This is a genomic window from Nodosilinea sp. LEGE 07088 (assembly GCF_015207395.1).
GTDB lineage: Bacteria > Cyanobacteriota > Cyanobacteriia > Phormidesmidales > Phormidesmidaceae > Nodosilinea.
Genome location: NZ_JADEWX010000019.1, coordinates 1 through 56,293 on the forward strand (window position 1 = coordinate 1; position 56,293 = coordinate 56,293).

Genomic DNA, 56,293 nt, shown 5'->3' on the forward strand with positions numbered 1-56,293 from the left:
AACGGGTCATCCGTCAGCAATCCGCGACATGTCCCAACTGTGGCCAATCTCTGTTCAATGGAGAGGATGTCCACATCCACCACAAAACACCGCGCAGTCAGGGAGGAACCAACCACAGCTCCAATTTAGTGGCCGTCCATCTGGTCTGCCACTCTCAACTCCATCGATAAGCAATTGAGATTGCTTGAGCCGTATACAGTGAAAGTTGTACGTACGGTTCTGAGGGGAGGGAGGGAGCAATAAATAAAACTCTCTCCTTTACCCGACCAATCTATAGAAACGGCTATGGCGATCCGGTTGGTTGGCTGCCTGGGGGAACTGATCATCAAAATGACAGATTCCCTAGGTACACTGTCTGTATTGCGATGCTCGCTTGACAGCACCGTAGTCCCCGCGCTCCAGGTTTTGTGATGACGGCCACTGTCCCCGCCCTCTCTGCCCAGTATGACCCCACCCAAACCGAGGCCAAATGGCAGGCCAAATGGGAAGATCAGCAGGTCTTTAAGGCCAGCCCGGACCACCCGGGTGAGCCGTTTTGCGTGGTGATTCCGCCGCCGAACGTGACCGGCAGCCTGCATATGGGGCATGCCTTTGAGAATGCGCTGATTGATACCGTCGTGCGCTACCAGCGGATGGCGGGGCGCAATACCCTGTGGCTACCTGGCACCGACCATGCCAGTATTGCTGTCAGCACCATTCTGGATCGGCAGTTTCAGGCTGAGGGATTGAAGAAAGAGGATGTAGGCCGCGATCGCTATCTGGAGCGCGCCTGGGAATGGAAGGCTGAATCGGGCGGCACCATCGTCAACCAGCTGCGCAAGCTCGGTGTCTCTGTTGACTGGTCGCGGGAGCGCTTCACCCTGGATGAAGGCCTGTCCCACGCGGTGCTCACGGCCTTTACCCGGCTCTACGACGAAGGGTTGATCTACCGGGGCAACTATCTGGTCAACTGGTGCCCCGCCAGCCAGTCGGCGGTGTCGGATCTAGAGGTTGAGCAGAGGGAGGTAGACGGTCACCTCTGGCACTTCCGCTACCCCTTTACCGACGGCTCGGGCTACGTAGAAGTGGCCACTACCCGGCCCGAAACCATGCTGGGCGATACAGCGGTGGCGGTGAACCCCAACGACGATCGCTACCGGGCTCTGGTAGGCAAGACCCTAATGCTCCCGATCGTGAATCGCGAGATTCCGGTGATTGCCGATGAGTACGTAGAGGTAGAGTTTGGCACCGGCTGCGTCAAAGTCACCCCCGCCCACGACCCCAACGATTTTGCCATGGGCCAGCGCCACGATCTGCCCATGATTACCGTCATGAATAAAGACGGCACCATGAACGAGCATGCCGGGCCGTTTGCGGGCCTCGACCGCTTTGAGGCCCGCAGCGCGGTGGTGCGACGATTGGATGAGGAAGGGTTTTTGGTGCGCATCGAGGACTACCACCACACGGTGCCCTACAGCGATCGCGGCAAGGTGCCCGTCGAGCCGCTGCTCTCGACCCAGTGGTTCGTCAAGATCCGCCCCCTGGCCGACAGGGCGCTCGATTATCTAGACAATCGCCAAGAGCCAGCGTTCGTGCCCGATCGCTGGACGAAGGTCTACCGTGACTGGCTGGTGAACCTGCGCGATTGGTGTATCTCGCGCCAGCTCTGGTGGGGACACCAAATTCCCGCCTGGTATGCCGTCAGCGAAACCGGTGGCGAGATCACCGATAACACCCCCTTTTTCGTAGCCACTACCGAGGCAGACGCTCGCGCCCAAGCCACCGAAAAATTTGGTGAATGGGTTGATCTGGTACGCGACCCCGACGTCCTCGACACCTGGTTTTCGTCAGGGCTATGGCCGTTTTCGACCATGGGCTGGCCCGACGAGTCGGCCAAAGATTTTCAGACCTACTACCCCACCACCACCCTGGTCACCGGCTTCGACATCATTTTTTTCTGGGTGGCCCGCATGACCCTAATGGCCGGGCACTTTACCGACACCATGCCCTTCGAGACGGTCTATATCCACGGACTGGTACGCGACGAAAACAATAAAAAGATGTCGAAGTCATCTAACAACGGTATTGACCCCCTGGTGCTGATTAACAAGTACGGCACCGACGCCCTGCGCTACACCCTGATTCGCGAAGTCACCGGGGCAGGCCAAGACATTCGCCTAGAATACGATCGCAAAACCGACGAATCTGTTTCGGTGGAAGCCAGCCGCAACTTCACCAACAAGCTGTGGAACGCCTCCCGCTTTGTGATGATGAACCTGGGTGGCCAGTCACTCGCTGAGCTAGGTGTACCCGATCTGACCCAGCTGGAGCTCGCCGACCGCTGGATTCTCTCACGCTTTAACCGGGTGGTGCAGAGCGCGCGCAGTCACCTCGATGCCTACGGCATGGGCGAGGCTGCTAAGGATCTCTACGAATTTACTTGGGGTGACTTCTGCGACTGGTACATCGAGTTGGTTAAGCCCCGACTCCAGGGGAAGAACCCTGCCTCTAAGCGAGTGGCCCAACAAACTCTGGCTTTTGTACTCGACGGCATTCTCAAACTGCTGCATCCCTTTATGCCCCACATTACTGAGGAGGTGTGGCACACCCTCACGCAGGTGGGCGACGACCAGTTCTTGGCAGTGCAGCCCTACCCCACCGCCTTCAACGACCTGGTGGATGATGGGCTAGAGCAGCAGTTTACGCTGTTATTTAATACGGTGCGCACGGTACGTAACCTGCGGGCTGAAGCAGGTATTAAGCCGGGTCTGCGCATTGAGACCATTCTAGAAAGCGAGAGTGCCGACGAGCGCCATATTCTCCACGCTACCGCCGACTACATTAAAGACCTGGGCAAAATTAACACCCTGGTTATATTGGGTGGTAAGCAGCCGGTTTCCACGGCCCATGGGAGTGAGGCTGAAGCACCGAATCCGCTAGCGAAGCTCGGCAACAATTCGGTCGTGACCGAGGTACAAGACTTTTGGCACACCCTGTTGCCCCTGCTAGAAGAACCCTTGCACTACGCCGGGTCATTCTTTGCCGATATTCGCCGCCCAGCCTTTACCCTGCTGTGGATTTTTGCGGCGGTAGTCTTGCTGAAGTTTGGCGGCGCTCTGGTGACCGCAGTAGACAGTACCCCCGTGTTTGGCACCCTGATGGAGCTGGTGGGGATTTGGGTTGCCGTTAACTTTGTGCGGCAGAATTTGCTGACCAGGGGCGATCGCCAGCAGCTCAGCCAGACCTACCAAACCTGGCGACGCCAAATCTTTGACCCCAACACCGCCGTTCCCAAAACCCAGGCCCGCAATCTGCACCTGATACCATCGACCCCAAACCGCCGCCCCGTCAGCCCGGCCCCTGGAGAAGAAGCTGCGGAGCCCTCCCAAAAGCTCTTTGCAGGGGTGACCGGTACCGTACAGGTGCTGATTCCCCTAACCGGCGTAGTGGATGTGGACGCGCTCAAGGCTAAGGTAGAGAAAGATCTAGCCAAGGTAGAGGCCGAAATTAAGTCCCTCTCGGGGCGGCTGAACAACTCTGGTTTTGTAGATCAGGCCCCGGCTGAAGTGGTTCAGGGGGCGCGAGATTCCCTGGCAGAGTCTGAAGCCCAGGCGGCGATTCTGAAGTCGCGGCTGGCCATGCTGTAGGGAATGGGCCTTGGCTGTCTCGATTCAATCACTTTGATTTCAGGGAAATAGCTCTGTAGGGGCGCTCGGCTGAGCGCCCCTACAGAATCTCCACAGAGACATCGCATATCTCATCACATCGGGCTTGATCTTGGATGCGTACACAGAAAAGATCCCAGGCCCAGACTGGCGCAGAAATTCAAGCTTTCCTGGCGTTGGCGGTGCCCCTGGCGGGTGCCCAGGTAGCTCAGGCCGTAGTGGGCTTCATCGACACCTTGATGATGGGCCGACTGGGGGCCGAAACTCTCGCAGCTGGGGGGCTGGCGGCAATTTGCTTTCAGCTTCTAATCGCCGTGGTAGGTGGCTTTGTGATGGCAGTAGGGCCGCTGGTGGCCGAGGCCTTTGGGGCTCGCAACCAGGCCCAGGTGGAGGCGATCGCAAGGCAGGGGTTCTGGCTAGCCCTGGCCCTAAGTCTGCCACTGATGCTGGTACTGAGCCAACTGGATGGGATGCTACGCCTGTTGGGGCAGCCAACTCTCGTGGCCGACCTCGCCGCTCCCTATTTCAAATGGATCCTCTGGGGCGCATTGCCGGCGTTGGGGTTTGCCTTACTGCGGGGCTATGCCTCGGCCCTGTCCCAGGCCCAGGTGGTGATCGCTATTGTGCTGGTGGGTACAGGATTTAACATTGCGGGCAACTATGCCCTGGGCTTTGGTAATTGGGGCTTTCCGGCCCTGGGCTTAGGGGGGCTGGGGCTAGCCAGCGGGCTGAGCTACTGGCTGATGTTTGGCCTGTTTCTTCTCTACATTCTCAAGCATCCGCAGTTGAAGCAATATCGCTTTTGGCGGGGGTGGTATCGGGTTAATCCGCCGCTAATTAGGCGGCTACTGGGGCTAGGGGGGGCGATCGCAGTTACCATTGCCCTGGAATTTAGTTTGTTTGTCGTCGTCACGTTCCTGATGGGGCTGCTTGGCCCCGAGGTGTTGGCCGCCCACCAAACGGTTTATCAGACAATCTACCTGATCTTTATGGTGCCGTTGGGGATGTCTTACGCGGTGACGGCGCGGGTAGGACAGGCCGTTGGTCAGCAGGATAGGGCCCAGGCCAGGCAAGCTGGGTATGTGGCGATGGCGATCGCCGCTGTTTTTATGCTGCTGGCGACGGTAGGCCTTTTATTGTTCCGGCGGGCCATTATTGGTCTGTATATAGATGTGGACGACCCGGCTAATGCCAACGTCGTCGCCCTAGCCATGCCGATGCTGCAGGTAGCAGCCCTGGCCGAATTGACCGATGGCGTTCAGCGGGTGGCTGCTGGCGCGCTCTACGGCCTGCAAGATACGCGCATACCGATGGTGCTGAGCGGCTTGGCCTTTTGGGGGGTGGGGCTAACCACCGGCTATCTGTTGGGATTTATAGCTGGCTGGGGAGGGGTCGGACTGTGGATTGGCCAATCTATTGGCGTTGCCACGGCTGGGATAATTTTTGTGGCTCGGTTTCATCGGTTAACCCGGCCCAAACCGCCGTAGTAGGGTCACGATCGCCGCTTCGACCACCAGCGCCCAGACTCCCACAGCCCAGACTCCCACAAACGCTAGGTTTAACGCACAATGAAGACTACTTCAATCCGGCAGGGCCATGGTTCAGAATCTCAAGTTTGATGCGGTCAGCGATCGCCTACCGCCCCAAAACATCGAGGCCGAAGAGGCCATTCTGGGCGGTATTTTGCTCGACCCTGAAGCCATTGGCCGGGTGATGGAAATAATCACCCCCGATGCCTTTTACATTGGGGCCCACCGCGACATCTACAAAGGTGCCCTGGCCCTCCACGCCAAGGGCCAACCCGCCGATCTGATGACCATTGCCGGGTGGCTTAAAGACAACGGCAAGCTCGAGCAGATCGGCGGCCAAACGCGCCTGGCCCAGCTGGTCGATCGCACCGTCAGTGCGGCCAACATCGACCAGTACGCCACCCTGGTGATGGATAAATACACCCGTCGCCTGCTGATTCAAACCGGTGGCGAAATCTCCCAACTTGGCTACGACACCACCCTGCCGATCGAAACCGTGCTTGACCAGTCGGAACAGCGGTTGTTTGGCATTACCCAGTCGCGCCCCCAGGGTGGGCTAACCGCCACCTCCGATATTTTGATCGAAACCTTTTCGGAGATCGAGCAGCGATCGCTAGGGGTGGTGCTCCCCGGCATCCCCTGTGGCTTCTACGACCTCGATGCCATGACCCAGGGGTTTCAGCGCTCAGACCTGATCATTGCCGCGGCTAGACCGTCCATGGGAAAGTGCCTGAGCGCAGACACTCAGATTATGCTGGCCGATGGCAGTCTGGCCACCATTGGCGAGATCTATCAGCGGCAATCGGCCTCATTGCTGACCCTGGGGGATGACTGGAAATTCAGTCTGACCCAGCCCAGCGCCTATGTAGACGATGGCATCAAGCCCGTGTTTTTGGTCAAAACGCGATCGGGGCGAACGATTGAAACCACCCTCAGTCATCCCTATCTGACTATCCAGGGCTGGCGACCTCTATCAGAGCTAGCTGTTGGCCAAAAAATTGCCGTACCCAGGGTGCTCCCCGTCTGGGGTACTGAGACCTTACCTGAGCATCTGGTCAAGCTGTTGGCCTACCTGCTTGGAGATGGCTGTTTAACAGGGACGTCGCCCCAGTTCACTAATGAAAACTCGGCGATTCAGGCTGACTTTGTCGCTGCTGCTAGCCAAATTCCAGCAGTCAAGGTGCGGGAAGAAACGTCTCAGGGTACTCGTACACCGACATTTTACGTCACCTCCGATGGTGCAGCAGTGCAGCAGGCCAGGCAGGCCTTTGGCCAACGGCTGCGCAGCCTGATTCAGGCCAGTGATCAGCCTGCCCGGTGGTTGGCTCAGGCTCTGGAGGTCTCCCCTGGCTTAGTGACCCTCTGGCAGCAGGGCACCTGTGCGCCCAGCCCTGCTGCCTTTGAGCAGCTTTGCCACCTGCTCCAGGTATCCCCAGAGTCTTTGGCACCGGGCGGCCTCGCCACCATTCGCTGGATGAGCCACAACAATCTGACCCTCTGGCTTCAGGAGCAAGGCGTTTGGGGCAAATCGGCCCACCAAAAGGCGATTCCAGAGGTCATTTTTAAGCTAGAGAAGCGGCGGCTGGCACTGTTTCTCAATCGCCTTTTTGCTACCGACGGCTGGGCGACCGAGTTGAGCAGCGGTCAGGTTCAGTTGGGCTTTGCCAGCGTCAGCGAAATCCTGGTGCGCCAGGTGCAGCATTTACTGCTGCGGTTTGGCGTTCTGTCGCAGCTTAGACTGCGCCAGGTCAAGTATTTACAAGGACGCCGCCCCGCCTGGCAACTCGACATCACCGATGCGCCGTCGATTAAGGGCTTTATTCAAGACATTGGTATTTTTGGCAAAGAGGAGGCGATCGCCAGGGTGGCAGCCGCTTTGGTTAATCGCCGCTACCAGACCAACCGCGACCTGATTCCAGTCGAGATTTGGGAATCCCTTCATACCGCCAAAGGTGACGAGTCTTGGATATCGCTGGCGACCCGCGCTGGACTTCCCAGTACCAGCAATATCCATGTTGGCAAACGTGCCCCTACGCGCGATCGCCTCTTTGCTTTGGCCACGGCCCTCGACTATAGCGAACTTCAGCACATCGCCACCAGTGACGTGTATTGGGATGAAATTGTGGCCATCGAACCTCGAGGGATGAAGCAGGTCTATGACCTGACCATCCCCAACACTCATAACTTTGTCGCCAACGACATTTGTGTCCACAACACCAGCTTTGTTCTCAATATTGCTCGCAATATCGCGGCATTGCAGAAACTTCCGGTGGCTGTCTACAGCCTGGAGATGTCAAAGGTGCAGCTGGTCTATCGCCTGCTCTCCAGCGAAGTCGAAATGGAAAGCAGTCGCCTGCGCACCGGGCGCATTGCCCAAAACGAGTGGGAAAAGCTGGGCCACGCCATCAGCACCCTGTCTCAGATGCCCATCTTTATTGACGATACCCCCAACATTTCGGTGACCGAAATTCGCTCCCGTGCCCGCCGTCTTCAGGCTGAGCAGGGCGGTGCCTTGGGCCTGATCTTGATCGACTACCTCCAGCTGATGGAAGGGGGCGGCGACAACCGGGTACAGGAATTGTCGAAGATGACGCGATCGCTCAAAGGTCTGGCCCGCGAGCTGAATGTGCCGATCATCGCCCTTTCTCAGCTCAGCCGTGGCGTCGAGTCGCGCACCAACAAACGCCCGATGATGAGTGACCTGAGGGAATCGGGCGCAATTGAGCAGGACGCCGACCTGATCATGATGCTCTACCGCGAAGAATATTACGACCCCGACACCCCCGATCGCGGCATCGCCGAGATTATTATTACCAAGCACCGCAACGGCCCCACCGGCACCGTCAAACTATTGTTTGAGCCCCAGTTTACCCGCTTCCGCAACCTGGCCACCCCTGGCCTGTAGCGCGATATGGCGTAGGGGTGGCCAGGGGCTAACGGATAGGGGAGGGCTATTGGCAATCACAAAATAACTAATTAGTTATATAGTAAATAAAGGAAGCCTCTCGTCTTTCTACTTTTCAGTCTTCTGGAGCTTTGTGTCGTGGCTAAATCCCTTATCTTCCGCCAACTCTTCGATGCGGATTCCTCTACCTACACCTACCTGCTGGCTGATCCCAACTCTAAAGCAGCCCTGCTGATCGACCCGGTATTTGAGCAGCACCTGCGCGATCGCGCCCTGATCGAAGAATTGGGCCTCACCCTGGTGGCCACCCTCGACACTCACTGCCACGCCGACCACGTCACTGGAGCCTGGCTTATGCATCAGGCCGTCGGGGCAAAGATCGGTATCTCGGCCCGCTACGGTGCCCTGGTCAGTGGAGCCGACTACCTGCTCGACCATGGCGATCGGGTGAAATTTGGCGATCGCGCCGTCGAAGTTCGTGCCACCCCCGGCCACACCGACGGCTGCATTACCTATGTGCTTGACGACCACACCATGGCCTTTACCGGCGACTGTCTGCTGATCCGGGGCGCAGGCCGGTGCGACTTTCAGCAGGGCAATGCCCACACGATGTACAACTCCATCACCGAGCAAATCTTCACCCTGCCCGATGACTGCATGATCTGGCCCGCCCACGACTACAACGGGCGCACCTCATCCTCCGTGCGTGAAGAAAAAGCCCACAATCCCCGCATCGGTGGCCAGGCCGACGAAGCCGACTTCGTCGGCTACATGGAAAACCTCGGCCTCCCCCACCCCAAAAAGATCGACATTGCGATTCCGGCCAATTGCGTCTGCGGCCAACCCGAAGACGGCCACATGCCCACCATTGCCGACTGGGGCCCGGTGCGCCTCACCTACGGCGGAGTCAAAGAAATTGATCCCCAGTGGGTCACCGAAAATTTGGCGCAAGTCCACCTGCTCGACGTGCGCGGCCCTGAGGAATTCAATGCCGAGTTGGGCCACATCGCCACCGCTCAACTCGTGCCGCTCAACGAGTTGGAAAATCGCGTCGGCGAAATTCCCACGGCCCAACCCGTCGTCACCGTATGCAAATCTGGGCGGCGATCGGCCCAGGCCACCGTCATTCTCAAAAAGCAAGGGCTCACCGAAGCCGCCAGTCTGCGCGGCGGCATGCTCAGCTGGAATGACGCCCATCTACCAATCGCAAGGGCATAGGGCTGAGTTGGTAGGGATGGGTTCAAGCCTGGTACAAAGCACGGTCTAGAGCATCGATGCAGTATGGCTAAAAACCCGGTCTCTTTGTCACTGCCCTAACCGCATGACTGGCCTTCTGGCCGAGAAACCGGGTTTCTGTACCGGCGTTCTAGAGGGTGCGTCACTCCTTTAAAGCACCTGCTCAGGATCGATCCCTTGAGCCCGCAGCAATGCCGCTAGACGCTCAGCCCGCTGGTGTTCGGCTTCGGCCCGCTGGTGCTCGGCTTCGGCCCGCTGGCGTTCGGTCTCAGCCTGTTCAGAGCTCCACGGCAGCATATTCCCTTGCGTATCCCACCAGCGCAGCCAGTTGACGGTTTGCGCGAGTCGCTCTCCCCGCCATACGCCTAAAAACAGCCCTAGGGGTTCAATCCAGAACCGTCCAGCAGCGTCGGGTGGTTGCAGCTCATAGTGCCCGTCGCGCAAATCTCGCACCTCTAACCTAGCTCGCTGGGGTTCGTAAATGACGTAGACAGGCACCTGCAGAACCTGCTCATAAAAATAGAGCTTGCCATAGGGAACAATGCTGCGAATAGAGAGCTCGCCATTGTCATCGGCGGAGAGAAACTCCATGACAATCGCAACGGCGTCGCCTTCTAGCTGAGGGGTATAGCTGCGGCGCACAACACCCTCGGGCACCGGATTCACCCGGGGCACGTAGAACCAATCGGGCGCTTTCACCACAGTATCGCCATCGACCCCAGCCACCAGGCCAAAGTTTGAGCCTATCAGCATCTCAGGGCGAATGAGCTGAGCAGCTCCCAGGGCATCGGTCAGGGCCGCTGCCAGAGGCGGCTGTTGAATATTTTCCACCGGATCGTCGATGAGCTTAAAATCGTCGGGCAGAGGGGGCCAGGTAATCCTAGGGCCAGTGCGAGGTTGGGCTTGAACCATAGCCAGCTTGTCCTGGACGACACAATGAGCAACAGCGGGCAGGATATAGCTCTATCCTAGCTGCTGGTGCTATCAGGCTCCGCCAAATTCAACAAGAATCAAACCAAAAACGGGCGATCGCTCGATCGGCATGGAGCGATCGCCCTATCCCAAGCGTTCTAACCGTTAGCGGGCCACCCCAACTGGCGCAGCATGCAAGCTTTCCACCAGTTGGCGCACTACAGCCACCATCGCCAGCGGGTTGTCTAGCTTGTTGACCGCAGAGCCGACACCGACACCAGCGGCCCCAGCGGCGATCGCCATGGGAGCGGTCACATCCGACAGGCCCGAAGCACAGAGCACCGGCACGTTCACAGCCCGAGAGATCGCATGGGCGGCGGCCAGGGTAGGAGCAGCCTTCTCAATCAAGCCCAGGGTACCGGGGTGGGTAGGTTGGCTAGAGGTGCCGCCCTCGGTTTGAATGATAGTGGCCCCAGCCTGCACCAGGGCCTCGGCCAGGCTCACCTGCTCATCCAGGGCCAAAATGTGGGGCACAGTGACCGATAGGGTAATCTCGGGGAGCAACGCGCGGGTCTGGCGGGTCAGCTCCAGCACCTCAGCAGCCTCAAAGCGGCGACCCTGGGCATAGAACGCATCAAAGTTGCCGATTTCAATCAGATCGGCCCCGGCGGCAACGGGGGCTAAAAATGCCTCGGCCTCTACGGCAGATACGCAGATGGGTAGAGTGGTCGCAGCCTTAGCCAGACGAACCAGGTCAGCATCAGCGGCAATATCGACCAAGGTGGCACCGCCCTGGTCGGCAGCTGTAACGACAGCGACCACCCGCTGGGGATCGTAGTTGGTCAGGCCACTAATAATTTTGAGCGCGCGGCGGCTATCGAGGGCCCGTTGTAAATCAGAACGCATAGGTCTATCTCTCAAGGTTAGGTCAGTGACCTACGGCCAGGATACGCCATGTAGTCTTGGCGATGCATCGCTGGCGGCGCAGGTGCTAATTTGCCACATTGTCGCATTGCTGGCCGAGTTGCGGGCATAGAATTTTACGCCAGCGATCAGCCATCGACCATCGATCTATTGGCCCGCCGCCACTGCTGCCGCCACAATCGCTGCGCCATATAAAAGGGGCTGATCACGCTGTAGAAGTAGAGCGTGAGCTCACAGGCGGCCACCGTGTCAGTCACAGCGGTGCCACGATATCGAACCAGGTGACGCACAATTTTGCGTAGGTCGTTGATCAAATAAATGGGCATGACCAAGGGTCGTTGCCAGAGGGCTACGCTGAGCATACGGGTGCGGTGACGGCTGAGCCCAATGCTGCGAAACAGCTGCAGCAGATAGTGACGCTCAAACCGACTACTCGGAATTTTGTGGTGCATTCGCATAGCCGGGTTGTACCACACCTCCCAGCCCTGACGCTGCATGTGGAGGATCACCTCTAAATCTTCCCCGGCCGCCCGAAAGCCAATCTTATCGGCCAGGGTCAGCACCTCGGGCACACTCCTGAGCCAGGCCTGTCGCCGCACCACCATGCCCGCAGACGGGGGCAAGATTTTGCGTTTAGCGTCGTAGAGCAGCGGCTTATCGCCCCGCTCCGTCAGCGCCAGCATGGCCCCAATCCGCTCAAAGTTAGGCGGCGGGTCAATTTCGAAATCGCCTCGAATGCGACTGCCATATACTCCAGCTTGACAATGAGCTTGGCCAAATCGATGAGCCGATGCCACCCATACCAGCGATGGATTGTTATCGTCATCTAAAAATCCGACCAGAGGGCTGCGGGCAATCTTAATCGCATGCTGCCGAGCATAGCCTGCCCCCTGCCGAGGCTCAAAGGCATAGCGCAACGGCACCGTCTGGGGCCACTGTCGGCGAAAGTCTGCCACAACCTGAGCCGTGCCATCGGTGCTGTTATTATCGACCACAATCACTTCCCAGACCAGGTGAGCACCCCCAAGCTGGGCTAGCAGGCAGCGCAGCACGTCGGGTAGACGATGCTCACCGTTGTAGGTGCAGATCACCACCGATATGTCTAAAGTCTCTGCCCCTAGGGAGCCTGTGGCCAGCTTTAGCCGCATGCGGCGCAGCAGATCCTGGGTGTAGGGGGGAAGGTTTTGACCGATACCACGCAGCTCTTCTCCACCGCTAGCGGGCAGAGAAATACTAGAAATCAACTGGTTGCTCCCATTGCCAGGGAGCTGATCAACCAAAATCGGGCCGTGAGAATCAGCCATGGGCGTACCGCTTTACGCCCACCCAGTGTGCCCGTGGACACCGCTAAACTCCCTTAGAGTATTCCACCTAAAGAGTATTCCACCTAAAAAAACATCCCGATTAGGAACGCGAACTCGGCCCACTGGGCCGGTCGCGGAGAGACATCGGATAGATATTTAGTTGGAAAACTCTTAGTAAAGTCTTCTCGCGACATGACAGCGCGGCCTTGTTTGATCGGGAAGAACGGCGATCGCGCTAGTGCAACCCCGGCTCAATCTGGCTAATGGGGACAAAGCACTCGTTAGGCAACAGCACTGGCTTATCGCCAAAAATCAGCTTGCCACGGTGGGTTTTGGTGCTAATGGCAATGCCGATGGGGCGTTGCACATCGTCAGGGTGCACCTCGTAGTAGGTGCGATAAATTTGTCGGGCCGACTTTAGCAGGGCCGGGTTGAGCGCCGTAGGCAGGGCGCCGGCAGCGGGTAGCTGGGTTGACTGGCTCGAAGAAGGGGGTTGCTGTAGACCGTACACGGCTCACCTGTGCGCTTTATAGACAGACTCTAATCGATCTTTCCAGGGGTGACAAACTCTCGAAAGCCTTCTAAAGAGAACTTTACGCCAGGGCACGCAGCAGGGCTTCGCCCATGGCTTTGCAACCCACCTGGGTCATGTTTTCGGCCATGATATCGCTAGTTCGATAACCCTGATCTAAAACTGTTGTCACGGCTTGCTCAATTCGGTCAGCGGCGGCGGGCTGCTCGAGGCCGTAGCGCAACATCATCGCGGCGCTCAGCACCTGAGCCAGCGGGTTAGCCTTGTCTTGCCCAGCAATGTCGGGAGCCGAGCCGTGGACGGGTTCGTAGACCCCAGGGCCACTGGCTCCCAGGCTGGCCGAGGGCAACATGCCAATGCTGCCGGTGAGCATGGCCGCAGCATCGGAGAGAATATCGCCAAACAGATTGCCGGTGACAATGGTGTCAAACTGCTTGGGCCAGCGGATCAGCTGCATGGCAGCGTTATCGACGTAGAGGTGGCTGAGGGCCACATCGGGGTAGTCGGCGGCTAGGGCGGTAATGCGATCGCGCCAGAGCTGCGAGACCTCCAGCACATTGGCCTTATCCACCGAGCACAGCTGCCCCTTGCGCTTTTGGGCGGTTTCAAAGGCGACTTTGCCAATGCGGTCAATCTCGCTATCGGTGTAGGCCATGGTGTTGACCCCCCGCTGCTGGCCTGTCTCAGTGGCAAAAATGCCCTTGGGCGCGCCGAAATAAATGCCCCCCGTGAGCTCACGCACCACCATAATGTCAACGCCTTCCACCACCTCACGCTTCAACGACGAGGCGTCGATCAGCTGGGGCAAAATAGTAGCAGGCCGTAGATTGGCAAACAATTCTAGCCCTGCCCGCAGGCCCAGCAATCCAGTCTCAGGTCGCTGGTGGCGGGGTAGCCCATCCCACTTATAGCCGCCGATCGCCGCCAGTAGCACCGCATCGCTTGCTTTGCAGGTTTTCAGGGTTGCCTCGGGCAGGGGCTCTCCCGTTTCGTCGATCGCAGCTCCCCCAATCAGCGCCGTCTCAAACTCAAAGGCCAAATCCATCTGGCTCCCCACGGTGTTGAGCACATCCACCGCCATCGCCATAATCTCAGGGCCAATGCCATCGCCGGGCAACAGGGTAATGTGAAACGAAGAAGTCATAGCGTCTATGAAGTGCGTAGGGTGCATTCGCGAAGCCATGCACCGTTGCTGGTCGCAGCCGGTACATGCATTCAACCGACTTATCATACCGTCAGGGGTTTACCCCTTCAGCCCCATTTGCCCAGACGTTCTTGCCAACCCCGCTGTGACCCAATACCTCTATCTCCATGGCTTTGCCTCTAGCCCTAAGTCAACCAAAGCTCAGGCCATGCGATCGCGCTTCGCCACCCTGGGGCTAGAGCTGATTATCCCCGACCTGAACCAAGGCGACTTTAGCCACCTCACCCTCAGTCGCCAAATTCAGCAAGTCAGCGAATTCGTTCTGGGTCAGCCCGACTCCACCGTGCTGATTGGCTCCAGCCTGGGGGGCCTGACCGCTACTTGGGTGGCCCAACAGCCCCCCCTGGCAGGACGCATCGAAAAACTAGTGCTGCTGGCCCCTGCCTTTGACTTCCTGGCCCAGTGGCTACCCCGCCTTGGTTCCGACCAGCTAAACGCCTGGCGTACCGAGGGTACGTTTTCGGTTTACCACTATACTGAGCAGCGCACGCTGCCCTTACACTACGACTTCATCACCGATGCCCAAGGCTATGACGACGGCGCTTTGCAGGCCAAAATTCCCACGCTGATTCTCCACGGCACCCGCGATGAGACAATTGCGATTGCAGCCAGCCGTGCCTATGCGACCTGCCGCCCCTGGGTACACCTGGTTGAACTCCCCAGCGACCACGCGCTGGTCGATGTAGAAGCCGATCTGTGGCAACACACCCGCGAGTTTCTAGAACTGTAGCCGTCCTAGCGCATTAACCGTTTCAAGAACTGCAACCCCCGTGCCACAATTAGCCCAATCCCGTACCTTAGAACTTGGGTGGTCGCGGTGGAACCGTCTTCCCTCAGTGAGCAAAACCCAGCCCCAGCCCAGGAGGCCCCGACGCCTCGCCAGTTGCACAGCATCAAGGCGCAGCTTGACCTGGTGCTACTGGCCCTAGAAGCGCTCACGGGTCTAGGGTCTGACGCCATGCTGGCAGCAGCAGAGAGCCTGGGGGTGTCTGATCTGCTCAGCGATCGCGTCAACCTCTGGCGACTGCGTCAGGCCAGCCCCCTGCGCAAGGGCCAGGGCCGCAAAAAGCTCGATATCGACGAAGCCCGCGCCCTGGTATTGGTGAGTTGCCATTTAGCCACGGCCCATCGAGACCCCATTCGCCAGGCCGTAACTCGCCTAGAGCAGGCCCTGGGCCAGGGGCAGCCCCCCCACCGCAGTGCTCAGCTTGGCGACTATCTCGATGCCTTTAGCAATGCCTACCAAGACCGCATGGAGGGGGATCAGACCGCGACCACTGACGAACTCACGACCCTGGGGCTAAAACTGCTGGTCGATCTGCTGTTCTACAGCGGTGCAGGCGGCAGCCGTAAACTCTGGGTAACCCTGTTAGATCGAGCCGCAGAGTAGAGCATTTTAATTTTTAGATTTTGGGTTAGAAGAGTACTACCGAGCTGAGGTTATGGCCGCGATCGCATCTGTTACCACCTACGAATATGCCGCAGGCACCTGCGCCCTGCGGCTGGTGGGGCAGCTGTCGCCCCTGAGCCAGATCACCGGGCGACCGGTGCTGGCGCGATCGCGCTTTTATCTCCAGGTCTATCAGGCCGATGTCGATGCCGGTACCTTTGGAGCCGCCCCCAATCCGGCACTTAATTTTGAGGTCAGCGGGCGCGAGCCGCAGTTTTCTGCCTTAACAGAGCTGGTACAAGGCTATATACAAGGACATCTGAATGCAAATGCCTTGGGTGCCAGTGGCACAATTTCCTACGGCGAGAGTACGCTGCACCCAGTGGGCTTAACCCGTCATCGGCTGACGCTGGCCGGTGCTACTGCGGCGGCCCAAATCACTGAACTTTCAACCCTACAGCTCTCTGATCTGGCCGAGGTTCTAGACCAGGCTGAGGAAAATCTTCAAATTCTCCCCGAGCAAGCCAGTCCTAAGGCCGCTCGCCCGACCCGACCTAGATTGCCGCTGTGGATAGGGTCAGTCGCAGCTGTGGGCATCGCGGCTATTCTGGGTAATCAGTTTTTAACCACAGCCCCTAGCCCAGTGGTACTGTCCCCCAGCGACTCTCAACCGACGACCGAATCTCCAACCCAGGCACCCCCCAGCAGCCGAGAGTTGCCGACCGAAGATATCGCTCCCGCCGCCGATGCCGACCCGAGGCCTGAGTCCTCCGAAATCAGGCCGCCAGTAGCTGAGACAGAACGCTCAGCCTCAGCCGAGACGTCAACAACCGCCAGTCCAACGGCGAAGGAGACAGCCAGACCCAGCCCACCTCCGGCCTCTGCAAGACCTACCACGCCGCCGCCCTCGCCTCAGCAGCAGATACCAGCCAGCCAGCCGCCTACCCCAACCTCTGGTTCCCAGCCAGACCAAGCCAGTAGGCAGTCTGCTCAATCGGCTCCAAACCCACCTAGCGACCTAGCCCCAGCCCCAACCAGCCCCGATACCTTGCGTTCTGCACCGGCGCAACCTGAAAGCGCTGGTGCTGACGCCGATATGGCGGCATCTGGCGTCGTTACCGCTGAGGCCGATTGGGTCAGCACCCTGACCCGCGCGCTTCAACAGCAGTGGCAGCCACCCGCAAACTTGACGGCAACGCTACGCTACAGGCTCACCTTGGAGACAGATGGAACAGTCACGACTGTGGAACCTTTAGATGCAGTCTCTGCCATTTACCAGAACACACTCACCCTGCCCCAGCCCAACACCACCATTCCAGGTGTCGCTAGAGGTGAGGCGATCGCAGTAGACGTACAATTTTTTCCCAATGGAGATGTTCTCATCGGGTCAACCAGAGAAGCTAATCCCTAACGTCAGCCTGAGTGCTTGCTTTTGCGCTTGGCCTGACGCATTCGCAGCGTGGACATGGCCTTATCGACGGGGAACCCGGCTACAGGAATGACCTGGTGCTTGCGATCGCGCTCTAGCTGAGTCAACTCTGTATAGTCCATCCAGTGAATGCAGTCTACGGGGCAGGTGTCGATCGCCTCCTGAATAATGTCTTCAGAGTCACCATCCTGGCGATAAACCCGTGACCGGCCATAGTCGGGCTCAATGTAGAAGGTGTTGCGAGCCACGTGGGCGCAGTGCTTACAGCCAATGCAGGTAATCTCATCGACGTATACGCCCTGCTGGCGCAGCTGGCCGCCTAATTCGGGCTCTAGCCCAGTGCGATCGTCGATCTGGCGCAGAGCGCCACCTAACTCTGGCTCCAAGCCCGTTGCACTAACGTCGAGGTGACTATCAAAATTTGCCATAACGCTATGCCACACTTACTCCAGATGTCTCAGGGATTGGGCTAATACAAAGAAAGGGGCCAAGCAGCCCCTTCCCAGAAATTAATCACTCAACGCATTAGCCATTCCAGCGCTGCACTACCAACCGCACAGAACCATCCTCACGCACCTGTTCCTCGGCCAGCTGAAAACCCTGGTTCGAGGTTTCAGACAGCACAGTGTTGTAGGCATAGCGCTGGGTTACCTGGCTCAAAAAGCCTTCAACGGTGAGCGGCTGCTTCCAATATTGCAAATCAGCCACCAGTTCGTAATCACTAGTCTCGGGGTTGCGGCGAAAACCAATGTCGTAACCATTGTCTTGGGCGATCACCACATCAGCAGATTGGGTCTGCCCCTGGTAGCCCCGCACCTCGCAGGGGCCAGCTTTCCAGTCAGCACCCAGGTCGCTCAGAGCGACTTTGAGCGAATCCAGGTTACGGATTTTGGTTTTGATTTGGCTAAAGTGTGACATTTTCTGCGAATGAGGTAAGGGACTTAAAAAAAGCGGAGAAAAGCTAAATCGCAAACACTACCACTGGCTATAGGCCGCTTGAGCCGGAACGGTTTCCGAAACTCCTTGCTCATTGGGCTGGGCAAAATACTCTGAGGTGGCCTGGTGAGACACTACAACGCCCAGCTGGGCCTCGATAGCCGCCGTCACTTCAGCACAGGAGGCACCTACAATGCCAGTCACGGTCTCTTTGACGCGCCCGTCGGGATAGATTATGAACTCTAGCGTTTCCATAGGGTTACTAAATCAAAAACCGCTGACGTTAGTGCCTGTATGAATGGCTGAAATCACCCGATCAGGCATCTCCTCGGATTCACCGCTTTCAGGCAGCTAACCCGATATTAACCAAGTAGAAGGCACATCAATCACAATCGTTCATTACGAAAGTCAATGTGCTGCATTGATCTAGTGAGCAGCCACGTCTATTAGGTGTAGTGTCGCGTAACTTTTAAGGGGAGTCAAGGCAACTTTTGTTACATATCACTTCATCCTTAGGACTCAAACGCCCTGACAACCGTAGCTCAAGCCCAAATAAAGGTTAAGAAAATTAAACTACTGCTCACGACATCTGCTTGCTAAAGCTTTTATGGGGCGATCGTCTACCCAGGCTTACTTGGGTGAGCGGCTGTTTGGCTCAAGCATTCCTGGCTTGAGGCCGAAAGTTTTATGCCCACTACGTTTGAGACTTCGCTAGTCTAGGGTGCGATCGCCTGTTCTGTTAGCCCATTTAGCGCCTCTGCAACATTGGCAATCACCCGCGCACCGCAGCCCTCCAGGCGATGTCGCCCGCCCAGGTAGCGCGGATCGTTATACGCGATTTGCACACCCTGCTCATCTTGAAAAATCAGCAGTTTCTGTGGCAGGTCTATACCGATACTTTGTTGGCACTGCATCAGCGGCGTTCCGGCCTTGGGGTTACCAAAAATGACGACCCGAGTCGGCGGTAACTCTAGGCCCGCACCTGCCGCATTTTGAGCATGATCAACCGTCGCAAAGACATTCAGCCCTTGAGATTCGAGAGTTTGAATGAAGCGACTCTCGGTTTCTTCAACACTGTAGGGGCTGGGCTTAATCACCAGTCCAGTAGGGGTTGTGATCTGAGCTATCGCTGAGCGCTGGGGCATGACCTGGCTGAGCGCAAACCCTAGCCCAAAGGCCAAACCCAGTGCAATAAGACCAATGTTACGCATACCTACTAACCTGAAGACACTACCGATAGCTTATCGCTCTGTCTCTACCGAGTGAAGCGGGCTGAGTGTATAGATTGCTATGCCTACCAGCGCGGTCTTTTTGTCATTCAGCAGAGTGGCGAAACTGTTGAGATCGCCAACGATGATGCTCTTCGCCCTGCCGTCTGGTCAGGCCTGTGAATGATATAGACAAATCAGCAGATTTAGCTTTGCCAGAGTTTACCGCCTGCCGCCAAGTTGAGGTCTGGCCAGTTAAGACGGCTGTTAATAAGGCTGTCCATTCGGTCTATCCTTGTAGAATGCCGATTTTTGCCCAGCCGTAGCCATGCACAACTTTTTGCCCGTCGCCTATTTTGAAGGCCAGTTTATCGAGTTTAGCGACGCTAAAATCTCGATCGCCACCCACGCCCTGCACTACGGCACCGGGGCCTTCGGTGGGTTGCGCGGTATCCCTGACCCAGCGCGTGGCAACCGCATCCTGCTCTTTCGGCTCGATCGCCACTGCCAGCGGCTCAGCACTAGCGCCCGGTTACTCAACTACGACCTGCCCGCCGACAAAATTCAGGCCGTGATCGAAGATTTCGTGCGTAAAAATAGCCCCGATAAATCCTTTTACATTCGCCCCTTTGTTTACACCTCAGACCTGGGCATCTCGCCCCGGCTGCACAATGTCGAGAAAAACTTCTTTATCTACGGTCTAGAGTTAGGCGACTACCTGTCCCCTGAGGGGGTTACCTGCCGCATTAGCTCCTGGTACCGCCAAGAAGACCGCAGCCTACCCCTGCGCGGCAAAATTAGCGGGGCTTACATTACCTCGTCGCTGGCTAAAACCGAGGCGGTTGAGTCGGGCTTTGACGAATCCATTCTGATGAATTCCCAGGGCAAAGTCAGCGAAGCCTCGGGCATGAATGTGTTTATTGTGCGCAACGGTAAACTGATTACCCCTGGCTACGAGCAGGATATTCTTGAAGGCATTACCCGCGACAGCATTCTTACCCTGGCAAAAGATTTAGACATTGAGGTGGTCGAGCGCCCAGTCGATAAATCTGAGCTACTGATCGCCGATGAGGTGTTTCTCAGCGGCACCGCTGCCAAAATTACCCCGGTACGCAAAGTCGAGTCGTACAATCTACCGACCGATCGCCCCGTCACCGATCGCCTGCGCGATAAACTCACCGCCATCACCGAGGGACGCGACGCCACCTATCAAGACTGGGTGTTTGCCGTAGATCTGGGGTAAGGACGAACTATTTTAGGCAACCTAGTACTCTGAGGCGGAAATAACCCAGCTGTTTACTCACGCGGAAACCCTTATGAGACCTGGGGTTCCCGTTCTGCCTTCTCACGTCTGCATTTATGTACTGGGCTGGTCTTGATTGTCAGAGCTGTGGCGTTCAGATAGCTTCAGCAAAATTTCTTCGTGGACCTGGCGGGTGATTGGGTAAAATCGAGCCAGACCGATGGCACAGAGCAGCAGCACCATCGGCACCGGGCCAATAAATACCCGAATGGCCATTAGGGCTGAGTCAGACTGCTGGGGCGCCTCGCTGACAAACCCCGAAAATTGCAGCGCCAGGCTAACCAAAAACAGGCCTAGGGCCAGACCCACTTTCTGCAACAGGGTCATAAAGGCGTAGAAAACCCCCTCCCGGCGCTGGCCAGTTTTAAGCTCGTCGAGCTCAATCACGTCGGGCAGCATCGCCCAGGGCACTACGTAGGCGGTGGCCACCCCAAAGCTAATCACAATGCACAGCAGGTACAGCGCCGCCACCTGGCCTGGCTGCACAAAAAATAGGGCAATCTGGGCAATGATCCAGATGCCAATGCCGATGTAAAACACCTCCTGCTTGCCCAGGCGGCGGCTAAGTTGGTTGACTAGCACCATCATCAGAATCGCCGTGCCCTGTACCAGCAGCGCCGCCAAGAAGTACGAATCGAGGCCCATCCAAAAGGTGGCGTAGAACGGAATGATGCTGGCGGTCATTTGCAAGGCCAGCCAGGCAAACAGATAGATGCCGACCACAAACAAAAAGGCTCGGTTGGCAAACACCACCTTGATTTGTGCAATAAAGGAGAGGGCCACTTCGTCGGTGTCGGCGGGCTGTAGGGCGTTGCGTTGCACGGCGTAGGGATAGGTGCCCCACACACACCACAGCAAGGGTAGGACCGACAGCACGGCACAGATGCCCCCCAGCACTAGGTACTGCTGGCGCTGATCAGTAATGACTTGGGTAATCACCAGGCCCAGGCCCAGGGCTGCGATCGCGCCAAACAGCGATGACCCCAGGCGAAAGGCAGTTAGCTCAGTACGCTCGTCGTAGTCTTTGGTGAGCTCAGCGGTGAGGGTGGTGTAGGGCAAATTCACCACCGTATAAAACACCTGAAACAGCAGCGACATCACCACGTAGTACCAAAATCGGGCCGCGTCGCTCTCCCACCCCGGCACCACCCAGGTGAGAAAAAACGTCACCCCAAAGGGAATCGCCCCCAGCACAATCCAGGGATAGCGACGGCCCCAGCGGGTGCGAGTTTTGTCGCTGAGATAGCCAATAAATGGGTCGTTGATCGCATCCCAAATGCGCCCGATCGCCAATACCGATCCCGCTGCCACGGGGCTCAGACCTGCCGCCGTGGTCAAAAAGATCAAAAACGAAAAGGCCAGCAGGTTGGCCGTCATCCCGGGGCCAATGTCGCCAGCGCCAAAGGCCAGCTTGCCCCAGATTGAGAATTTTTCTGGGGCAGGCGGCAGAGCAGCACCGGAGGACGAAACGGGAGCAGCCATAGGTTACCTACTTGGTGGATAGACACCAGACCAACAATTCAAAGAGCGACATCAGTGTATTATTTCCCCATCGTGGCCTGCTCTACACCGAGTCCAGCTTAGGAACTGTAGCGCTTTCCTGGGCAAAACTCCAAAATTGAGCTCAGATCATCGGGCAGGCGATGGGGCAGCGATAGGGCAACGCTGTTTCACTGGAGGAGGAGCATGGCTGATTTCTACGTAAGTTGGGACGACTACCACCGAGACATTGAGAAGCTGGCGATTCAGATTTACGAATCGGGCTGGGCCTTCAACCAGATTGTGTGTCTGGCTAAAGGTGGACTGCGGGTAGGCGATACCCTCTGTCGTTTATTTGATGTGCCGCTGGCGATTTTGTCCACGGCTTCCTACGGTGGAGCCGATGGCCGCACCCGAGGATCAATTACTTTTTCCCGCGATCTGAGCATGACCACACCCAGCCTGGGTAGCCAAGTGCTGATCGTCGATGACCTGGTTGACTCGGGCTATAGCCTCAATAAATCGATTACCTGGCTGCGCCACAAATACGGCTTCTACATTGACGACCTGCGTACGGCGGTGCTGTGGTACAAAGCTGATTCCATCTTCAAGCCTGACTATCACGTGGTTTACCTGCCAGATAACCCGTGGATTCATCAGCCCTTTGAACGCTACGAAACGATGTCGCTGCCAGATCTGGTCGCTAGTCATCAGCCTCAGCCAGAGCCGATGGCCTAGGGGGCAAAAGCTGGGCTGGGCTGGCCGATACGTCAGGAGAGTCGTAGACCTGCTGGTAGCCCCAGTAGCCTACTAGCATTGTCACCAGAGTGAGAGAGATAATACCTCCGGCGCGGCACAGCCCCTGCACCGCCTTAGATGCCTGTTTTGCCGTCAGGTAATCGCCCCGTTGGTAGGCCTGACGTAGGTTCATGGCGCAGGCCAGAGCTGGAATACCTAGGGGCGGAAAAATAAAAAACGCGGTCAGCAGCACCTGGTGCCAGCGAGCGGGCGGGCATGGCTGGCCCTGAAATAGCTTGTAGTGGCCTCGCCATTCCACCACGTCTTGGTCTTGTACCTGGCCAGTTAGATCAAAGCTATAAATGTCATCCATTTGCCAGCTGATGAGCAGCCGCCGTAGCTGGTCGGGCAGGGTGAAATAGTTGATGCCTACTCCTACCGGACGATAGATCTCAATGCGCAGGCTGTTGTCGTGTTGCTGGGCAACAACGGTAATCTGCTTGAGCCCCAGCTCAGTCTGCAGCCGTCGAGACAGAGCGCGATCGCGGTGAGCCTGGTGAGCATGGTGCAATTTGACCCGGGCCTGGTCGAGATTGAGGTCGTTGCAGAGGGCCAGTTCCCAATCCCTAGCGGCAGCATCGGGATGGCCTAGGGCTTCCTGGGTGTAACCCCGGTGCAGATAGGCTTCAGCCAGATTGGGGTTGGCCGCGATCGCGCTGTCAAAGTCAGCTAGGGCGCTGGTGTAGTGCTGCTGTCGCAGGTACAAGAGCCCTCGGTTGTAGTGAATCAGCGAGTGGCCGGGCTGGCGCTCTAGGGCGATCTGCCAGTCAGCCAGGGCTTGGTCAGTCTGCCCTTGTTGACAGTACAGTAAGCCTCGGTTGCCGTAGGCGCGCACGTTGGCTGGGTCAAGGGCGATCGCCTGGTTGAAATGCTCTAGGGCCGCGCTTGCATGATCCGCCTGCCAGTGGGCTTTACCCAGTTCAAGATGGATATTAGCGGGGTGGGGGTGGTGCTTGAGCAGGCAGGGCAGTGACCCGAGAGCCGCGTCCAGGTTGCCTTTGCGAATTTGATTTAAGGCCTGACGGTAGTGGTACCGCGCCTGCTGGCGCCGCCAGCAGGCCATAAGGTTATATCCCATAGGGAGTGAAGCTAAGGAGGAGCAATCAACCTCTATCATTCCCCGCGAAACTCAGACTGTCAGTGAAGCGTTACGAGATCGTAATGGTGGCAAGCGTAACCGGTGTCGGTGCGCTGATGAGCAGGCCACACAGCTACGATACCGATACGTCATCTGCAGTCGTCTGAGCTGTTTGGAGAGCGACCGAAGCAATGGCTAACGTCAGCCGCGCTTGCTCTATATCAGATAAATTTTCCCAAGGGGCCGTCGAAATGGCCCGCAGGTTAAGGTCTAAAATCTCCCCCCGACCGTCCCGTAGAGAGTAGGCCAGAGGACGGGCTAGCACTGCCAGGTCATCGGCATTCCAGGTAGGTAGAACGACACTCACGCACTGCACCAGCTGGTCAATGAGGGGCTGACCGCTGCGAGCCAGGGTCGTCGCTGAAGTAGCAAGGCTTTGCAGCAACCCGCCCGGTATGCGCTCCTGAAATTGACTAATTTGCCCCAGCACAGAGGCAACAGCAGGCTGGGACAAGGCTGAGGCAGTATCATATGCAGCCATTTGTGTGGTCATCTGGGCCGAGAGGGCCTGCCAACCAGCTGTGATCGCAGCGGATACGTCACTACCATCCTCCACTGCATCTAACTCTGCCTCTAGCCCCGTGAGATAGCTTTCTGCCTCGGGTGACAGCGGTAGCCAAGGGTAGACCGCCTCAGCGGCGAGAATACTGGCCAGCAAATCGTGTTCAGCGGTCATGGCGGCATCGGGGCTTGGAGCGTGAGAAGGCTGGTTCATAGAATTAACTATAGAAACTATAGAAGCACGTGATGGTAACAAATCTGACAAAGGTGACTACACAGCGCCCCAGGTGCATTCCGCACAGAGCGAACAATTTTGTATTTTCCTAGCATGGCCCAGGTGTCTTGGGGTTACCCTCCAGGGTGAATTCCATCAGTTCTCCTTCCCGACTGCCAAACTGCACGGCTGTTCCCACTCTGAGGGGCACCTCGGCTCGATGGACATGTTGCCAGGTGCTGCCATCAAAATAATATGATCCGTAGCGCGACATATCGCGTAGATAGTAACAGGTCTCCTGCACGCCGTTGTCAAACTGGTTGCGGCAAAAGATCTCCGCGTGCTGACCCGAGACCCAGGGCTCTAAAATCACTAGGTCATTGTCGGGTAATCGTCCGACCCGCAGGTACCCATCATAGAGTCGCCACATCCGGGCCGGTGTTTTCAAGCAGCGCAACACCACCGATTGGGTAGCTGGCAGGTCTTGCCCTGGCAGTTGGGTCACCGCCAGAGTAGCCTCACGCAGCAAGCTCCCCTCAAACTGAGGATGTTGGTAGAGTACGGGTAAGCTCCAGGCAGGTTGGTTAAACCGATACGCCGTCAGCAAATGCTGTCTGGCCAGGGCTACCGCCTGGGCCACCGGCTGCCGCTCCGCTAGTCCCCGAGCCAGCACCTGAATAAAGCTCAAGGCTTCTTCGTCGGCAATCGAATCACGCATCGCCAGCACCGCCGGCACGCCGTGGTGGAGCAGCACCTCGGCCAGACTGCTGCGGGGAATAACCTGCTGCTGCTGATGGTCGGGCTGAGCCCCCCAGCAGGTATTAAACACCGCCAGGCGAATGCCGTTGCGAGAGAGCCCCTGGGCCAGTTCAGTGCCGCTGAGGCTGCCCTGCTGACTCAGAAACAGTAGCCCTCCATCGGGGGCGGGTACCCCATGGCCAGCGTAGAAAAATACGTTAAAGTAGCCAGCCTCTAGGGCGGTTAGCAACGTTTTAGCATCGGGTTCGATCAGCGTTTGTACTTGGCAAACTACCGGGCTAGTGCCCTGGTAGCTGAGGCGTGAGGCACTGAGTTCTAGCAGTTGTTTGAGGGCTTCGGCTTCCTGCGGTAGTTGCAGCACCTGATCTGGCTGCCCAGAGGTAGCCTCACCGGGGGCATCTTGGCCCAGTACCAGCAAGATACGCAGGGACGTGTCTAACTCTACTGTGGGCAGCGACTCGACGGTGCTAGTAGTCCGGCTAAACAACACCCGTGGCCCCAGTGAGAGGGCCGGACAGCCGGGTTCCGGCTGCATGATCTCCCAGGGCAGGCTGATTAGCTCTGGCGGGCGCACCTCCAGCTGCAGTTTTAGCGGGCGGTTTTGACCAATTGCGATACCCAAGCTGCGCTCCAGGGTTTGGCGAATGGGGCCATCAAACAACCATTCCCACAGACTCACACCCAGCCCCTGCATCAGGCGTCCGGTATACCCTTCTGACTCCGCGGCTGGAGACACTCGATCGAGCAGGTCGTCCAGGTGAAACTGAGGTACATAGGCCGACGGCACGTGGGGTACAGGCGGTAATCCCCGCAGCGAGAAAAACTGTTGCCAACTCTCCCAGATCTGAGCCATCTGGCCATCCCACAGGCGATCGTGGTGGGCATACCCCCCTGGAAAGGGGCTCTCTAGCACCCAGATAGCATAGTGGTTGGAGTCGGCCTCGGTGAGCCGATCGATGGCAAGGCAGAGCGTGAGTGCATTGGACGACAGCATAGGTAGGCCTAAAGCGGCAGGGCCGGGATGGATCAAATGAGGGAGATCGCGGAACCGCGAGGAAGGGCGAGAGTTACGGCCCACAGCGGCCTGCCTGAGCTGGGGTCACCAGGTCTAAAAAGGCCGTCGCGGCGTAGAGCTGACGGGCTTGCACCCAGCCTTTATCCCCTGGAGCCGATAACCGCTGGGTGAGGTCAGGGGCTACCGGCGCAGTCATGGGCTGATCGCTATTGGTCTCCTGATCGACCTCCTGAGGTAGTTGATCTAGAGAGATACCGGAGGGAATCGAGCAGACCTGGAGCTGCACCCAGTCAGTATTGTCGGCGGCGGTTTGGCGACTGATAACCCTGAGGATGCTGCCGATCGCCACGGGAGGCATGGCGGTCGATTCAGCGATACTCGTAGGCCGTTGACTGAGCCGCAGGGGGTCTCTATCCGCCCCCAACCCAGCCCCATTCTCAGCTTGCCAAAACGAGCCCACAGGCACATTGGCGGTGGCAGCCAGGGCATTACTGGGCAAAGGCTGCCCTGCCAAGGGCGCGATCGCCCACTGTCGAGCGAGGGGCTGGAAGGGAACAGGGGCCAATTGGCGACGGCTGAGGCCAAAGCCAACCGCTGCCAAAGTAGCTAAGACCGCTATTAATCCGCCGAAAAAGGGAACCCAGGCGACCTTAGATCTAGGCTGAGGCGCATCCGCAGGAGCCACAGTCAGGGTGTTCGTCGTCTGAGCCGTTAGCACCGGAGTTGGAGGGGGTAAGTCTGAGTGGGAGGGGGCATCAGCCTGCTGCAGACTCCGCGCAGGCAGAGTCGGCAAAGTCTTGGTTTGGGGCGCAAACCGCATCAGCCCTACGGTGACATTGTCGTGGCCGTTGAGCTGGTTGGCCCGTTGAATCAACTCAGCGACTGGAGCGCTCAGGGGAGTTGCTGTCGTCGCCAAAGGCGCGACCAGATGAGGTGCTAGCGCATCGACCCGGTCATAGTCGCTGAGTCCGTCGGAGCAGAGCAACAGTACGGCAGCATCATCCAGCAGTAGATGCTGCACCGTGGGGTAGAGGTAGCCCGATTCACTGATTCCCAGAGCCTGGATCAGGGCACCGCCGCTGGGTAGCTGAACCGCCTCGGAGTAAAGGGCATAGCCCATTTGCGCTTCCCGCGAGGCGACGTCATCATCGACGGTGATCTGGTAACAGGTCTGCGCACTAACTCGGTAGGCACGACTGTCGCCAATGTGGGCGATCGCAACGTAGGGAAAATGCACTAGAGCAAGCACCACCGTTGTGCCCATGCGGGCTCGGGCCGAACGCTGTTCGTCGTTGTTGCGGGTTGAGAGGGTATCGTTAGCCAAAATCAGCGCCTGGTTCAGGCGCTGAGCTACCGCTGCCGGGGGCAAATTACACTGCTGGGTTAGGGGTTCTAGCTCCTGCTGAAGCAGCTTAATCGCCGTTTGGGAGGCCACATTGCCCTGTTCATGGCCACCAATGCCGTCACAGACCAACAATAGCGGGGGCGTTTCGACGCTGACAGTTTTGCTCGTCAGCCGCTGCTGATAGGACAGTTTCTCAGGGTGGCAGGCGTCTTCGTTGCGATCGCGCGTCGGCCCCTGGTCAGTATCCGCAGTCCAGTCCACCGTCACCAGCAGCCCCTGAGCCAGAGCTTGAATAGCCCCTTCTAACTCAGCAATTAGCGTTTCTGCTGCTGTTATGCGTCCCTCGGCAAGGGCATGAGTCAACCAGTCTAGATAGCCTTTCATCGGCGGCTGAGCCGTAGCCACTAGCTCCTGCCATCGTCGCCCCAGGTCAACTAAGGTAAGGGGAGCCTTGTCGGTGACGAGGGTCGTCAACCGCAGCAGCGCTCCATCGGTTCTAAGTTCGTCTAGGGCTAACAGTGTAGCCGTTACCCCTTGGTCGGCCAGAGCCGTCCACATCATGGCGATTTGACGTAGCCAGTTAAGCTGCCGCAGGGCAGACCCCTGCGCCCACACCTGGGGTAAAGACGGCAGCAATGCTGCCTCAGTTTTCCAGGGAGTCGTCTGATCATTCAAGCGGGTGCCGATGGGAGCCGCATCCAGCAGCAACACCTCGGTCTCTAACCCCGTTTGCTCCCGACTGAGGTATGCATAGGGGCGGGGAATGTGGTGAGCCAGATGAAAGAGCTTGAGATACGGCATCACCACAGGGGGCACCCGATCTAAGGCTGGCGGCGGTGTATCGGGGCGAGTGTCGAGCCAAATGCGATGGGCTCCGACCGCAGATTTCTGATCTCCATGCCATACCAAAAAGCGTCCGGCCACCAGCGGGCTAGGAGAATGTGTCAGCGGACGATTGCCCACAGCCAGCAAAAACCGATACTGCAATGGCGTTTCACAGACTTTGCAGCGACTGGTCGGCGGGGTTGATACCGACCGGCAGGATGGATTAGAGCACTGGATCACAATCCGTTAGGGTGCAGGTAAACGGCTCTTAACGTACCCATGGTAACTAAACCCGGGTAACTAATCCTAGGTGATAGATGCATAGGTCGCGGGTTTGCAAGCCAGTCTAGTGAGATACCGATGGGTCAGGTTCAACCCGGGGAAGGCCCATGCTGTAGTTGAGCGCGCGACTCTTAAGATTGTAGCTAATGGCCCCCTGCTGTAAGAGTTGCCGCACAAAATGCTCTAGGTCAGAGCCAATGCGGCGCAGGTTATAGTCGGTCAGATCTTCGCCAGCGGCCGCATCAACCAGGCGGTCAAATTCAGCATAGACGGCCTTGAGAGCATCCTCAGACCAGTTGAATTCGTTGTCAGGATCAATGTCTAGCGTCAGCTTGTCGTCGCTGGGCACCAGCTCATTGTTGGCCACAATAGCGGTGTAAATGTGAATATGCCGGGTAGTCGATTTGAGCATCATAGCTAGATCCTGCCCTTTGAATCTTCATGCTGGGGGTACGTCTCAATGACGCTGTTGTAGTGATTGTATAGCAACTAATCCCCAAAACTCGCGGCTAAAACAGGTCTTTTTTGCCCCGCAGCCGGGCAAAGGTTTGCACCGCTTCAGCACTCCCGACAGCCTGTTGGAGCGACCTGTGATCCCATCGAAGGAAGGGATTGGTCTGCTTCTCCAAGCCTAGATCAGCGGGGACTGTAGGCTGTTTCAGGGCCCGGGCTGCCTGCACCTGCGCCAGCCGGGTGGCTAAGGCTGGGTTATCGCTATCGACGGTAATGGCAAACCGAAGGTTGTTGAGGGTGTACTCGTGGGCGCACCAGACGCGCGTGGTGTCGGGCAGCCGCCGCAGCTGATCTAAAGACGTGACCATCTGTTGGGGAGTACCCTCAAACAGCCGACCACAGCCTCCGGCAAAGAGTGTATCACCACAGAAAAGCTCCCCCCAGCCATCGGCTGCGACCGGGGCAAAGTAATAGGCGATGTGGGCGCGGGTATGGCCAGGCACGAAGAGGACTTCAGTCTGACGGTCACAGATAGTCAGGCGATCGCCCGCTTCTAGAAAGTGTGTCTGTCCAGGAATGCGGCCTCGGTCAGCGGCCCCACCATATACCTGCACTCCAGGGAAGCGCTCTAGCAACTGCCGATTGCCGCCCACGTGGTCGCTGTGGTGATGGGTATTTAAGATCGCCGTCAAGGTTGCTCCCAATTCATCCAGCCTGTGTATAACTGGATTGGCATCGCCCGGATCAACGACAGCAGCCAATCCGTGGTCAGCATCGTAGAGCACAAAAATATAGTTGTCGCGAAAGGCTGCAACCCGATAGATCACCATGTTCTGTGTCGATGTCGGCGTCATTTTCCGTAACTTCTCCCTGGGGAATAGACTCTTAACTGAGGTTTAATAAAGTTCCACTAAATCTTTATCGGCGGCTCAACCGTAATCTCAAGGGGTTGGGCATGCTGAAGAGAGTAGAGCAAAGTAGCGTCTGCTACAAAAGCTCTCCTTATACCGCTAGATATCTACCATCGTCACTACGGCATCCAGGATCTACAACTATGGCGTCATCCCTATCTCACAATCCCATTGTAGATATTCAAGCTGTAATGACTACCGCCATTGACCAGGGGGTTTTGAGCCGCCGCGACCACCTCACGTTATCGGCAGCCATACTCAGCAACCCGATGTTGACGCTACGCGATCGCCAGCATATCAACCGCATATTCGATAGCATTCGTGCTGGCCGCATACGCCTAGCCGACTAGATTTTTCTGCGACACATCCAGTTTACGCCCTGGTTAATCCCCAGGGCGTTTTTTTGCTCCTACAATTATTCAAGGCAGTAGGCAACCACGATGGTGGTTTTAAGCCCATGTCAGGCAACCTTCCAGGGCCGATTGTAGAGCTTGATACCCGTGCGCCAAAACCGTCTTCACTATGGTGAGACCCTAGTCGAAGCAAACTACCGCCGTACCCGGCGACACTTGCTGCGGGGCATGATCGCCCTGGGGTTTGTAGTGTTTTCGGGGATACTCTGGTATCGCTTTATGGAGGGGTGGAGCTGGCTTGATGCCACCTATATGGCGGTAATTACGCTATCTACCGTAGGCTTTGGTGAAACCAACCCCCTCAGCCCCCGAGGACGGCTGTTTACCATTGTGCTAATCATGATGGGGGTGGGGGTGATCGCCTATATTCTCAATAATCTTACTGAAGCGGTTGTGCAGGGGCACTTTCAAACCGGGTTACGTCTTAGTAAAAAACGCAGGTTTATGGACTCGCTGGCACACCACTACATTATTTGCGGTTTTGGCCGTACCGGTCAGCAGGTAGCCACAGAGTTTGCGGCCGAAAATCTTGCATTTATTGTGGTCGATTCCGACGATACCGCTACCCATGCGGCGGAGCTACTGGGGTACACCATTCTCCAGGGCGATGCTACCCAAGATCAGGTGCTCATCCAGGCGGGGGTAGAGCGGGCTCGATGCCTGGTGGCGGCGCTGCCCTCCGATGCCGAAAATCTCTATATTGTGCTCTCGGCCAAAACCCTGGCGCCCAAGATTCGTACCATTGCCCGGGCCAGCACTGAAGAAGCCATTCTGAAGCTCCAGCGGGGCGGAGCCGATGTGGTGGTGTCGCCCTATATTACCGGCGGCAAGCGAATGGCGGCGGCGGCGGTGCGCCCTCAGGTGGTCGATTTTTTAGATGGTATTTTAACGGGAACCGAGCGGGCGGTCTACGTCGAAGAGTTTTTGCTGCTGCCCGATAGCTGCCCCGTTGTTGGCAAAACCCTGGCCGAAGCTCAGCTGGGTCGCCAGTCGGGGGCGTTAATTTTGGCCATCCGCCGCGATCATGGGGCGCTCATTTTTGGCCCCAGTGCCGACACCCGTCTCTATCCTGGGGATATGGTGATCACCATGGGGAACACCGATCAGCTGCGACTGCTGAGCCAGATTTTGAGCCCGATCGAGCGTTGATAGCTACGAGGTCGTGGCCCATGGCTAGCCGTACTATCAGGAGTCCAAACCTAGCGATGGGGGCGATCTCATCCAACTCTAAAACCGGGCCGGATGGTTTGGTAGGTTTGCCGAAGACCCGTCCGGCTCACCCTGAGCAAAATTCTCTGCCTGGAGAAAGATCCCTGGGTTCTCAAAGAACCCAGGGATCTTCTCATCTCTCACTGAAGCCCTTGGCGAAACGCCCTGGCGGCGGCGAGGGGGTTGGGGTTTTGCAGGCAGCGGGTCAACAGCTCGATATCTAAACCGGGCAGCAGCTCACTGCGGGCAATGGCTTCATAGCCAGCGGTGGCGGCAAACTGGGCGTCTTCTCGACGGTGGTAGAGGGCAAGGCGATTCTCGTTGCGAGAGGCTTCGCCAACGCTTTGCCAGAACCAAACTTCCCGCACCCCCAGACGGCGATAGAGTTCCAGGCGATTAATGCTGCCGCTGGTGACAATCACCTCAATCGCCAGGTCAGGAAACTCCTTATCCAGCCCGATGCAGTAGCTCTCATCGGGTTCGCCCCCCGCCTGCCGCTCTGGCCTGCGCAGGGTGGTCGACCCCATGGGGAAGTATTCGGTATTGGTTTCTAAAAAGTAAATCAGCAGCAAATCCCCAATTCGGGTCTTGCCGCTCTCATGGCGACGACTGGGGGCCACAATTTCTAAATCTCCGGCTAAGAAATGCACCCGATAGGGAGACTTTTCTCCTAAATCGGCCAGGAGAGCTTCGTACTGCTGCCAAGACACCTGGCTAAAGACCCGCCGTTCTTCTGAATCTTCTAGGGTTAACCGATTCGAGACATCATTGAGGAGTACCATGCCACCGCTCCCTCGCAGCTTTACTCTATTCTAATTGCCGCCCCCAAAAGGATTTTGCCTACCTGCCGTTGCTGGGAGCCAGAAACCGGGTTTCTGTCCCTAACCTCTCGCTGGTGCTAGAGACACTGCTAGAAACCCGGTTTCTCCGTGGGTTAAAACGAGCCCGCTAGAGCCTCAACGCAGCGATCGCAGATGGTCGGATCCTCGCTACTCTCCCCCACATGGGTGGAATAGTTCCAGCAGCGATCGCACTTCTCGCCCGCCGCATCCACTACGCCAATACCCAGCGCGTCAGACTCAGTGCTGAACTTTGTGCCCGTTAAAGGCTCTGGCGAATCTAGCACCTCCACCTGGGAAACCAGGAACAGGTAGCGCAGCTCATCGACATGGTTGGCACCGGGGGCAATCGCATCGATAGGATTCATCGCCGCTAGCTGTGCCCTCAGATCGGTGTCGGTGACATAGATCAGCGCCTTGGCCTCCAGGGAAGAGCCAATCTCCTTGGCGGTGCGAGCCTGCTCCAGCACCCGGTTCACCTCCTGGCGAACGGTGCGAATCTGGCTCCAGGTGTCAGCCAGGTCTGGCTGCTGCCACTGGTCCTCCATTTTCACCCAGCCCGATTCAAAGACCGATTTGTAGGGGGTGGGGTAGGGCAGATTTTGCCAGATGTCTTCGGCCATGTGGGAGAGCACCGGGGCAATGGCGCGGGCCAGGTTTTCGATCGCGATCGCCAGCACCGTCTGACAGCTGCGCCGCCGGGGCGAATCCGCCGCGCTGATGTAGAGCCGGTCTTTAGCAATATCTAGATAGAAGTTCGATAGATCGACCGCGCAGAAGTTCTGCACCGTTTGAAAGAACCGGAAGAACTGGTAACTCTCAAAGGCGTCGGTAATGTCGGCAAACACCTCGGTCATGCGGTGCAGCATATAGCGATCGAGCTCCGGCAGCTGATCGTAGGGCACCGCGTGTTTGGCGGGGTCGAAGTCGTGCAGGTTGCCCAGCAAAAACCGCGCGGTATTGCGAATCTTGCGATACACATCCGACATTTGCTTGAGAATGTTGCCGCCCAGAGGCACATCGGAGGAGTAGTCCACCGACGACACCCACAGCCGCAGCACGTCGGCCCCGTAGGGCGGGTCTGTTTTTTGGTTCTTGCCGCCGTTGATCACAATGGCGGGGTCAACCACGTTGCCAATCGACTTGCTCATTTTGCGGCCCTGCTCATCGAGGGCAAAGCCGTGGGTGAGCACGGTTTTGTAGGGGGCATGGCCGTTGACCGCCACGCTGGTCAGCAGGCTCGACTGAAACCAGCCCCGGTGCTGGTCAGAGCCTTCCAGGTACATATCCACGGGATATTTGAGCTCATCGCGCTGCTGGGCCACCGCCGCCCAGGAGGAACCAGAGTCGAACCACACATCCATGGTGTCGGCCCCCTTGCGGTAGGTGTGGCCGTTGTTGCGGTAGGCCTCGGGCAGGAGTTCTGCCTCAGATAGCTCCCACCAGGCATCGGAGCCCTTTTCCGCAAAGAGGGCCTTGATGTGGGCCAGGGTTTCTTCAGTCAGCAGGGGTTCGCCCGTTTCCTCGTCGTAGAACACCGGGATGGGCATACCCCAGGTGCGCTGGCGCGAAATGCACCAGTCGGAGCGATCGCTCACCATTGAGGTAATCCGGTTTTCGCCCGCCGCCGGAATCCACTGCACCGCCTGAATCGCCTTCAGCGCCTGGTCGCGGAACCCTTCTACGGAGGCAAACCACTGCTCGGTGGCGCGGTAGATGGTGGGCTTTTTGGTGCGCCAGTCGTAGGGGTACTTGTGGCGGTAGGGCTCGTGCTTGAGCAGAGAACCGGCCTTTTCCAGCGCCTCAACGACGGCGGGGTTGGCATCCTTCAGCACGTTTAGCCCCGCAAAGGGACCGGCGGCTGCGGTCATGTCGCCCTTTTCATCCACCAGGCTCAGGATCGGCAGACCGTAGCGCTGGCCCACCTTGAAATCTTCTTCGCCGTGGTCAGGGGCGGTGTGCACCAGGCCGGTGCCCGACTCAGTGGTAACGTAGTCGCCGCCGATGAGAATGGCGCTTTCGCGATCGAACAGGGGGTGGCGATAGGTGGAGTTCTCCAGGGCTGTGCCCCTGATTTCGGCCTTGACGGTGAGCTCAGAACCGAGCACCTCGGCCATGCGATCGCACAGATCCCTGGCGATGATCAAGTACCTGAACGGCGTGGCCGCAGCCACCTCCACCACGGCATAGGTGAGTTCCCCATTCACCGCTACCCCCAGGTTGGCCGGAATCGTCCAGGGGGTTGTGGTCCAGATCGCCACGCCCAGCTCACCCAGGTAGGGCTCCAGCGCCGCTTTGGCCTCGGGTGCTGCGCTCACCATCGGAAAGGCAGCGTAGATGCTGGGGGAGGTGTGGCCTTCAGGATACTCCAGCTCCGCCTCCGCTAGAGCCGTCTGCGAGCTGGGGCTCCAGTGCACCGACTTGAGGCCGCGATAGATGTAGCCCTTCAGGTACATCTGGCCAAACACGTCGATCTGGGCGGCCTCATACTCGGGTAGCAGCGTCATGTAGGGGTGATCCCAGTCACCCCAGATACCGTAGCGCTTGAAGCTCTCCCGCTGGCGATCGATGGTTTTGAGGGCAAAGGCCTTGGCTTTGTAGCGCAGCTTGATCGGGGTCAGGTTCGCCCGCGCCTCGGCATCCATCGCCTGGAGCACCTTTAGCTCAATGGGCAGACCGTGGCAGTCCCACCCAGGCACGTAGCGCACCTTACGGCCCTTGAGCAGCTGGTACTTGTTGATCGTGTCCTTCAGAATTTTGTTGAGGGCGTGGCCAATGTGCAGGTCGCCGTTGGCGTAGGGCGGCCCGTCGTGCAGCACAAACACCTCGCCGGGGTTGCTGGTCGACAGGGTTTCATAAATCTGGTTCTCGGCCCAAAAGGCTTGAATTTCGGGCTCGCGCTTGGTCGCGTTGGCCCGCATGTCAAAGCTGGTCTGGGGCAGCAGAACGGTATCTTTATAGCTTTTGGTGTCTGTCACAGCCTGAGGTTGACTAAGGATAAACAATCAGTCCGCGTCATTATCGCAGATTCAGCCCAAGGCGCTATCTCAGCTAGGCTGTTTCTATATACATTAGGCCAGGTTGATGGCAATTGCGGGGTTAATCGTGATGGTCGGGGTCAACAAAACTCTCGTCTAAATCATCGGGCCAGTTTCCCGCTTCAACATCGGCGGGGGCAGAGGCTCTGTCTGGCAGTTGCTCACTCTGGGTAGTTTCAGACTCACCTTTGGGGATCACGGCCTCGGCATCGACAATCGTCACCATCGCCGCCTGCCCCGACGTTGACCCATCTAACGCTGCCCCAGTTGCCGCAGAGGGCTGGGTTTGGGTACGGGCTAGGGGGGATGGTCGGGGCGGAATATCAATCACGGCCCGCCTGGGTTTAGGGGCAGTTTTGGCCTTGATCAAATCGTTCACCCAGGCCTGTAAGCCTGCCAACCGCGAACCTAAGGTGACAGGCCTGGGTGATTGGGTAGCCAACGGCACGGTGTCTCGGGGCAGGCGTTTGATCTCAGCCGGGGAAGATTTAGGCTTAACCTCGCCTGGCTCCAGGATGGGTTCAAAAGGCGGCCCACTATCAGCCGTGCGAGCGGGACGGCGAGGCGTCGGCGATAGTTCATCCACAAATTCGTAGTCGACATCCTTGAGCGAGGAAGCTCGCACTTCGCTGGTGGCGATCGCGGGATCTCGTCGGGTGGTCTCGGGCTCAACCAAGGGCAGCCACCGCGCCAGTGGCGTGTCGCGCAGCAGCCCCAGCAGCGCCTGTTGCCTCTGTCGCCAGAAGTTGGGCCAGGAGTCTGGGGTCAGCGGAGTTTGTAAATCGAGCGGCGTCCGCTTGCGGCGCAGAGTCAGCGTTTGCCAGCTGAGCCAGCCCAGCAGCACTACACTAGCCCCATGGCCAAGCAGTTCAGTAGGCGAGGTCTGATCCGCGCAAAACCATAGCACGAGGCCATAGAAAGCCCCTAGCCCGCTCCAAAAAAAGTCGTGACGGCGATGCACCTCTGGGAAGAAAAAAGCGGCACCGTACAGTGCCAGGCTACCTGCCCAAATCGCGATCGCTAGAACCTGAACCCCCATACTGCTCGGTTAATCCGCAACCTCAACACCATTACTGTATCGTGGCTTGCTCAACCAGAGGCAAGCGGTGATTTTTAACCACCTTGCGGTTAAAAACCTGAGATCACAAACCGATAAGCTGCCCTGGGTACCACCATCGTCCTACAGCTTTACCCAGATCGCTGATTATTCTGAGCCTCAGGAAGCCCCGGCTTTTTTAGAGAACAGCACCAAAATTGTCTTCACAATGAGCTGGATATCGTAGATCAGGCTCCAGTTCTTTTGGTAGTCGAGATCCATGCGGATAACGTCTTCAAACTTTTTCACTGTTGAGCGTCCGTTAACCTGCCATTCGCCAGTCATGCCAGGCTTCACGTCAAGGCGCTGCCACTCAGGCACCCGGTACTGCTCAATTTCATCAGGGGTAGGCGGGCGAGTACCCACTAGGCTCATGTCGCCTTTCAGCACATTCCAAAACTGGGGCAGTTCATCTAAGCTGGTGCGGCGCAAAAAGCGTCCAACCTTGGTAATGCGAGGGTCGTTTTCGTTTTTGAACAGGGGGCCTTCGACCTCATTTTTCACCTGGGCCTTCAATGCCTCGGCATCGGTCACCATAGAGCGAAATTTCCAGATATTGAATCGCTTACCCATCCAGGAACAGCGCACTTGCTTAAAGAAAATCGGGCCACCGTCTTCAAGCTTGATGGCAATCACAATCGGTACTGCCAAAACCGCCGTAATAACAAGGCCCACTAGCGCTCCGAGGATATCGAGCACACGCTTACCTTTCGAGGTCACTGAGGGATGGGTCGTCAGTGTCCCATAAAGCTTCTCAGGTTTAGGCGATGGGGTCACAGCACCGGCAGCAGCAGCTTCAAAGGTAAACAGTTGCTCTAGATCAGTTAAAGCCAGCACCATGCGTACCTGCTCTTGCACCCCGCGCAGCACCATGACAACTCCCCTGGCCTGGCAAGTACGGTAACCGATCACAAGCGCACCTAAGCCGCTGCTGTCAATGAAATTGGTCTCGACCAGGTCGATAATAATCTTGGTTGGAGCAGGGTCGCTTAAGCAATGCCGCTTCACCTGTTGCTCAAACTCAACCGCCTCTACGAGCGTTAGGGTCGAGGGTACGCTAACGACACAGTCAGCATCCCCGATTTCAGCCGAAGTTTGAGGGGCGGCCATGGATGGGTTTTGATCTGAGGCAATAGACGAGCTCATATCGGCATCCCTGGTAACTGGTAATGGTGATCACTACTGCCAAGATTCCCCCAACAGTTACCAAACTATAGGGGGCATAGATGTCAGATGCCCTGCTGTTGCCTTCAACTTCAAGGAGTCTTCAAGGAGCTTTGATGAGTCATTGAGGAGTGAGAAAATTTTCAAGAATGAAAATACCCCAGGGTTAAGGGCGCGGAACTGACGCCCTTGAAAGAGAGCAAGTGAGCCCACGGGACTGATCGAATTAGGCCGCTAGCAATTGCCGCAGTACGTAGGGCAAAATGCCGCCGTGGCGAAAGTACTCTACTTCATCTAGGGTATCGATACGACACAGTAGAGGCACTGTAGTCGTGCTGCTGTCACCGCGATGAATTATCAATTCAACGGTCATACCGGGCTGAATACCGTTGCTAAGACCTACTAGATCAAAGGTTTCACTACCGTCGAGGTTAAACATGCCGCGATGCATGCCCTCGGTAAATTGAAGCGGTAGCACACCCATACCCACTAGGTTAGAGCGGTGGATGCGCTCAAAACTCTCGGCGACGACGGCCTTGACGCCTAGCAGTCGGGTTCCTTTGGCAGCCCAATCGCGAGATGACCCCGTGCCATACTCTTTGCCCGCAATCACCAGTAAAGGAGTACCGCTGGCCTGATACTTCATGGCTGCATCATAAATAGACATGTCGATGCCGTCGGGCATATACCGGGTCACCCCACCCGATGAGCCCGGCACCATTTCATTCTTGAGTCGAATATTGGCAAAGGTGCCCCGCATCATGACCTCATGGTTGCCTCGACGAGACCCGTAGGAGTTGAAGTCGGTAGCCATGACGTTGTTGTCCACCAGGTAGCTACCCGCCGGGCTGTCGGTCTTAATCGCACCCGCTGGAGAAATATGGTCGGTGGTAATGCTGTCGCCGAGAATCGCTAGGGGTCGCGCACCCAAAATATCGGCGAAGGCCTGACCGTTAACGCTAGCCGGCATGTCGGTGAAGTAGGGTGGATTTTGGACGTAGGTGCTGTCGCCATTCCAGGTATAGGTCTGACTCTCGGGGGTTGCGATCTCTTGCCAGTCGGCAGTGCCCACAAAAACGTTGCTGTAGCGGCTGCGGAACATCTGGGGGGTGAGAGCCTTTGCCATGACGGCCTTGATCTCAGCGCTGGTGGGCCAGATATCTTTGAGGTAGACGGGCCGCCCCTGGGTATCTTGACCGATGGGGTCGGCCTTGAGATCGATGGCCAGGTTGCCTGCGATCGCATAGGCAACGACCAACGGCGGCGAGGCTAGATAGTTAGCTTTGGTGTGGGGGCTGACGCGGCCCTCAAAGTTGCGGTTGCCTGACAGCACCGCCCCCACCACCAGGTCGTTGTCGTCAATGGCGCTAGCGATGGCAGTAGGCAGCGGCCCAGAGTTACCAATGCAGGTGGTGCAACCGTAGCCCACCAGATTAAAGCCCAGAGCATCCAGGTCATCCTGGAGGCCAGCTTTCTCTAAATAATCTGACACGACCTGGCTACCGGGAGCGAGGGAGGTTTTCACCCAGGGCTTGACGGTGAGCCCTTTCTCCCGAGCTTTGCGGGCTAATAGGCCGGCCCCAATCATGACCGAGGGGTTAGAGGTGTTGGTACAGCTAGTAATGGCGGCGATGACAACATCCCCATCGGTGAGGGGGTAATGGGCACCCGCCACGGGGACTGATTGCTTCTCGGCGTAGTCTTTGCCGCTAAAAGTCGGGAAGTCAGAGGTTTTGAACTGGTTGGCCAAAGCCGCTAGGGCAACCCGGTCTTGGGGGCGCTTGGGGCCGGCTAGGGATGGCTCTATGGTGGCCAAGTCCAGCCCTAGGGCATCGGTAAAAATAGGGTCGGGGGTATTGGCCTCGCGCCAGAGGCCCTGAGCCTTGGCGTAGGCTTCAACCAGGGCTACCCGCTCAGGGTCGCGGCCCGAAAACTCTAAATAGCGAATGGTTTCTTCGTCGATCGGGAAGAAGCCGCAGGTGGCTCCATATTCGGGAGCCATATTGGCGATGGTGGCGCGATCGGCCAGGGTGAGGTGGTCGAGGCCGTCGCCGTAAAATTCTACGAACTTGCCAACTACACCCTTCGCCCGCAGCATTTGCACCACAGTCAGCACCAGGTCAGTGGCCGTGGCCCCTTCGGGGAGCTGCCCGGTGAGCTTAAAACCCACCACTTCGGGAATTAGCATCGAGATCGGCTGGCCCAGCATGGCGGCTTCGGCCTCAATGCCGCCTACCCCCCAGCCCAGCACTGAGAGGCCGTTGATCATAGTGGTGTGGCTATCAGTCCCGACCAGGGTATCGGGATAGGCGATGGTTTCACCAGTCTCAGACTTAGTCCAGACGACCTGGGCCAAATATTCGAGGTTGACCTGGTGGCAAATGCCGGTGCCGGGCGGCACAACCCGAAAGTTATCAAAGGCGCTTTGGCCCCAGCGCAAAAAAGCGTAGCGCTCAAAGTTGCGCTGAAATTCTCTTTCGACGTTTTCGCCAAAGGCACTGGCGCTACCAAAGGCATCGACCATGACAGAGTGATCGATCACCAGATCAACCGGTGATAGCGGGTTAATCTGGTCGGGGTCACCGCCCAGATTAACCATCGCGTCGCGCATGGCCGCCAGATCGACGACCGCAGGTACCCCGGTAAAGTCTTGCATCAACACACGGGCCGGACGATAGGCGATTTCGCGACTGGAGGTTTTAGTTTGGAGCCAGTCGGCGACGGCCTGGACATCTGCCGCTTTAACCGATCGCCCATCTTCGTGGCGCAGCAGATTCTCGAGCAGCACCTTGAGACTAAAGGGCAGGCCGCTGATGTCTCCCAGGGTGGCAGCGGCGGCGGGCAGACTGTAGATGGTGTAAGTGGTAGCACCTACGGTGAGGGGAGTTTTGGCATTAAAGCTGTTCACAGGGGCTAAATTCTCCGGAGCAGAACGGGGCTGATTAGCATCGGTGCTGCGATTTTATTACATCCTTATTACATTGTGCCGCCCGGCGGTGCTGTAGGCTTTGTAGCTAACTAGCGCGTTGGCCCCTTAGAGAACAGGTTGCCAAATAGCGATCGCCTATCGCCCTTAGCCGCTGTGGATGCCGCTTTGCCAGTAGGACGAGGCGCCTCTGTAACGGTGATATTGAGTTGTTTGGCATATTTGAGGGCCACTACATTCTCTGGGTTTAGCTTTAGGGCTTGCTTAAAATGGACTTTGGCCATGCCCGGCAGCTTATGCAACAGGTAGGCTTGAGCAATCAAGCAGTGATAGGCGCTGTTTTGAGGGTCAATTCTTAGGGCATCTTTCAGTTCTGGAATAGCAGCCTCAGTATTTTTGGCCTTTAGGTATTCCTGAGCACGACCAATATAGCGCTCGGCGTAGGCTAGCCCTGACGATGATTTCCCGTCGGAGGGTGGATCGGCTAATGAAGCAGGAGATTTAGCGACCGTTGCAGATGCTACCAGTCCAGTACGCTTTTCGCGGATTACCGGAGCACCCATTTTGCGGCGCAGGTACACCAAATTGAGCTCGCTGAGCTGTCGGGTATTTGCTTCAAAGTCGGCCAGGGAGGCATATTGGCGATCGCACAGTTGCTCTACGGCGTGCTCATAGAAAATGTCGATTTCGGGTTCGGGTACATTTAGCAGCTGCTTGCCCTTTTCACCAGTGGGCTGAAGCTTTTGTTCGCGGCTGAGACGACGCACTTTAAAGCGCAGGGTAGCCAACACCTCATTACGACCTTTGTCTTGCTTGAGACGCTGATAAGCGGGGTTAACCAGCTTAGGCAGGATTTGATCGGCAAACTGTCGCTGCTCTGAAGATTTATCGACTAAGGCATCGGGGTGAAGCTGTTTAGCCACCGTTCGATACCGCTTGAGTAGGCGGCGTCCATCTACGGCTACAGAAACTCCTAACAGTGCGTAGGGGTCAGTAAAGCGCTTAAGCCATTCGGAGGAGAAGGCGTCGTGGGACATTCAGAGCAGGGTTAGGTAGTGTATCTAGTATTCTTGCCGATTTAGCGCCGACGGCATAGCCAAGTCTTTATGCCTATGTTGATTCTTTATGGCGGTCTTATACTGATTTCATAGCTATGATACCGAGTTTTAATTCTACGGGTTATGTAGGCACTGGGAGGCAGAGGAGATGGCACAACGTAACCGTTGGACAGCTGTTGGCTTGGCTTGGCTTGGGGTGGTAGCTCCAGTGTCAGGATTCCATAAGTTTTATCTGGGGCAACCTGGCTGGGGCACAATCTACTTGCTGCTCAGCTGGACGCCGATTCCTCGAGTTGCCTGTGCCATTGAGGGCTTCTTTTGGATGACCCGGCCCTCCGATGCCTTTGCGCTAGCCAATAGTGCTGAAAAAGTCAGTGCTGACCCTACTCAGATCAATGCCTTAGGCGTCGCGTTAAGGGAGCTAGACGCCCTGCGACAAGAAGGGCTAATTTCAGAACTAGAGTTTGAGCAAAAGCGCCGCCAGCTATTAGAGCAGGTGAGCTAGCTCTGAGGCAAAACCCCAAGAATTTTAGTGTGGCGGCTGGTCTCCTGGACGAAATCATGACGAGACTAAATTACATAGCGCATGATTTTAGGTGGTACACCGCAAACGGCTTTTTTGTTGAATTGTTTAGGCGGAGTTGACCGTGTTAAAGCGTTGGCAAGCTCTAAGAGGCCAGCTTCATCCCTTGGCCAATCGACTGAGTCAAGAGCCGGGCTATCGACTGCGGTCTTACCGAGAGGTCTATCAAGCAGCTGGGCTGGGCTTCTCTATAGATGTAAACCGGGCCACGGTAGATGACTGGCTACGGCTACCGGGGCTATCGATTCGTCAGGCACAGAGGTTGGTACGCTTGCGTCAAACAGGCGTTCAGTTTCATTGCCTGGAAGATTTGGCGGCGGCTCTAAGCATTGCACCGACCCAGATAGCGCCCTTGGGCGCGGTGCTGTCGTTTTGCTATTACGACGGGCAGGGCGATACCTTGCCAACCATTAGCCTTAACCAGGCCACTACCCAGCAGCTCTGTGGGGTACCGGGGATGTCGCCAGCACTGGCTGAGGCAATTGTGCAGGAGCGATCGCAGCGCGGCCCCTACCGAGATTTAGCCGACCTACAGCGTCGTCTGGGGCTGGCTCCCGATGTTGTGCAGACCTTGATGTACTACCTCCATATTTAGGCCAAACCGTAGCGCAGTTTACACTTTTGGCAGGCCCAACCGGCTTGTATGGCAGGGGATAGCCTCAGAATTGGTGCGGATATCAGTCTAGTTCTGCATTTCCCCTTAAGTTGAACCTACCTGTATAAATTCTGCGGTAATACCTAGGGAAGCAGATGTGGCATTGTTCTCATCGCTGTTGTCATGATCTGAGCTTGATTTAGTCAAGCTACTGTCGATCAGCACTTTTGCATTGCTGCCTCGATCCTCAGCAATTGATACGACTGGATCCATTACGGACAGTAGAAAGCCCTTACCAGATGGAGTTAACCCCATGGTAGTAGCCACCTCCCCATCAACTAAGCCCTTGAGCGACGAAGAACTGCGTAAGATGCATGCCTACTGGCGGGCCTGCAACTACCTCGCGGTGGGCATGATTTATCTGCGCAGTAACCCTCTGCTGAAAGAACCGCTCAAGCCAGAACACGTCAAGCATCGCCTGTTAGGACACTGGGGCGCATCGCCTGCGCTTAGCTTTACCTATATTCACTGCAATCGGCTGATCAAAAAGTACGACCTGGATATGATTTTTGTCGCTGGCCCTGGCCACGGCGCGCCTGGTGTTCTTGGCCCGGTCTATCTAGAAGGTACCTACTCCGAGATTTATCCCGATAAGAGCATGGATGAAGACGGCATGCGCCGCTTCTTCAAGCAGTTTTCTTTCCCCGGCCACATTGGCAGCCACGTCACCCCTGAGACCCCTGGCTCAATCCACGAAGGCGGTGAACTGGGATATAGTATCTCCCACGCCTACGGGGCGGTATTAGACAATCCCGATCTGATTGTCACCTGCGTGGCGGGCGATGGCGAGGCAGAAACCGGGCCACTCGCCACTTCTTGGCACTCCAACAAATTTATCAACCCAGCCCGCGACGGCGCGGTGCTGCCCATCCTCAACCTGAACGGCTACAAGATTGCCAATCCCAGCATTCTCTCCCGCATCTCCCATGATGAGCTGAACGCGCTGTTCTACGGCTACGGCTACACCCCCTACTTCGTCGAAGGCAGTGACCCGACCGAGATGCATCAGAAGATGGCGGCGGTGATGGAAGAGTGCGTACTCAAGATCAAAGAAATTCAGCGCGATGCCCGCATTAACGACAACCTGGAGCGCCCCCGCTGGCCGATGATTGTGCTGCGCACCCCCAAAGGCTGGACTGGGCCTAAGGCGGTAGATGGCCACAAAGTGGAAGGGTTTTGGCGCGCCCACCAAGTGCCTATGGGCGGTATGCACAGCAACCCCGAACACCTGCGTCTGCTGGGAGAGTGGATGCAAAGCTACGGCCCCGATGAGTTGTTTGACGAAAGTGGTCGCCTAATTCCTGAACTAAAGGAGTTGGCTCCGGTAGGCCACCGCCGCATGAGCGCTAACCTGCACGCCAACGGTGGCATGTTGCGTAAGGCCCTAAAGCTGCCCGATTTCCGAGAGTATGCGATCGATGTGCCCCAGCCCGGCAGCGTAGAGTTTGAGAATACTAAAGCCCTGGGCATTTTTATGCGCGACATCATGCGCGACAACCCCATTAACTTTCGCCTCATGGGGCCGGACGAAACCGCCTCAAACCGGCTGCACCCGGTGTACGAAGTTACCAAAAAGGCCTGGATGGCCGACTTTTTGCCCGAAGACCTTGACGGCGGCGAACTCTCCCGCGATGGCCGGGTGATGGAAATGCTGAGTGAGCACACCCTCCAGGGTTGGTTAGAGGGCTACTTGCTGACGGGCCGCCACGGTCTTTTCCACACCTACGAGGCCTTTGCCCATGTGGTGGACTCGATGTTTAACCAGCATGCCAAATGGCTGGATATCTGCAAGAACCATGTGCCCTGGCGGCGATCTGTCTCATCGCTAAATATCTTGCTGTCGTCGCTGGTGTGGCGGCAAGACCACAATGGCTTTAGCCACCAGGATCCGGGCTATGTAGACCTGGTCACCAACAAGAGCCCCGACGTGGTGCGAGTTTACTTTCCCCCCGATGCCAACTGCCTGCTGTCGGTGGCCGACCACTGCTTTAGCAGCGTCGACTATATCAACGTGATTATCTCCGATAAGCAAAATCACCTCCAGTATTTAGATATGGATGCGGCGGTGACCCACTGCACCAAGGGCATCGGCATCTGGGACTGGGCCAGTAACGATGACTGCGGCACCGAGCCCGATATCCCGGACGTGGTGATGGCCTGCTGTGGTGATATCGTCACCAAGGAATCTCTGGCGGCTACGGCGATCTTGCGGGAGGAGTTTCCCTACCTGAAGGTGCGGTTTGTCAATGTGGTCGATCTGTTCACCCTGATTTCCCAGGGGGAGCACCCCCACGGGCTCAGCGATCGCGATTTTGACTCGCTGTTTACCCCCGATAAGCCGGTGATCTTTAACTTCCACGGCTATCCCTGGCTAATTCACAAGCTGGTCTATCGCCGCTCGAACCAGAATCGTATCCATGTGCGGGGCTACAAAGAGCAGGGCAACATCAACACACCGCTGGAGTTGGCGATCAATAACGAGATCGATCGCTTTAGCCTGGTGATTGATGTCATTAACCGGGTGCCTAAACTGGGCTCAGCGGCGGCCCACGTCAAGGAAAAGATGAAGAATAAGATCATCGAATGCCTCACCTATGCTCACGCTGAGGGCAAAGACCACGACGATATCGTGAACTGGAAGTGGCCCTACTAAGGGTTGGTGTTCTCTCAACAAGATAGGCGCTGGCTGACCTAAGCCGGTCAAAAGCGGCCCCAGATAACGGGGCCGCTTTTGCGGTTTGATATAGAAAATCTGGCAAGTTTGATGATGGCGGACAGTTGGCACACAGAGTACTGGCATTGAGAGACTGGTCTGGATACAACTGTAGGTCTACCTCACCAAGCCGACGGTGGCTGTGTCAGCGATCGCTTAAAATATGTGAGGCTAAGTCGTAGCGAATCCGACTTTGTGCCAGTAAGATAGTTAGAATCGATACATTTGTGTGGCCTGATTGAGTTGGCCAGAGGCTTACCCCTGGAGACTCTTGGCTACTGTCCTAGCTTCGATTTAGCGTCTTCGTTACCTACTCTGTGGGAGTTACCATGAGCAACCCGCCCAGCCCCGATCGCATTCTTATTTTCGATACCACCCTGCGGGACGGCGAACAGTCGCCGGGGGCTACCCTCAATGTCGAAGAGAAGCTAGTAATCGCGCGGCAGCTGGCGCGGCTGGGCGTTGATATTATCGAAGCGGGCTTCCCCTTTGCCAGCCCTGGGGATTTTGAGGCAGTGCAGAAAATTGCCCGGGAGGTGGGTACTGCTGATGGCCCCACCATCTGTGGCCTTGCCCGGGCTACGAAGGGCGACGTCGAGCGAGCGGGAGAGGCGATCAGGCCCGCCGTCAAGGGACGCATTCACACCTTTATTGCCACCTCTGACATTCATATGCAGTACAAGCTGCGCAAGAGTCGCGATGAGGTGCTGGCGATCGCGCCGGAGATGGTGGCCTACGCCAAGACCTTTACCGACGATGTAGAATTTTCGCCCGAGGATGCGGGCCGCTCTGACCCTGAGTTTCTCTACCAGGTGCTGGAGGGGGCGATCGCCGCTGGAGCCACCACCGTCAATATTCCCGACACCGTCGGCTACCTGACGCCGACCGAGTTTGGCGGGCTGATTCGCGGCATCAGAGAAAACGTGCCCAACATTGACCAGGCGGTGATCTCTGTCCACGGCCACAACGACCTGGGCCTGGCGGTGGCCAACTTTCTCGAAGCGGTAAAAAATGGGGCGCGCCAGCTCGAATGCACCATTAACGGCATCGGCGAGCGGGCCGGTAACGCCGCCCTCGAAGAACTGGTGATGGCCATGCACGTGCGCCGCGCCTTCTACAATCCCTTCCTCGGTCGCCCTGCCGAGTCAGAAGCACCCCTGACCAACATCGACACCCGCCAGATCTACAAAACCTCGCGCCTGGTCTCAAACCTAACCGGCATGTTTGTGCAGCCCAACAAGGCGATCGTGGGGGCCAACGCCTTTGCCCACGAGTCGGGCATTCACCAGGATGGGGTGCTTAAAAACAAGCTCACCTACGAGATCATGGATGCCACCTCCATTGGTCTCACCGACAACCAAATCGTGCTGGGCAAGCACTCGGGCCGCAACGCCTTTGGCACCCGCCTACGAGAGCTGGGTTATGAACTCGACGACCAGGCCCTCAATCGTGCCTTTTTGCGGTTTAAAGAGCTGGCCGACAAGAAAAAAGAAATCACCGACTGGGATATCGAATCGATCGTCAACGATGAAACCCAGCAGGCTCCCGAGCACTTCCACCTCGATCTGGTGCAGGTTTCCTGCGGCGACAGCGCTAAGCCCACCGCCACCGTCACGCTGCGCACTCCCGATGGCCAGGAGCTGATGGACGCGGCGATCGGTACCGGCCCGGTGGATGCGGTCTACAAGGCGATTAACCGAGTGGTGGATATCCCCAACCAGCTGATCGAGTTTTCGGTGCAGTCGGTGACTGAGGGCATTGATGCTCTGGGCGAAGTCACCATTCGCGTTCGCCACGAAGACCGAGTGTTTTCGGGCCACGCTGCCAATACCGACATTGTGGTAGCCTCGGCCCACGCCTACCTACATGCCCTCAACCGCCTATACACGGCGTTGCAGGGAGAAAAGGCGATCCATCCCCAGCGCGATCCGGTGACGGCGTCGCTCTAAATTCTGCCTAGCCAAAGTAGCGCTGGTGCTCCTCCGAGGCGAGCCAGTAGGCACTAGCCGGTTCAATCAAGGTAACGATAGGGTTGGCGTAGTGCCCCGAAGCCTGCAGCTGGTTTTTCGATTGGCGGGCAGTCTGAGCCTGCTCGGGGGTGTGGTGAAAAATCACCGAGCGATACTGCTCACCCCGGTCGGCCCCCTGGCGGTTAAGAGTGGTGGGGTCGTGAATATGCCAAAAGGTATTAAGCAGGGCGTCGTAGGAAATTGCATGGGGGTTAAACTGCACCTGGCAGACCTCGGCATGGCCCGTGATCCGCGATAGCACATCCAGGTAGCAGGGGTGCTCAAAATGGCCTCCCATATAGCCCACGGAGGTATCGACCACGCCGTCGAGCTGGCGAAAGGCGGCTTCTACTCCCCAAAAGCACCCGGCTCCAAAGGTCGCCAGTTCTGTCGTATCAGCCATAGGTGTCAGTGTCAAAATTCAGGAATAGGCCCTGCCACCATTGTAGAAAACTCAATACCGATCCCCACGCAGGTATAGCACTGCTATGACGGCTTCCTCTTCTAATGTATCTACTTTCGGCGATGCCCAGACGGCATTGACGGCCTTTGCCCAATCAGAACAGCCTGGGGTTTGGCCCCACTTAAATAAAGCCGACATGGTGCGGGAAATGCGATCGCGCCTGCGCCACCCCTACTCCGTTAACCAGGGACCACAGCCCTTTTGTGGACCAGCCTCGGTGCTGTTTGAGCTGATTCGCAAATGGCCGCTGCGCTATGTAGACCTGTGCCGCAGTCTCTACGAAACCGGCGGGTTTCAGGCCACGGGTAGATCTATTCAAGCCTCAGAAGCGCTGCGGCAGGCCAGCAAAAATATTCCCCACATGGGGCCGACCGACTGGATGGTGCTCGCCACCCTGCGCGAATCTGAGAACCTGATTTTTCCGGTGGAGCCCAATGCGCCCGAGATCATTCGCAACCTGGCGGGCATGACCAAATCGTGGGAAATGCTGGGCTGGGTGCGCGAAATTTTGGGCTACGACCACGCCGACTATATGCACACCTATGTGCTGCGCGATTTGACCGCCCTGCGCAAGGCCCAGCAGATTATCGACCAGGGGGGCGTGGCCTTTGGCCTGATTACAGCTAATTCTCTCCTCAGCAAACATCCGCCCAGGGTGACTACGCCCAACCACTGGGTCACCCTGGTGGGCAACATTGACATTCAAAAGGGCCGCTTTGGCCGCCACGACAGCGGGCAAGTGAGTTTTGACGTGTTTACCTGGGCCAAGAAGGTGCACATCGACGTCAATGAAGGCGTGTTTGAAGACGGCTTTTGGGGTGTGGTGCTGGGTTGGTAGTTAATGCACCAGATGACAGGCGACATAGGGGCCACCACCCGCCTCTTTGAAGTCAGGTTTTGGTTCATGGCGGCATTATGTGGCGAAACAGCAGCCGAAAATGTCTGGCCCCCACGGCCTGGGCGGCCTTGAAGTATTCTTTGTTTTTTTCCACCAGCACCGCCCCGTAGGTAATGCGGGCGTAGAAGGGAATTGAGCTAATACCACCGCGATCATCGCATTTGTGAGGCTGGGGCCGAGCACCGCCACCGCCGCCAGGGCAATCAGCGTCTCGGTAAAGGAAAACAGCACATCCACCTTGCCCATGTACATGAAGTACTGCTCATAAATGGGGCGATCGAGGCCCAGCTGCGATCGAATCTGCTCGATCTGCTCCGGCGTGGTGGATTGAGACTGGGCAAACATGATCTGCACCGGGTCACCGGGCACCAAGTGAATCAGCAGCGTCACCGCTACGGTCGTCACCCAAATGGTGAAAATACCGCTGAGAATGCGTTTGAAGATGTATCGGGTCATAACCGCCTAGATTCATAACCGCCTAGATATAGACTGTCACCATTGGCCATAGGGCTATTTCACCGTAAAGGATACTCTTTTAACGTTTGCGACAAACAATCAGTGAGGTGTATTGGTTTTCTGTACAATAGCGCTGGCTTGTGGGGAGGCGATGGTTGTCCCCAGAGTGGGCCCAATCGTGCGGATATGGCTGTAAGAGCTTACCCTGACGAGCAAGATGGGTCCAGCACCTACTATGGCGTGAAAAAGAATGAAAAAATACATTGCTGAGTTGTTTGGTACTTTTTGGTTGGTTTTGGGCGGCTGCGGCAGCGCCGTGTTGGCGGCTAACTTTGGTGGCGAAGGCAACCCCCTCGGACTTGGATTTTTAGGTGTTTCCCTAGCCTTTGGCCTGACCGTAATGACCATGGCTTATGCGGTGGGTCATATTTCGGGCGGTCACTTTAACCCTGCTGTTTCCTTTGGTTTACTGGCCGGGAAACGCTTCAGCGGCTCGGATCTGCTGCCTTACATAGTGGCGCAGGTCCTAGGCGCAGCCATTGCTGGTGGAGTCTTGTTAATCATTGCTAGCGGCAATGGTGCCCTCGATCTCACCGGCCCTACGCCCTTAGCCACTAACGGCTATGGAGCCCATTCGCCGGGTGGCTATGGTCTGCTGGCTGCGTTGGTTACCGAGGTGATCATGACCTTTATGTTTCTGATCATCATCATGGGATCTACCGATCGCCTGGCTCCAGGCGGATTTGGCCCTGCCAGCATTGGCATGGGGCTGACCCTGATCCACTTGATTAGCATCCCTGTAACCAATACTTCTGTGAATCCGGCTAGAAGCACTGGCGTAGCCCTATTTTGTGGGAACGGGGAAATTTTGGCCCAGCTGTGGTTGTTTTGGCTAGCCCCGATCGCAGGAGCTGTTGCGGCTGGCTGGTTCTATGCCACCTTTTTAGAAACCGCAGTCGACACCCGACCGCTAGAACCTTTGGAGCCATCTCCAAAGCAGGTCTAGGCTCGACACCGCAAACTAACGTAGTTAAAGACTAGGTGCCTAGTACTCCACGGCGCAAGTTTAGATACTATTCCCTAGGGCTAGGGAGCTAGGGAGCCAAGCGATCCAGAACGGTGGACATATTTCAGCCTTCGAGTACTAGGCTAAAACGAGCAGGTCTTCGGTCTTTAACTATGTCTAATATCAACCAGCAACTGTTCGGGTTCCACGTCCGGTCTGAAGAGTTCCCGGATGCACTCACAAAACCCCAAACCGAGTTACGAGTTGCTAGAGCAGCGGCCCGTGAAGGACGGTTGGTATTACGTCAGAATTGGGGAGTAGGGCAAGTTGGGGCTAGAAAATCACCATGGCAGGGGCTTATTTTACCGGGTGCGCCGTGTGGGCGTTTAAAGACTGGGTGGGCGATTTTTACCCCAGGGGCAGCAAGGCGGGGGATTTTTTGCGGCTGTACGGCGATCGCATGACCGCCGTCGAAGGCAACACCACTTTCTACTCCATGCCCGATGCTAAAACCATCGATCGCTGGGCGGCTACCATGCCAACCGGGTTTCGGTTTTGCCCCAAGCTCCCCCGCGCTTTTTCCCACCAGGGCAAGCTGATGCCCTTTGGGGAAGAGGCTCACCGGTTTCTAGGCACCCTGAGGCCTTTAGGCGATCGGCTGGGCCCGCTATTCATTCAGCTGCCGCCTACCTATCGTCCCGAAAACCTGCCCGACCTGAGAGAATTTCTCGCCCGCTGGCCCCGACACCAGCATCCCATCGCGGTAGAAGTGCGCCATATAGACTGGTTTGCCGAGCCCCACGCCACCCGCCTCAACCAGATGCTCACCAGCCTCGGGGTGGGTCGGGTGCTGCTCGATACGCGCCCCATCTACGACTGCATCGATACCCCCAACGACGACCCGCAGATTGGTTCGGAACGCAAGAAACCAGAGGTACCGCTCCAGCCCGAGGTAACGGCAGCCTTCACAATTGTTCGCTACATTAGTCACCCCGACCTGGCCTACAACCAGCCCTACTTTGACGAATGGGTGCCCCGGCTGCACCAGTGGCTAGAGGCCGGTACCGACGTGTATTTTTTCGCCCACTGTCCCCAGGAGATCAAATCGCCAGCGGTGGCCCGTGCGGTCTACCACCAGCTCCGGCGGGCTGGGGTCGCGCTGCCCGAGCTGCTGTGGGATGTGGTCGCAAAACAAAGGGCTGAGGAAAATGACGCCTCAACCCAGCTCAGTTTATTTGGCTGATGAATAGCCCCGATCAAGAGGCAACGTTCAGGAAACCTAGTCGTTTTCCCAGTCTTCGCGACCCATGAGGTCGCCCATGCGATCGCGCAGTAAGAAACCCGAAGATTCTAGCTCGGTCTCAACCATAGCCCACTCGCGAGCAGGAATATGGCGGCACAGGGTATAAATAGGCTGTTGACGGCTAACTACACCCTTTTGAACCAGCTGTCGGGCTTCGTCACGGATGATATCAATGGAATAGCGGAGGGACTGAATCATACCTAAACCCAGTAACGACGAAGGAGCTGCATGAGACGAAACGCCAAGCGAGGCGAAAAGTCAAATAGGCCAGACAAGAATCTTTAGATTCCGTATCCTAGTTTACTGATAGTTTTTAGGGTTTGGCTAGTCAGCTCTTGCTTATTCTCTCCTTAATTTTGCGCCTGTGCCGTTAACAAATGCTGTAATTTCCTGGGGCAATGCCTCTCAGGCTGTTACAAACTTGCAACTTTATTCATTGATTCCCGTTGACTAATCTTCTAAGGTGGCAGAGTTAGGAAGCCCTTGCAGTGTCAGGACTTAGACCATTTCGTTGCCAATGACTAAGCAGCTTATTTTCTTTCGCCACGGCAAATCGAGCTGGAGCACCGACTACAGTCGCGATCGCGATCGCCCAGTAACTGAGAGGGGCATCGCGGCAGCCAAAACCATGGGCAAGCTCCTAGCGGGCGCGAATAAAGTACCCGATTTGGCCATTACCTCCTCCGCTGTGCGGGCGCGTACCACTCTCGATTTGGCTCGCAAAGCCGGCGATTGGAACTGCCTCGTAGAAGTCAACGACGATCTCTACGAAGCCGCGATTGAGCAGGTTTTACAGGTTATTCATCAGGTACCTGCCCACCATCAATCGCTCATGCTGGTCGGCCATGAACCCACTTGGTCTGATGCGGTGAGCTACTTCATGGGGGGCGGCACCGTGCGCATGCCCACCGCCGCCATGGTGTGTTTAGAGTTTGAGGTGTCTGCCTGGCATCAGCCTGACTATGGTCGCGGTACCCTACTGTGGCTCCTACCGCCCAGACTGTTTACCTAAACGCTCCACGGACACCGACAGTTACTGGCTGGGAGGTAGCGCTGTGGGCCCTGAGGTTTTGGCCTTCGATGATCACCAACCCTGCCGTGGTCTGCACATAGATTTTGTCATCAAGGGCGTATACCAGCGGGGCAAGACTCGGATCTACGACTGTTGCGGTAGCGGTTGGCGGTACTCGCCGCTCTACAGGTTTGGGGGGCGCAGCAGGTGGCGAGGCAACGGGCTGCGGGGCAACGGGCTGTGGGGCAACGGGCTGTGGGGCAACGGGCTGTGGGGCAGCCTTGGGCGGTGGTGTCCAAAACTGGGTAGCTTCCTCTGTCTCGACTGGGTCTTTTTCGAGCCACACCATCATGTCGTCGCCGTGGTGTACGGTCTCACCGCGCATGGTTTCGACGTAGAGGGTGCTGCGATTGAGGGTAATACTGCGGATGGAGTACCACTGGTGCTCAGCCAGCACAAATAGATCGAGTTGCAGGTGGCGATCGCGGAGATGGCTGGGGTGCGTCCACCACTGCTTCCACAGCTGGCGGGCCTGGTCATAGACCAGGTGATAGCCCTCAGGGATAGGGTAGTAGGCATAGCAGAGTACCTGGCTATCTATCCCCTGTCCTACGGGAACAAATTGGTGGTCAACCAGCACCTGATGCAGAATATCGCTGTACTCAGCCCCCCTGCGCACCTCAATGCGGGGAGGGAAGGCTTCATCGTAGGCGGTGGCTAGCAACTTACCCCGGCGACCCAACAGCTGACGGACGCGGTTCGTCGGCTGCACCCGCAGGGACTGGTTAGCCTCCAGGGTGGCATCCCCAGATACAAACCACTGCAACAGAGTCAGATCGTCGAGTGAGGTCATCTCAGAAACAGGTTGAAGAAATGTGACGAAAGCTAAAGCCCGAGGTCATAGGCCAGGCGTTAGCGGGCAACGCTGGGCCAGCGCAGCACAGACGCTACTACCGCCAATATCAATAACCTCTACGGGGGGTAAGACCCCTCATCCGGCAATTTTGCGACCAGATGAAAAATTACTTAATGGAAAGTACCGGATCCAGGCCAGAATTACCCCCCTTACTTTTCAGGCACCTCAGTATAGTTAGAGAGGCAGTCCGGTTCAGCCCAATAAAGACCTGGAAGCACAATGACAACCACCGCTGAGCGGCAACAGGGGTTTCTAGAAACCAACGGCCTGCGTCTGCACTACGTCACCCAGGGTCAGGGGCCGCTAATGCTGTTTTTGCATGGCTTTCCAGAATTTTGGTACGCCTGGCGCTACCAGCTCGACTACTTTGCCACCCACTACACCTGCGTGGCCCTAGATCTGCGGGGCTACAACGACAGCGATAAACCCGAGGGGGTCGAGTCTTACCGGCTAGAGGTTTTGGTAGAAGATGTGCGGGGGGCGATCGCAGCCCTGGGCCACGACAAGCTGGTTTTGGTTGGCCACGATTGGGGCGGCGCGATCGCCTGGGCCTTTGCCTACGCCTACCCCGACCTACTCCAGTCGCTCGTTGTCTTAAATATGCCCCACCCGGCCAAGTTCGCCGAGGGGTTGCGCACCCCTCAGCAAATGCTGCGCAGCTGGTATGTGGGCGCTTTTCAGCTGCCGCTGTTGCCTGAGCTACTGCTGCAAGCCGGGGACTACTGGGCGATCGAGCAAATGCTGCGGGGTATGGCGATCGATAAAGCCGCCTTTAGTGACGCCGATCTGCGGGCCTACAAAGCCGCCGCCGCCAAACCCGGTGCGCTGACCGCTATGGTCAATTATTATCGCGCTCTGACTCAGGACGGTCTCTTCCAATCGTCTTGGGGGGTTTTAGACGTTCCCACCCTGATGATTTGGGGCGAAGAGGACGCCGCCCTGGGCAAAGAACTCACCCTCGGCACGGAGAACTACGTCAGCGACCTGAGGCTGCGCTATATTCCCCGGTCCAGCCACTGGGTGCAGCAAGAGCAGCCCCACCAGGTCAATGCCCTGATGGGCAAATTTCTAGGCTTAGATACATGACTATTTCTGCCCCGCCGTCCACCAACTGGCCAACATAGGCAGGAAAAATCTGTGCGGGTTAACGGTGAAGTTGTGCGGCGGCAGATAACCTTGAACTCCTACCGATAACCTCTGTTCCGTCCGCACCAACGCAGTGCTAGGCGGCTTAGCGACTGTAGGGTTGCTCCATGCTCAATCCTGAGATCACTTGGTAGTGCTTCACATTGAAAGTGCAGAGAGTTGCGTTGCGCCCAACAGCACAAGCTGAAATCAAAGCATCAATCAGACCAACCTTGTGCGATAGATGATAGGCCGTAAAGTCAGATAAGGCACGAGCACAGTCGGTTTCAGTCGGCCAAACAATGGCTAACGGTGCTACAAGCTGTAGGGCTTTACGCACCTGCTGCTGGTTCTGAGCGTCCTGGATTAACTCCATCACCACAAAGCCAGGAACGCTCGGCAGTTCTGGGAGAGAGGCAAACCAAGCCAGCGCTGGCCCATAACCCCGCTGAATGTCGATCATGACATCGGTATCGACAAGGTACATGCGCTACCTAAGCCCGCTCACGGTGTTCAGCTTGGTCGCGCAACCGGCGGGCGTGTTCCTGGCTGTTAGCAATATCGGGTCGAGAGTTGATCACCCCAACGCTTTCCCAATAGGCAACGAGATCTAGCCCTGTTTTAGGAGGATTTTGCAGAAAAGGACGAAAAGAGAGAACACGAAGAATATACTCTGACAGAGGCAATTGAAGCTGGGAAGCCTCAGCAGAAAGCTCATTCTCTAGCTCTAGTGGTAAATCTAAAGAGATTGTCATAGCACTAAGCCTCCGTAAAGCTTGCGTTTAGTAGACAACGCCATGATTCTTCTCGGCACAACCTTGGCAAATGCCATCATTATGCATCCAACCACGGAGATTCCGCTCCTCACACCCCTGACAAATTTGAAAATATTGCTTGTTTTCCAGAATTGCCTGAACTTTAAAGTCTACTTCCTGAGGTGAGGAAGTTTGTGGGAGTACCGAGGCTACTTTCCAACTAGATACGGGTTCATGAGGCTGTGGCCAGGATATGCCGCGAACAAGGATATGAATTACATCATTTTCTTGTTTGACTTGCATGAATTCAGAAACAATTTCTTTGTCGTTCATAATTTGTAAAGATTCAGGGGCTGGGCAGTCCTAAGTTCTTGATTGGATTTCTAGGCCGCCAAGTCAGGTGCACCAGCGCTGGGGCAGGAGTCTAGCTTAGCGGCGATGAATTTAGACAAAAGTAGAGTGGGCGGACTGTTGGGAAAA

51 protein-coding genes and 1 pseudogene are annotated in these 56,293 nt (G+C 56.9%); 21 read left to right on the forward strand and 31 right to left on the reverse strand.

Translation table 11 applies throughout. The features are described from left to right. Positions 1–8: 8 nt before the first annotated feature. From IQ254_RS33480 to IQ254_RS07100, 5 genes are all read left to right on the forward strand, one after another. A complete protein-coding gene (locus IQ254_RS33480; protein WP_369011295.1) occupies positions 9–170 on the forward strand; it encodes an HNH endonuclease in 162 nt (53 codons plus the stop codon). A 240-nt stretch (positions 171–410) separates the two neighbouring features. Then, on the forward strand, positions 411–3,626 hold the full coding sequence (locus IQ254_RS07085) for a valine--tRNA ligase (protein WP_193965472.1): 3,216 nt from the start codon (positions 411–413) through the stop codon (positions 3,624–3,626). A 134-nt stretch (positions 3,627–3,760) separates the two neighbouring features. Continuing rightward, the gene (locus IQ254_RS07090) at positions 3,761–5,131 is read left to right on the forward strand and encodes an MATE family efflux transporter (RefSeq protein ID WP_193965473.1); all 1,371 of its coding nucleotides are present in this window, start codon (positions 3,761–3,763) and stop codon (positions 5,129–5,131) included. A gap of 109 nt (positions 5,132–5,240) precedes the next feature. Then, the gene (gene dnaB / locus IQ254_RS07095) at positions 5,241–8,078 is read left to right on the forward strand and encodes a replicative DNA helicase (RefSeq protein ID WP_193965474.1); all 2,838 of its coding nucleotides are present in this window, start codon (positions 5,241–5,243) and stop codon (positions 8,076–8,078) included. A 138-nt stretch (positions 8,079–8,216) separates the two neighbouring features. After that, positions 8,217–9,296 carry an MBL fold metallo-hydrolase gene (locus IQ254_RS07100; RefSeq protein WP_193965475.1) on the forward strand — a complete coding sequence of 360 codons (1,080 nt, stop codon included), beginning with the start codon at positions 8,217–8,219 and terminating at the stop codon, positions 9,294–9,296. A 168-nt stretch (positions 9,297–9,464) separates the two neighbouring features. Here the strand turns inward: IQ254_RS07100 and IQ254_RS07105 are convergent, their stop codons facing one another. The 5 genes from IQ254_RS07105 to leuB form a co-directional block, all read right to left on the reverse strand. After that, positions 9,465–10,226, reverse strand: a complete 762-nt coding sequence (locus IQ254_RS07105; protein ID WP_193965476.1) for a Uma2 family endonuclease — start codon at positions 10,224–10,226, stop codon at positions 9,465–9,467. A 165-nt stretch (positions 10,227–10,391) separates the two neighbouring features. Further along, positions 10,392–11,132: a DUF561 domain-containing protein gene (locus IQ254_RS07110; protein WP_193965477.1), complete on the reverse strand. Its 741-nt coding sequence runs from the start codon at positions 11,130–11,132 to the stop codon at positions 10,392–10,394. A gap of 146 nt (positions 11,133–11,278) precedes the next feature. Further along, entirely contained in the window at positions 11,279–12,454 is a 1,176-nt protein-coding gene (hpsE, locus tag IQ254_RS07115) for a hormogonium polysaccharide biosynthesis glycosyltransferase HpsE (RefSeq protein ID WP_228040305.1), read from the reverse strand. Positions 12,455–12,689: 235 nt separating this feature from the next. Continuing rightward, on the reverse strand, positions 12,690–12,902 hold the full coding sequence (locus IQ254_RS07120) for a hypothetical protein (RefSeq protein ID WP_193965517.1): 213 nt from the start codon (positions 12,900–12,902) through the stop codon (positions 12,690–12,692). 145 nt (positions 12,903–13,047) lie between these two features. Further along, positions 13,048–14,130, reverse strand: a complete 1,083-nt coding sequence (gene leuB, locus IQ254_RS07125; protein ID WP_193965478.1) for a 3-isopropylmalate dehydrogenase — start codon at positions 14,128–14,130, stop codon at positions 13,048–13,050. 145 nt (positions 14,131–14,275) lie between these two features. Here leuB and IQ254_RS07130 point away from each other — a divergent pair, with 145 nt between their 5' ends. From IQ254_RS07130 to IQ254_RS07140, 3 genes are all read left to right on the forward strand, one after another. Further along, positions 14,276–14,920, forward strand: a complete 645-nt coding sequence (locus IQ254_RS07130; protein ID WP_313887390.1) for a YqiA/YcfP family alpha/beta fold hydrolase — start codon at positions 14,276–14,278, stop codon at positions 14,918–14,920. A gap of 87 nt (positions 14,921–15,007) precedes the next feature. Beyond that, positions 15,008–15,580, forward strand: a complete 573-nt coding sequence (locus IQ254_RS07135; protein WP_193965479.1) for a DUF3038 domain-containing protein — start codon at positions 15,008–15,010, stop codon at positions 15,578–15,580. Positions 15,581–15,632: 52 nt separating this feature from the next. Beyond that, entirely contained in the window at positions 15,633–16,991 is a 1,359-nt protein-coding gene (locus tag IQ254_RS07140; protein ID WP_193965480.1) for a DUF4335 domain-containing protein, read from the forward strand. 2 nt (positions 16,992–16,993) lie between these two features. Here the strand turns inward: IQ254_RS07140 and IQ254_RS07145 are convergent, their stop codons facing one another. The 4 genes from IQ254_RS07145 to IQ254_RS07160 all read right to left on the reverse strand — a co-directional run bounded on the left by IQ254_RS07145 (position 16,994) and on the right by IQ254_RS07160 (position 19,156). Further along, the gene (locus IQ254_RS07145) at positions 16,994–17,437 is read right to left on the reverse strand and encodes a ferredoxin (protein ID WP_193965481.1); all 444 of its coding nucleotides are present in this window, start codon (positions 17,435–17,437) and stop codon (positions 16,994–16,996) included. 97 nt (positions 17,438–17,534) lie between these two features. Further along, positions 17,535–17,927 (reverse strand): DUF1257 domain-containing protein, encoded by a 393-nt coding sequence (locus tag IQ254_RS07150; RefSeq protein ID WP_193965482.1) that lies wholly within the window; start codon positions 17,925–17,927, stop codon positions 17,535–17,537. A 57-nt stretch (positions 17,928–17,984) separates the two neighbouring features. Then, on the reverse strand, positions 17,985–18,200 hold the full coding sequence (locus IQ254_RS07155) for a DUF2997 domain-containing protein (protein WP_193965483.1): 216 nt from the start codon (positions 18,198–18,200) through the stop codon (positions 17,985–17,987). 461 nt (positions 18,201–18,661) lie between these two features. Then, the gene (locus tag IQ254_RS07160) at positions 18,662–19,156 is read right to left on the reverse strand and encodes a DUF302 domain-containing protein (RefSeq protein WP_193965484.1); all 495 of its coding nucleotides are present in this window, start codon (positions 19,154–19,156) and stop codon (positions 18,662–18,664) included. Positions 19,157–19,481: 325 nt separating this feature from the next. On the opposite strand from IQ254_RS07160, the gene IQ254_RS07165 reads away from it, so the two are divergent. After that, the gene (locus IQ254_RS07165; RefSeq protein WP_193965485.1) at positions 19,482–20,396 is read left to right on the forward strand and encodes a branched-chain amino acid transaminase; all 915 of its coding nucleotides are present in this window, start codon (positions 19,482–19,484) and stop codon (positions 20,394–20,396) included. A gap of 114 nt (positions 20,397–20,510) precedes the next feature. Here the strand turns inward: IQ254_RS07165 and IQ254_RS07170 are convergent, their stop codons facing one another. Beyond that, positions 20,511–21,938, reverse strand: a complete 1,428-nt coding sequence (locus IQ254_RS07170) for an MFS transporter (RefSeq protein WP_193965486.1) — start codon at positions 21,936–21,938, stop codon at positions 20,511–20,513. Between the two features lie 204 nt (positions 21,939–22,142). Between IQ254_RS07170 and IQ254_RS07175 the strand changes: the two genes are divergently transcribed. Continuing rightward, entirely contained in the window at positions 22,143–22,673 is a 531-nt protein-coding gene (locus IQ254_RS07175) for a phosphoribosyltransferase (RefSeq protein ID WP_193965487.1), read from the forward strand. Here the strand turns inward: IQ254_RS07175 and IQ254_RS07180 are convergent. From IQ254_RS07180 to gloB, 6 genes are all read right to left on the reverse strand, one after another. Beyond that, positions 22,639–23,811 carry a tetratricopeptide repeat protein gene (locus IQ254_RS07180; RefSeq protein ID WP_193965488.1) on the reverse strand — a complete coding sequence of 391 codons (1,173 nt, stop codon included), beginning with the start codon at positions 23,809–23,811 and terminating at the stop codon, positions 22,639–22,641. The genes IQ254_RS07175 and IQ254_RS07180 overlap by 35 nt on opposite strands. Positions 23,812–23,944: 133 nt before the next feature. After that, on the reverse strand, positions 23,945–24,586 hold the full coding sequence (locus IQ254_RS07185; RefSeq protein ID WP_193965489.1) for a hypothetical protein: 642 nt from the start codon (positions 24,584–24,586) through the stop codon (positions 23,945–23,947). A 109-nt stretch (positions 24,587–24,695) separates the two neighbouring features. Beyond that, positions 24,696–26,339, reverse strand: a complete 1,644-nt coding sequence (locus IQ254_RS07190; protein ID WP_193965490.1) for a CHAT domain-containing protein — start codon at positions 26,337–26,339, stop codon at positions 24,696–24,698. Between the two features lie 73 nt (positions 26,340–26,412). Next, on the reverse strand, positions 26,413–28,668 hold the full coding sequence (locus IQ254_RS07195) for a protein phosphatase 2C domain-containing protein (RefSeq protein WP_313887391.1): 2,256 nt from the start codon (positions 28,666–28,668) through the stop codon (positions 26,413–26,415). Between the two features lie 208 nt (positions 28,669–28,876). Continuing rightward, a complete protein-coding gene (locus tag IQ254_RS07200; RefSeq protein WP_193965492.1) occupies positions 28,877–29,227 on the reverse strand; it encodes an NAD(P)H-quinone oxidoreductase subunit M in 351 nt (116 codons plus the stop codon). A gap of 94 nt (positions 29,228–29,321) precedes the next feature. Further along, on the reverse strand, positions 29,322–30,095 hold the full coding sequence (gene gloB, locus IQ254_RS07205) for a hydroxyacylglutathione hydrolase (protein ID WP_193965519.1): 774 nt from the start codon (positions 30,093–30,095) through the stop codon (positions 29,322–29,324). Between the two features lie 224 nt (positions 30,096–30,319). On the opposite strand from gloB, the gene IQ254_RS07210 reads away from it, so the two are divergent. After that, positions 30,320–30,526 carry a hypothetical protein gene (locus IQ254_RS07210; RefSeq protein ID WP_193965493.1) on the forward strand — a complete coding sequence of 69 codons (207 nt, stop codon included), beginning with the start codon at positions 30,320–30,322 and terminating at the stop codon, positions 30,524–30,526. Positions 30,527–30,757: 231 nt separating this feature from the next. Then, on the forward strand, positions 30,758–31,738 hold the full coding sequence (locus IQ254_RS07215) for a potassium channel protein (RefSeq protein ID WP_193965520.1): 981 nt from the start codon (positions 30,758–30,760) through the stop codon (positions 31,736–31,738). 200 nt (positions 31,739–31,938) lie between these two features. Here the strand turns inward: IQ254_RS07215 and IQ254_RS07220 are convergent, their stop codons facing one another. From IQ254_RS07220 to IQ254_RS07245, 6 genes are all read right to left on the reverse strand, one after another. Further along, the gene (locus tag IQ254_RS07220) at positions 31,939–32,580 is read right to left on the reverse strand and encodes a Uma2 family endonuclease (protein ID WP_193965494.1); all 642 of its coding nucleotides are present in this window, start codon (positions 32,578–32,580) and stop codon (positions 31,939–31,941) included. Between the two features lie 152 nt (positions 32,581–32,732). Next, on the reverse strand, positions 32,733–35,615 hold the full coding sequence (gene ileS / locus IQ254_RS07225) for an isoleucine--tRNA ligase (protein WP_193965495.1): 2,883 nt from the start codon (positions 35,613–35,615) through the stop codon (positions 32,733–32,735). Between the two features lie 121 nt (positions 35,616–35,736). Then, positions 35,737–36,714 carry a Ycf66 family protein gene (locus tag IQ254_RS07230; protein ID WP_193965496.1) on the reverse strand — a complete coding sequence of 326 codons (978 nt, stop codon included), beginning with the start codon at positions 36,712–36,714 and terminating at the stop codon, positions 35,737–35,739. Positions 36,715–36,891: 177 nt separating this feature from the next. Next, positions 36,892–37,881, reverse strand: a complete 990-nt coding sequence (locus tag IQ254_RS07235) for an anti-sigma factor antagonist (protein WP_278000306.1) — start codon at positions 37,879–37,881, stop codon at positions 36,892–36,894. Between the two features lie 280 nt (positions 37,882–38,161). Continuing rightward, positions 38,162–40,843 (reverse strand): aconitate hydratase AcnA, encoded by a 2,682-nt coding sequence (gene acnA, locus IQ254_RS07240; protein WP_193965498.1) that lies wholly within the window; start codon positions 40,841–40,843, stop codon positions 38,162–38,164. Between the two features lie 110 nt (positions 40,844–40,953). After that, positions 40,954–41,898 (reverse strand): DnaJ domain-containing protein, encoded by a 945-nt coding sequence (locus IQ254_RS07245; RefSeq protein WP_193965499.1) that lies wholly within the window; start codon positions 41,896–41,898, stop codon positions 40,954–40,956. A gap of 169 nt (positions 41,899–42,067) precedes the next feature. On the opposite strand from IQ254_RS07245, the gene IQ254_RS07250 reads away from it, so the two are divergent. Both IQ254_RS07250 and IQ254_RS07255 read left to right on the forward strand, forming a co-directional pair. Next, positions 42,068–42,424, forward strand: coding sequence for an NINE protein (locus IQ254_RS07250; RefSeq protein ID WP_193965500.1), 357 nt, complete (start codon positions 42,068–42,070; stop codon positions 42,422–42,424). A gap of 142 nt (positions 42,425–42,566) precedes the next feature. Then, positions 42,567–43,097 carry a ComEA family DNA-binding protein gene (locus IQ254_RS07255; protein ID WP_193965501.1) on the forward strand — a complete coding sequence of 177 codons (531 nt, stop codon included), beginning with the start codon at positions 42,567–42,569 and terminating at the stop codon, positions 43,095–43,097. A 105-nt stretch (positions 43,098–43,202) separates the two neighbouring features. Here the strand turns inward: IQ254_RS07255 and IQ254_RS07260 are convergent, their stop codons facing one another. Next, positions 43,203–43,412 (reverse strand): hypothetical protein, encoded by a 210-nt coding sequence (locus tag IQ254_RS07260; RefSeq protein WP_193965502.1) that lies wholly within the window; start codon positions 43,410–43,412, stop codon positions 43,203–43,205. On the opposite strand from IQ254_RS07260, the gene IQ254_RS07265 reads away from it, so the two are divergent. Continuing rightward, complete coding sequence (locus IQ254_RS07265; RefSeq protein WP_193965503.1) at positions 43,411–45,810, forward strand: phosphoketolase; 2,400 nt, start codon at positions 43,411–43,413, stop codon at positions 45,808–45,810. The genes IQ254_RS07260 and IQ254_RS07265 overlap by 2 nt on opposite strands. Positions 45,811–46,199: 389 nt before the next feature. After that, complete coding sequence (locus IQ254_RS07270; protein ID WP_193965504.1) at positions 46,200–47,819, forward strand: 2-isopropylmalate synthase; 1,620 nt, start codon at positions 46,200–46,202, stop codon at positions 47,817–47,819. A 7-nt stretch (positions 47,820–47,826) separates the two neighbouring features. Here the strand turns inward: IQ254_RS07270 and msrA are convergent, their stop codons facing one another. Further along, positions 47,827–48,282, reverse strand: coding sequence for a peptide-methionine (S)-S-oxide reductase MsrA (msrA, locus tag IQ254_RS07275; RefSeq protein WP_193965505.1), 456 nt, complete (start codon positions 48,280–48,282; stop codon positions 47,827–47,829). Positions 48,283–48,367: 85 nt separating this feature from the next. On the opposite strand from msrA, the gene IQ254_RS07280 reads away from it, so the two are divergent. Continuing rightward, positions 48,368–49,180: a hypothetical protein gene (locus IQ254_RS07280; RefSeq protein ID WP_193965506.1), complete on the forward strand. Its 813-nt coding sequence runs from the start codon at positions 48,368–48,370 to the stop codon at positions 49,178–49,180. Between the two features lie 64 nt (positions 49,181–49,244). Here the strand turns inward: IQ254_RS07280 and IQ254_RS33485 are convergent, their stop codons facing one another. Next, positions 49,245–49,340: a hypothetical protein gene (locus tag IQ254_RS33485; RefSeq protein WP_369011294.1), complete on the reverse strand. Its 96-nt coding sequence runs from the start codon at positions 49,338–49,340 to the stop codon at positions 49,245–49,247. 74 nt (positions 49,341–49,414) lie between these two features. Beyond that, positions 49,415–49,696: pseudogene (locus tag IQ254_RS33490) on the reverse strand (hypothetical protein); the annotation flags it as partial. Positions 49,697–49,946: 250 nt separating this feature from the next. On the opposite strand from IQ254_RS33490, the gene aqpZ reads away from it, so the two are divergent. Next, the gene (gene aqpZ, locus IQ254_RS07295; RefSeq protein WP_193965507.1) at positions 49,947–50,702 is read left to right on the forward strand and encodes an aquaporin Z; all 756 of its coding nucleotides are present in this window, start codon (positions 49,947–49,949) and stop codon (positions 50,700–50,702) included. 346 nt (positions 50,703–51,048) lie between these two features. Beyond that, a complete protein-coding gene (locus IQ254_RS07300) occupies positions 51,049–51,945 on the forward strand; it encodes a DUF72 domain-containing protein (protein ID WP_193965508.1) in 897 nt (298 codons plus the stop codon). 36 nt (positions 51,946–51,981) lie between these two features. Here the strand turns inward: IQ254_RS07300 and IQ254_RS07305 are convergent, their stop codons facing one another. Continuing rightward, a complete protein-coding gene (locus tag IQ254_RS07305; RefSeq protein WP_193965509.1) occupies positions 51,982–52,203 on the reverse strand; it encodes a DUF4327 family protein in 222 nt (73 codons plus the stop codon). Between the two features lie 319 nt (positions 52,204–52,522). Between IQ254_RS07305 and IQ254_RS07310 the strand changes: the two genes are divergently transcribed. Beyond that, positions 52,523–53,017, forward strand: a complete 495-nt coding sequence (locus IQ254_RS07310) for a histidine phosphatase family protein (protein ID WP_193965510.1) — start codon at positions 52,523–52,525, stop codon at positions 53,015–53,017. Here IQ254_RS07310 and IQ254_RS07315 read toward each other — a convergent pair. Then, entirely contained in the window at positions 53,010–53,870 is an 861-nt protein-coding gene (locus tag IQ254_RS07315) for a hypothetical protein (RefSeq protein WP_193965511.1), read from the reverse strand. The two genes, IQ254_RS07310 and IQ254_RS07315, sit on opposite strands and share 8 nt — an antisense overlap. A gap of 282 nt (positions 53,871–54,152) precedes the next feature. On the opposite strand from IQ254_RS07315, the gene IQ254_RS07320 reads away from it, so the two are divergent. Beyond that, positions 54,153–55,019: an alpha/beta fold hydrolase gene (locus tag IQ254_RS07320; RefSeq protein WP_193965512.1), complete on the forward strand. Its 867-nt coding sequence runs from the start codon at positions 54,153–54,155 to the stop codon at positions 55,017–55,019. Between the two features lie 145 nt (positions 55,020–55,164). Here IQ254_RS07320 and IQ254_RS07325 read toward each other — a convergent pair whose 3' ends face one another. The 3 genes from IQ254_RS07325 to IQ254_RS07335 are packed head-to-tail and all read right to left on the reverse strand — an operon-like array spanning position 55,165 to position 56,146. After that, positions 55,165–55,545, reverse strand: a complete 381-nt coding sequence (locus IQ254_RS07325; RefSeq protein ID WP_193965513.1) for a PIN domain-containing protein — start codon at positions 55,543–55,545, stop codon at positions 55,165–55,167. Between the two features lie 7 nt (positions 55,546–55,552). Next, positions 55,553–55,813 carry a hypothetical protein gene (locus tag IQ254_RS07330; RefSeq protein WP_193965514.1) on the reverse strand — a complete coding sequence of 87 codons (261 nt, stop codon included), beginning with the start codon at positions 55,811–55,813 and terminating at the stop codon, positions 55,553–55,555. Positions 55,814–55,840: 27 nt separating this feature from the next. Then, positions 55,841–56,146, reverse strand: coding sequence for a hypothetical protein (locus tag IQ254_RS07335; RefSeq protein ID WP_193965515.1), 306 nt, complete (start codon positions 56,144–56,146; stop codon positions 55,841–55,843). Positions 56,147–56,293: the final 147 nt, after the last annotated feature.

Bases quoted from the DNA above. Each gene is read 5' to 3' on its own strand.
- IQ254_RS07085 (WP_193965472.1), top strand. From the start codon at position 411: ATGACGGCCACTGTCCCCGCCCTCTCTGCCCAGTATGACCCCACCCAA.
- IQ254_RS07090 (WP_193965473.1), top strand. From the start codon at position 3,761: ATGCGTACACAGAAAAGATCCCAGGCCCAGACTGGCGCAGAAATTCAA.
- dnaB (WP_193965474.1), top strand. From the start codon at position 5,241: ATGGTTCAGAATCTCAAGTTTGATGCGGTCAGCGATCGCCTACCGCCC.
- IQ254_RS07105 (WP_193965476.1), bottom strand. From the start codon at position 10,226: ATGGTTCAAGCCCAACCTCGCACTGGCCCTAGGATTACCTGGCCCCCT.
- IQ254_RS07110 (WP_193965477.1), bottom strand. From the start codon at position 11,132: ATGCGTTCTGATTTACAACGGGCCCTCGATAGCCGCCGCGCGCTCAAA.
- hpsE (WP_228040305.1), bottom strand. From the start codon at position 12,454: ATGGCTGATTCTCACGGCCCGATTTTGGTTGATCAGCTCCCTGGCAAT.
- leuB (WP_193965478.1), bottom strand. From the start codon at position 14,130: ATGACTTCTTCGTTTCACATTACCCTGTTGCCCGGCGATGGCATTGGC.
- IQ254_RS07140 (WP_193965480.1), top strand. From the start codon at position 15,633: ATGGCCGCGATCGCATCTGTTACCACCTACGAATATGCCGCAGGCACC.
- IQ254_RS07145 (WP_193965481.1), bottom strand. From the start codon at position 17,437: ATGGCAAATTTTGATAGTCACCTCGACGTTAGTGCAACGGGCTTGGAG.
- IQ254_RS07150 (WP_193965482.1), bottom strand. From the start codon at position 17,927: ATGTCACACTTTAGCCAAATCAAAACCAAAATCCGTAACCTGGATTCG.
- IQ254_RS07155 (WP_193965483.1), bottom strand. From the start codon at position 18,200: ATGGAAACGCTAGAGTTCATAATCTATCCCGACGGGCGCGTCAAAGAG.
- IQ254_RS07160 (WP_193965484.1), bottom strand. From the start codon at position 19,156: ATGCGTAACATTGGTCTTATTGCACTGGGTTTGGCCTTTGGGCTAGGG.
- IQ254_RS07165 (WP_193965485.1), top strand. From the start codon at position 19,482: ATGCACAACTTTTTGCCCGTCGCCTATTTTGAAGGCCAGTTTATCGAG.
- IQ254_RS07170 (WP_193965486.1), bottom strand. From the start codon at position 21,938: ATGGCTGCTCCCGTTTCGTCCTCCGGTGCTGCTCTGCCGCCTGCCCCA.
- IQ254_RS07175 (WP_193965487.1), top strand. From the start codon at position 22,143: ATGGCTGATTTCTACGTAAGTTGGGACGACTACCACCGAGACATTGAG.
- IQ254_RS07180 (WP_193965488.1), bottom strand. From the start codon at position 23,811: ATGGGATATAACCTTATGGCCTGCTGGCGGCGCCAGCAGGCGCGGTAC.
- IQ254_RS07185 (WP_193965489.1), bottom strand. From the start codon at position 24,586: ATGAACCAGCCTTCTCACGCTCCAAGCCCCGATGCCGCCATGACCGCT.
- IQ254_RS07190 (WP_193965490.1), bottom strand. From the start codon at position 26,339: ATGCTGTCGTCCAATGCACTCACGCTCTGCCTTGCCATCGATCGGCTC.
- IQ254_RS07200 (WP_193965492.1), bottom strand. From the start codon at position 29,227: ATGATGCTCAAATCGACTACCCGGCATATTCACATTTACACCGCTATT.
- gloB (WP_193965519.1), bottom strand. From the start codon at position 30,095: ATGGTGATCTATCGGGTTGCAGCCTTTCGCGACAACTATATTTTTGTG.
- IQ254_RS07210 (WP_193965493.1), top strand. From the start codon at position 30,320: ATGGCGTCATCCCTATCTCACAATCCCATTGTAGATATTCAAGCTGTA.
- IQ254_RS07215 (WP_193965520.1), top strand. From the start codon at position 30,758: ATGATCGCCCTGGGGTTTGTAGTGTTTTCGGGGATACTCTGGTATCGC.
- IQ254_RS07220 (WP_193965494.1), bottom strand. From the start codon at position 32,580: ATGGTACTCCTCAATGATGTCTCGAATCGGTTAACCCTAGAAGATTCA.
- IQ254_RS07230 (WP_193965496.1), bottom strand. From the start codon at position 36,714: ATGGGGGTTCAGGTTCTAGCGATCGCGATTTGGGCAGGTAGCCTGGCA.
- IQ254_RS07235 (WP_278000306.1), bottom strand. From the start codon at position 37,881: ATGGCCGCCCCTCAAACTTCGGCTGAAATCGGGGATGCTGACTGTGTC.
- IQ254_RS07245 (WP_193965499.1), bottom strand. From the start codon at position 41,898: ATGTCCCACGACGCCTTCTCCTCCGAATGGCTTAAGCGCTTTACTGAC.
- IQ254_RS07250 (WP_193965500.1), top strand. From the start codon at position 42,068: ATGGCACAACGTAACCGTTGGACAGCTGTTGGCTTGGCTTGGCTTGGG.
- IQ254_RS07265 (WP_193965503.1), top strand. From the start codon at position 43,411: ATGGTAGTAGCCACCTCCCCATCAACTAAGCCCTTGAGCGACGAAGAA.
- IQ254_RS07260 (WP_193965502.1), bottom strand. From the start codon at position 43,412: ATGGGGTTAACTCCATCTGGTAAGGGCTTTCTACTGTCCGTAATGGAT.
- IQ254_RS07270 (WP_193965504.1), top strand. From the start codon at position 46,200: ATGAGCAACCCGCCCAGCCCCGATCGCATTCTTATTTTCGATACCACC.
- msrA (WP_193965505.1), bottom strand. From the start codon at position 48,282: ATGGCTGATACGACAGAACTGGCGACCTTTGGAGCCGGGTGCTTTTGG.
- IQ254_RS07280 (WP_193965506.1), top strand. From the start codon at position 48,368: ATGACGGCTTCCTCTTCTAATGTATCTACTTTCGGCGATGCCCAGACG.
- aqpZ (WP_193965507.1), top strand. From the start codon at position 49,947: ATGAAAAAATACATTGCTGAGTTGTTTGGTACTTTTTGGTTGGTTTTG.
- IQ254_RS07300 (WP_193965508.1), top strand. From the start codon at position 51,049: ATGGCAGGGGCTTATTTTACCGGGTGCGCCGTGTGGGCGTTTAAAGAC.
- IQ254_RS07305 (WP_193965509.1), bottom strand. From the start codon at position 52,203: ATGATTCAGTCCCTCCGCTATTCCATTGATATCATCCGTGACGAAGCC.
- IQ254_RS07310 (WP_193965510.1), top strand. From the start codon at position 52,523: ATGACTAAGCAGCTTATTTTCTTTCGCCACGGCAAATCGAGCTGGAGC.
- IQ254_RS07315 (WP_193965511.1), bottom strand. From the start codon at position 53,870: ATGACCTCACTCGACGATCTGACTCTGTTGCAGTGGTTTGTATCTGGG.
- IQ254_RS07320 (WP_193965512.1), top strand. From the start codon at position 54,153: ATGACAACCACCGCTGAGCGGCAACAGGGGTTTCTAGAAACCAACGGC.
- IQ254_RS07325 (WP_193965513.1), bottom strand. From the start codon at position 55,545: ATGTACCTTGTCGATACCGATGTCATGATCGACATTCAGCGGGGTTAT.
- IQ254_RS07330 (WP_193965514.1), bottom strand. From the start codon at position 55,813: ATGACAATCTCTTTAGATTTACCACTAGAGCTAGAGAATGAGCTTTCT.
- IQ254_RS07335 (WP_193965515.1), bottom strand. From the start codon at position 56,146: ATGAACGACAAAGAAATTGTTTCTGAATTCATGCAAGTCAAACAAGAA.